This is a genomic window from Rhizobium giardinii bv. giardinii H152, from assembly GCF_000379605.1.
GTDB classification, from domain to species: Bacteria; Pseudomonadota; Alphaproteobacteria; order Rhizobiales; family Rhizobiaceae; genus Pararhizobium; species Pararhizobium giardinii.
Window position 1 is genome coordinate 1 of the sequence record NZ_KB902735.1, and the last position, 55147, is coordinate 55147.

56 protein-coding genes and 2 tRNA genes (1 of these 58 cut by a window edge) are annotated in these 55147 nt (G+C 62.7%); 27 read left to right on the forward strand and 31 right to left on the reverse strand.

The genetic code is table 11. The features are described from left to right. The coding region (locus A3AY_RS38425) for a DUF4372 domain-containing protein (protein ID WP_154663360.1) at positions 1–188 on the reverse strand (188 nt) is incomplete at its 3' end. A 149-nt stretch (positions 189–337) separates the two neighbouring features. Then, on the reverse strand, positions 338–1033 hold the full coding sequence (locus A3AY_RS0130200) for an HAD family hydrolase (RefSeq protein ID WP_026203984.1): 696 nt from the start codon (positions 1031–1033) through the stop codon (positions 338–340). 229 nt (positions 1034–1262) lie between these two features. Between A3AY_RS0130200 and A3AY_RS0130210 the strand changes: the two genes are divergently transcribed. Then, positions 1263–1694, forward strand: coding sequence for a DUF1284 domain-containing protein (locus A3AY_RS0130210; protein WP_018329403.1), 432 nt, complete (start codon positions 1263–1265; stop codon positions 1692–1694). Here A3AY_RS0130210 and A3AY_RS0130215 read toward each other — a convergent pair whose 3' ends face one another. Further along, on the reverse strand, positions 1695–2381 hold the full coding sequence (locus tag A3AY_RS0130215) for an ArsR/SmtB family transcription factor (RefSeq protein WP_018329404.1): 687 nt from the start codon (positions 2379–2381) through the stop codon (positions 1695–1697). It lies immediately after the preceding gene. Between the two features lie 73 nt (positions 2382–2454). Here A3AY_RS0130215 and A3AY_RS0130220 point away from each other — a divergent pair, with 73 nt between their 5' ends. The 3 genes from A3AY_RS0130220 to A3AY_RS0130230 all read left to right on the forward strand — a co-directional run bounded on the left by A3AY_RS0130220 (position 2455) and on the right by A3AY_RS0130230 (position 4518). Next, positions 2455–2784 carry an NIPSNAP family protein gene (locus A3AY_RS0130220; RefSeq protein WP_018329405.1) on the forward strand — a complete coding sequence of 110 codons (330 nt, stop codon included), beginning with the start codon at positions 2455–2457 and terminating at the stop codon, positions 2782–2784. Continuing rightward, positions 2781–3143 carry an antibiotic biosynthesis monooxygenase family protein gene (locus tag A3AY_RS0130225; RefSeq protein ID WP_018329406.1) on the forward strand — a complete coding sequence of 121 codons (363 nt, stop codon included), beginning with the start codon at positions 2781–2783 and terminating at the stop codon, positions 3141–3143. Before A3AY_RS0130220 ends, A3AY_RS0130225 begins: the two co-directional genes overlap by 4 nt. Positions 3144–3387: 244 nt before the next feature. Then, complete coding sequence (locus A3AY_RS0130230) at positions 3388–4518, forward strand: site-specific DNA-methyltransferase (RefSeq protein ID WP_018329407.1); 1131 nt, start codon at positions 3388–3390, stop codon at positions 4516–4518. Positions 4519–4933: 415 nt separating this feature from the next. Here the strand turns inward: A3AY_RS0130230 and A3AY_RS0130235 are convergent, their stop codons facing one another. From A3AY_RS0130235 to mutY, 4 genes are all read right to left on the reverse strand, one after another. Continuing rightward, entirely contained in the window at positions 4934–5971 is a 1038-nt protein-coding gene (locus tag A3AY_RS0130235; protein ID WP_018329408.1) for a calcium-binding protein, read from the reverse strand. A 116-nt stretch (positions 5972–6087) separates the two neighbouring features. Next, positions 6088–6456: a nuclear transport factor 2 family protein gene (locus A3AY_RS0130240; RefSeq protein ID WP_018329409.1), complete on the reverse strand. Its 369-nt coding sequence runs from the start codon at positions 6454–6456 to the stop codon at positions 6088–6090. 2 nt (positions 6457–6458) lie between these two features. Then, positions 6459–7076, reverse strand: coding sequence for an HAD family hydrolase (locus A3AY_RS0130245; RefSeq protein ID WP_018329410.1), 618 nt, complete (start codon positions 7074–7076; stop codon positions 6459–6461). Continuing rightward, positions 7076–8194 (reverse strand): A/G-specific adenine glycosylase, encoded by a 1119-nt coding sequence (gene mutY, locus A3AY_RS0130250; RefSeq protein WP_026203985.1) that lies wholly within the window; start codon positions 8192–8194, stop codon positions 7076–7078. Before mutY ends, A3AY_RS0130245 begins: the two co-directional genes overlap by 1 nt. Positions 8195–8366: 172 nt before the next feature. On the opposite strand from mutY, the gene A3AY_RS0130255 reads away from it, so the two are divergent. From A3AY_RS0130255 to A3AY_RS0130270, 4 genes are all read left to right on the forward strand, one after another. Then, positions 8367–8873, forward strand: coding sequence for a DUF721 domain-containing protein (locus tag A3AY_RS0130255; protein WP_018329412.1), 507 nt, complete (start codon positions 8367–8369; stop codon positions 8871–8873). Between the two features lie 126 nt (positions 8874–8999). Further along, positions 9000–9878 carry a DsbA family protein gene (locus A3AY_RS0130260; RefSeq protein ID WP_018329413.1) on the forward strand — a complete coding sequence of 293 codons (879 nt, stop codon included), beginning with the start codon at positions 9000–9002 and terminating at the stop codon, positions 9876–9878. 86 nt (positions 9879–9964) lie between these two features. Then, on the forward strand, positions 9965–10339 hold the full coding sequence (locus A3AY_RS38430; RefSeq protein ID WP_083926067.1) for an endonuclease domain-containing protein: 375 nt from the start codon (positions 9965–9967) through the stop codon (positions 10337–10339). Between the two features lie 186 nt (positions 10340–10525). Next, positions 10526–13990 (forward strand): chromosome segregation SMC family protein, encoded by a 3465-nt coding sequence (locus A3AY_RS0130270; protein ID WP_018329415.1) that lies wholly within the window; start codon positions 10526–10528, stop codon positions 13988–13990. On the opposite strand, the gene A3AY_RS37230 is transcribed toward A3AY_RS0130270, so the two are convergent. Then, positions 13991–15793: a caspase family protein gene (locus A3AY_RS37230; RefSeq protein ID WP_051108442.1), complete on the reverse strand. Its 1803-nt coding sequence runs from the start codon at positions 15791–15793 to the stop codon at positions 13991–13993. A gap of 242 nt (positions 15794–16035) precedes the next feature. Here A3AY_RS37230 and A3AY_RS0130285 point away from each other — a divergent pair, with 242 nt between their 5' ends. Next, positions 16036–17664, forward strand: coding sequence for a diguanylate cyclase domain-containing protein (locus A3AY_RS0130285; protein ID WP_018329417.1), 1629 nt, complete (start codon positions 16036–16038; stop codon positions 17662–17664). Positions 17665–17797: 133 nt separating this feature from the next. After that, entirely contained in the window at positions 17798–20464 is a 2667-nt protein-coding gene (gene ppdK, locus A3AY_RS0130290) for a pyruvate, phosphate dikinase (RefSeq protein ID WP_018329418.1), read from the forward strand. A 53-nt stretch (positions 20465–20517) separates the two neighbouring features. Here ppdK and A3AY_RS0130295 read toward each other — a convergent pair whose 3' ends face one another. The 3 genes from A3AY_RS0130295 to A3AY_RS0130305 form a co-directional block, all read right to left on the reverse strand. Further along, the gene (locus A3AY_RS0130295; RefSeq protein ID WP_026203986.1) at positions 20518–21360 is read right to left on the reverse strand and encodes an alpha/beta fold hydrolase; all 843 of its coding nucleotides are present in this window, start codon (positions 21358–21360) and stop codon (positions 20518–20520) included. A 119-nt stretch (positions 21361–21479) separates the two neighbouring features. Continuing rightward, entirely contained in the window at positions 21480–21734 is a 255-nt protein-coding gene (locus tag A3AY_RS0130300) for a hypothetical protein (protein WP_018329420.1), read from the reverse strand. 39 nt (positions 21735–21773) lie between these two features. Further along, the gene (locus tag A3AY_RS0130305; RefSeq protein WP_018329421.1) at positions 21774–22163 is read right to left on the reverse strand and encodes a hypothetical protein; all 390 of its coding nucleotides are present in this window, start codon (positions 22161–22163) and stop codon (positions 21774–21776) included. A gap of 303 nt (positions 22164–22466) precedes the next feature. On the opposite strand from A3AY_RS0130305, the gene A3AY_RS0130315 reads away from it, so the two are divergent. Further along, positions 22467–23375, forward strand: coding sequence for a DUF1499 domain-containing protein (locus tag A3AY_RS0130315; protein ID WP_018329423.1), 909 nt, complete (start codon positions 22467–22469; stop codon positions 23373–23375). Here A3AY_RS0130315 and A3AY_RS0130320 read toward each other — a convergent pair whose 3' ends face one another. From A3AY_RS0130320 to A3AY_RS0130335, 4 genes are read right to left on the reverse strand one after another with little or no spacing between them, the layout of a single operon-like run. Beyond that, positions 23376–25055 carry a saccharopine dehydrogenase family protein gene (locus A3AY_RS0130320; protein WP_018329424.1) on the reverse strand — a complete coding sequence of 560 codons (1680 nt, stop codon included), beginning with the start codon at positions 25053–25055 and terminating at the stop codon, positions 23376–23378. Continuing rightward, positions 25052–25507, reverse strand: a complete 456-nt coding sequence (locus A3AY_RS0130325; protein WP_018329425.1) for a thiol-disulfide oxidoreductase DCC family protein — start codon at positions 25505–25507, stop codon at positions 25052–25054. Before A3AY_RS0130325 ends, A3AY_RS0130320 begins: the two co-directional genes overlap by 4 nt. Continuing rightward, positions 25507–26445: an MBL fold metallo-hydrolase gene (locus A3AY_RS0130330; RefSeq protein ID WP_018329426.1), complete on the reverse strand. Its 939-nt coding sequence runs from the start codon at positions 26443–26445 to the stop codon at positions 25507–25509. Before A3AY_RS0130330 ends, A3AY_RS0130325 begins: the two co-directional genes overlap by 1 nt. A gap of 11 nt (positions 26446–26456) precedes the next feature. Further along, a complete protein-coding gene (locus A3AY_RS0130335; protein ID WP_018329427.1) occupies positions 26457–26753 on the reverse strand; it encodes a cupin domain-containing protein in 297 nt (98 codons plus the stop codon). Between the two features lie 361 nt (positions 26754–27114). Here A3AY_RS0130335 and A3AY_RS0130340 point away from each other — a divergent pair. Next, a tRNA-Gln gene (locus A3AY_RS0130340) sits at positions 27115–27188 on the forward strand. 8 nt (positions 27189–27196) lie between these two features. Here the strand turns inward: A3AY_RS0130340 and A3AY_RS0130345 are convergent. The 3 genes from A3AY_RS0130345 to A3AY_RS0130355 form a co-directional block, all read right to left on the reverse strand. Next, positions 27197–27520, reverse strand: coding sequence for a sunset domain-containing protein (locus A3AY_RS0130345; RefSeq protein WP_018329428.1), 324 nt, complete (start codon positions 27518–27520; stop codon positions 27197–27199). Between the two features lie 143 nt (positions 27521–27663). Then, complete coding sequence (locus A3AY_RS0130350; RefSeq protein ID WP_018329429.1) at positions 27664–28329, reverse strand: dihydrofolate reductase family protein; 666 nt, start codon at positions 28327–28329, stop codon at positions 27664–27666. Positions 28330–28488: 159 nt separating this feature from the next. Then, on the reverse strand, positions 28489–28899 hold the full coding sequence (locus A3AY_RS0130355) for a hypothetical protein (RefSeq protein WP_018329430.1): 411 nt from the start codon (positions 28897–28899) through the stop codon (positions 28489–28491). Between the two features lie 474 nt (positions 28900–29373). Here A3AY_RS0130355 and A3AY_RS0130360 point away from each other — a divergent pair. From A3AY_RS0130360 to A3AY_RS36570, 3 genes are all read left to right on the forward strand, one after another. After that, positions 29374–29450, forward strand: a tRNA-Pro gene (locus A3AY_RS0130360). A gap of 584 nt (positions 29451–30034) precedes the next feature. Continuing rightward, positions 30035–30514, forward strand: a complete 480-nt coding sequence (locus tag A3AY_RS0130365) for a DUF2938 domain-containing protein (protein WP_018329431.1) — start codon at positions 30035–30037, stop codon at positions 30512–30514. A gap of 63 nt (positions 30515–30577) precedes the next feature. Beyond that, positions 30578–30838: a hypothetical protein gene (locus A3AY_RS36570; RefSeq protein WP_040669443.1), complete on the forward strand. Its 261-nt coding sequence runs from the start codon at positions 30578–30580 to the stop codon at positions 30836–30838. 177 nt (positions 30839–31015) lie between these two features. Here the strand turns inward: A3AY_RS36570 and cysN are convergent, their stop codons facing one another. Genes cysN through A3AY_RS0130385 form a run of 3 tightly spaced genes read right to left on the reverse strand, consistent with a single transcriptional unit; the run spans position 31016 to position 34288 of the window. Beyond that, on the reverse strand, positions 31016–32524 hold the full coding sequence (gene cysN, locus A3AY_RS0130375) for a sulfate adenylyltransferase subunit CysN (protein ID WP_018329433.1): 1509 nt from the start codon (positions 32522–32524) through the stop codon (positions 31016–31018). Next, positions 32524–33477, reverse strand: a complete 954-nt coding sequence (cysD, locus tag A3AY_RS0130380; RefSeq protein WP_018329434.1) for a sulfate adenylyltransferase subunit CysD — start codon at positions 33475–33477, stop codon at positions 32524–32526. The genes cysN and cysD overlap by 1 nt, the downstream gene beginning before the upstream one ends. 40 nt (positions 33478–33517) lie before the next feature. Beyond that, the gene (locus A3AY_RS0130385; protein ID WP_018329435.1) at positions 33518–34288 is read right to left on the reverse strand and encodes a phosphoadenylyl-sulfate reductase; all 771 of its coding nucleotides are present in this window, start codon (positions 34286–34288) and stop codon (positions 33518–33520) included. Positions 34289–34588: 300 nt separating this feature from the next. Between A3AY_RS0130385 and A3AY_RS0130390 the strand changes: the two genes are divergently transcribed. The 5 genes from A3AY_RS0130390 to A3AY_RS0130410 all read left to right on the forward strand — a co-directional run bounded on the left by A3AY_RS0130390 (position 34589) and on the right by A3AY_RS0130410 (position 37268). After that, positions 34589–34975 carry a DUF6152 family protein gene (locus A3AY_RS0130390; protein ID WP_018329436.1) on the forward strand — a complete coding sequence of 129 codons (387 nt, stop codon included), beginning with the start codon at positions 34589–34591 and terminating at the stop codon, positions 34973–34975. Further along, positions 34975–35454 (forward strand): hypothetical protein, encoded by a 480-nt coding sequence (locus A3AY_RS0130395; RefSeq protein WP_018329437.1) that lies wholly within the window; start codon positions 34975–34977, stop codon positions 35452–35454. The genes A3AY_RS0130390 and A3AY_RS0130395 overlap by 1 nt, the downstream gene beginning before the upstream one ends. A gap of 129 nt (positions 35455–35583) precedes the next feature. After that, complete coding sequence (locus tag A3AY_RS41135; protein WP_018329438.1) at positions 35584–36567, forward strand: calcium-binding protein; 984 nt, start codon at positions 35584–35586, stop codon at positions 36565–36567. A gap of 129 nt (positions 36568–36696) precedes the next feature. After that, on the forward strand, positions 36697–36972 hold the full coding sequence (locus A3AY_RS0130405) for a YlcI/YnfO family protein (protein WP_018329439.1): 276 nt from the start codon (positions 36697–36699) through the stop codon (positions 36970–36972). Beyond that, complete coding sequence (locus A3AY_RS0130410; protein WP_018329440.1) at positions 36969–37268, forward strand: type II toxin-antitoxin system RelE/ParE family toxin; 300 nt, start codon at positions 36969–36971, stop codon at positions 37266–37268. The genes A3AY_RS0130405 and A3AY_RS0130410 overlap by 4 nt, the downstream gene beginning before the upstream one ends. Before the next feature lie 7 nt (positions 37269–37275). On the opposite strand, the gene betA is transcribed toward A3AY_RS0130410, so the two are convergent. The 4 genes from betA to betI form a co-directional block, all read right to left on the reverse strand. Then, complete coding sequence (betA, locus tag A3AY_RS0130415; protein ID WP_018329441.1) at positions 37276–38928, reverse strand: choline dehydrogenase; 1653 nt, start codon at positions 38926–38928, stop codon at positions 37276–37278. Between the two features lie 241 nt (positions 38929–39169). After that, on the reverse strand, positions 39170–40633 hold the full coding sequence (betB, locus tag A3AY_RS0130420) for a betaine-aldehyde dehydrogenase (protein ID WP_018329442.1): 1464 nt from the start codon (positions 40631–40633) through the stop codon (positions 39170–39172). Position 40634: 1 nt separating this feature from the next. Next, a complete protein-coding gene (betC, locus tag A3AY_RS0130425; RefSeq protein WP_018329443.1) occupies positions 40635–42173 on the reverse strand; it encodes a choline-sulfatase in 1539 nt (512 codons plus the stop codon). Beyond that, positions 42170–42772: a transcriptional regulator BetI gene (gene betI / locus A3AY_RS0130430; RefSeq protein ID WP_026203987.1), complete on the reverse strand. Its 603-nt coding sequence runs from the start codon at positions 42770–42772 to the stop codon at positions 42170–42172. The genes betC and betI overlap by 4 nt, the downstream gene beginning before the upstream one ends. Before the next feature lie 146 nt (positions 42773–42918). Between betI and A3AY_RS0130435 the strand changes: the two genes are divergently transcribed. The 3 genes from A3AY_RS0130435 (at position 42919) to A3AY_RS0130445 (ending at position 46576) form a co-directional block, all read left to right on the forward strand. Further along, positions 42919–43467, forward strand: a complete 549-nt coding sequence (locus A3AY_RS0130435; RefSeq protein WP_018329445.1) for an HdeD family acid-resistance protein — start codon at positions 42919–42921, stop codon at positions 43465–43467. Between the two features lie 155 nt (positions 43468–43622). Next, complete coding sequence (locus A3AY_RS0130440) at positions 43623–45422, forward strand: bifunctional diguanylate cyclase/phosphodiesterase (protein WP_018329446.1); 1800 nt, start codon at positions 43623–43625, stop codon at positions 45420–45422. Between the two features lie 155 nt (positions 45423–45577). Then, entirely contained in the window at positions 45578–46576 is a 999-nt protein-coding gene (locus tag A3AY_RS0130445; protein WP_018329447.1) for an NAD(P)H-quinone oxidoreductase, read from the forward strand. 387 nt (positions 46577–46963) lie between these two features. On the opposite strand, the gene A3AY_RS0130450 is transcribed toward A3AY_RS0130445, so the two are convergent. Continuing rightward, positions 46964–47701: a DUF3750 domain-containing protein gene (locus A3AY_RS0130450; RefSeq protein ID WP_018329448.1), complete on the reverse strand. Its 738-nt coding sequence runs from the start codon at positions 47699–47701 to the stop codon at positions 46964–46966. 76 nt (positions 47702–47777) lie between these two features. On the opposite strand from A3AY_RS0130450, the gene A3AY_RS0130455 reads away from it, so the two are divergent. Both A3AY_RS0130455 and A3AY_RS0130460 read left to right on the forward strand, forming a co-directional pair. Further along, positions 47778–48785, forward strand: a complete 1008-nt coding sequence (locus tag A3AY_RS0130455; RefSeq protein WP_026203988.1) for an asparaginase — start codon at positions 47778–47780, stop codon at positions 48783–48785. Between the two features lie 240 nt (positions 48786–49025). Beyond that, complete coding sequence (locus tag A3AY_RS0130460) at positions 49026–49646, forward strand: glutathione S-transferase family protein (RefSeq protein ID WP_026203989.1); 621 nt, start codon at positions 49026–49028, stop codon at positions 49644–49646. Here A3AY_RS0130460 and A3AY_RS0130465 read toward each other — a convergent pair. Together A3AY_RS0130465 and A3AY_RS0130470 are read right to left on the reverse strand one after the other, a co-directional pair. Continuing rightward, the gene (locus tag A3AY_RS0130465; RefSeq protein WP_018329451.1) at positions 49615–50016 is read right to left on the reverse strand and encodes an MmcQ/YjbR family DNA-binding protein; all 402 of its coding nucleotides are present in this window, start codon (positions 50014–50016) and stop codon (positions 49615–49617) included. The two genes, A3AY_RS0130460 and A3AY_RS0130465, sit on opposite strands and share 32 nt — an antisense overlap. Positions 50017–50069: 53 nt before the next feature. Continuing rightward, a complete protein-coding gene (locus tag A3AY_RS0130470; RefSeq protein WP_018329452.1) occupies positions 50070–50297 on the reverse strand; it encodes a hypothetical protein in 228 nt (75 codons plus the stop codon). Between the two features lie 62 nt (positions 50298–50359). On the opposite strand from A3AY_RS0130470, the gene A3AY_RS0130475 reads away from it, so the two are divergent. Then, the gene (locus A3AY_RS0130475) at positions 50360–51262 is read left to right on the forward strand and encodes a LysR substrate-binding domain-containing protein (RefSeq protein ID WP_018329453.1); all 903 of its coding nucleotides are present in this window, start codon (positions 50360–50362) and stop codon (positions 51260–51262) included. A gap of 48 nt (positions 51263–51310) precedes the next feature. Here the strand turns inward: A3AY_RS0130475 and A3AY_RS0130480 are convergent, their stop codons facing one another. The 3 genes from A3AY_RS0130480 to A3AY_RS0130490 all read right to left on the reverse strand — a co-directional run bounded on the left by A3AY_RS0130480 (position 51311) and on the right by A3AY_RS0130490 (position 54863). Further along, entirely contained in the window at positions 51311–52105 is a 795-nt protein-coding gene (locus A3AY_RS0130480; protein ID WP_420830260.1) for a helix-turn-helix transcriptional regulator, read from the reverse strand. A 621-nt stretch (positions 52106–52726) separates the two neighbouring features. Beyond that, the gene (locus A3AY_RS0130485; RefSeq protein WP_018329455.1) at positions 52727–53392 is read right to left on the reverse strand and encodes a glutathione S-transferase family protein; all 666 of its coding nucleotides are present in this window, start codon (positions 53390–53392) and stop codon (positions 52727–52729) included. Between the two features lie 100 nt (positions 53393–53492). After that, positions 53493–54863, reverse strand: a complete 1371-nt coding sequence (locus tag A3AY_RS0130490; RefSeq protein ID WP_018329456.1) for a TIGR03808 family TAT-translocated repetitive protein — start codon at positions 54861–54863, stop codon at positions 53493–53495. 228 nt (positions 54864–55091) lie between these two features. Here A3AY_RS0130490 and A3AY_RS0130495 point away from each other — a divergent pair, with 228 nt between their 5' ends. Beyond that, positions 55092–55147 carry the 5' portion of an EAL domain-containing protein gene (locus A3AY_RS0130495; RefSeq protein WP_210312561.1) on the forward strand. It continues 2245 nt past the right edge of the window, so 56 of the gene's 2301 nt are visible here — the first part of the coding sequence; its start codon is at positions 55092–55094; its stop codon lies beyond the right edge, outside the window.

Sequence of the window (55147 nt, forward strand, 5' to 3'; positions counted from 1 at the left end):
AGCCCGGCTTCGATCTCGCGCAGGCTCGCCGCGCCGGCCAACTGGCCGAACAACAGGGCCTGAAACTGGCTCTTCGTGGGCAGCCGCCGCACACGGTGATCAGCCTTGTGCTCATCCACGAGCCGGTCGAAGACCTGCCACGGAATATGCTGTTGAACCTGATGAAAGACGCTATTCTGATGGGGCATGACATTGATCTCCAATTCGTGTCCAGAACGCCGCGAAACGTCTGAAAACGAGTAGAATCAATGTCATGCACCGTGTCTAGAAATTTAAACCGGACAGCAGTGGGTCAAGCCCGAGGATGACGGAGGTGGGGCAACTCGAGAATGCGCCCTTACGCCGTCAGCGATTCCGACCATTCCGACAAGGCGGCGATGACGCCGGGCAGGGCGCTCATGCGCGAGATCACGGTCTCGGCGCCCGCTTCGGTCAGCTTGTCGGCATGGGACGGATAGGTGTGCGAGGCGCCGGTGAAGCCGACGACGCGCATGCCGGCGGCGATCGCGCCGTGGATGCCGTGGACGGAATCCTCGATCACCAGCACGCGCGACGGATCGATGCCGAACTGCCTGGCGGCGTGCAGGAAGATGTCCGGCTTCGGCTTCACCTTGTCTTCGCCGAGGTCGCGGGCCGAATAGATATGCGTGCCGAAATGATCCTTGATGCCGACCTTGCCGAGCATCAGCGCGAGACGTTTCGATGTCGAGTTGGAGCAGATGCAGTGCGGCAGAGTGAGCTGCGCCAGCACCGGCTTGACGCCGTCGATGATCTTGACGTCACTTGCCAGCCGCTTGTCGAGGATGGCTTCGTTCTTGGTGATGAGCTGGGCCGAAAGCGGAATGTCGGCTTCCTTCTCGATGGCAAGAAGCGTGTTGTGCCAGGTCATGCCGGCAAAACGCTCGGCCATTTCCTCGGTGCTGATCGGATAACCGGCCTCGGTCAGCAGTTCGGCCTCGACCTCGCTGGCGATAATTTCCGAATCGACCAGAACGCCGTCGCAGTCGAAGATGATGAGATCAATGCTGGTCATGTCGGGGAATCCTTGGAGGAAAAGCCAGATCCTTGGAACGAAGGGGGCGATGTACACGAAGCGCCTCAAAAGCTCAACCACGCGCGGCGGGAAGCTGCCATGCAGGAAGGGCAAGGTCGGCCGCTGTGTGGCGCGCGAGACGGCGGAAACCGAAGTTGTTGCGTCCAACGTATATGCGCGCTAGGTAAAACACGCTTCGGCACCCGTTCCCTCCGGCATAAAGGCCGCCATGACCGTCCGCCTGCGCCCGCACCATCTGCTCTGCATGCTGACCTTCGTCGGCAAGGGATATACGGCTGCTTTCACCGAAAACTACATCCGCATCGCCGCCCGCCTGTCCGAGGGCGAGGACATTCTCGTGGTGGACGGTCCGGACGATGTCTGCGCGCCGATGCTCGGCGAGATCGACCATCACTGTCTGTGCGACAGCGTCACGGAGCGGGATATGAAGGCGAGCGGAGCGGTCGAGGCTTTGCTCAAGGTGCCCGTCGCTCCGGGAGCTTCTATCCTCCCGGACAATGATTTTCTCGCCAGGATGCGCGAGGCTTTCCACGCGGGCTCCATCCGCGAGGGATGCCAGCGTTGCGAATGGTCGCCGCTCTGTACCGGCATCGCCGCTTCGGGCTTCGAGGGCGCGCTGGTCGTCTCGCCCGCTTGCTGATCAGGCGGGCAGGGGAAAGAGTTTCGCGAACTCCTTTTCGCCGGTGCCGGTGAAGCGCACGGCCCGGCTGTCGGTCTCGCGCCTGGCCCAGCCCTTGTCGAGAAACAGCGTCAGCAGCGCCTGGCCGAGCGAGCCCGCCAGATGCGAACGGCGCTCGCTCCAGTCGAGGCAGGTGCGGCAGACCGGGCGCCGCGATCTGGTCAGCGCCGAAAGGTCGATGCCGAGCGCCGTCATTTTTTCCGCGCCGGTGTCTGTCAGCGACAGGTCGTCACCCGCACCGGTAATCACCTCTTCGGCGACAAGGCTGTCGAGCATGCGCACGCCGTAATCGCCGGCGAGATGATTGTAGCAGACGCGGGCCTTGCGCAGCGCCGGGTCCTTGGGGCCGGTGCGGTGGCGGGTGAAGCCGCGATGGGCGGCAAACCCCATCAGGCTTTCGAGCAAAAGGCCGACATCGTCGTCGGCGAGGGCGAAATAGCGGTGGCGGCCCTGCTTGCGCTGGCTGATCAGACCGCCGGCTTCCAGTTTCGACAGATGCGAACTGGCGGTCTGCAACGTGATCCCCGCCGTTCCGGCAAGCTCGGTCGCCGTCAACGCCTTGCCGCCCATCAGTGCGGTCAGCATGTTGGCGCGCGCCGGGTCGCCGATCAGTGCTCCGATCTGGGCTATGTCTGGTCCTTCTTTCATACTTCGATGCTAACCGAAGCATCGAGCGCATTCAAGCTGGCAAAAGAGGATCATCGAAACCGAGGAGACCCCGATGATCACCTGCTTCATCCGCTATGAAATCGATCCGTTCAAGCGCGAGGAGTTCGCCGCCTATGCCCGCAACTGGGGCCAGGCGATCCCGCGCAGCGGCGCCGACCTGATCGGCTATTTCGGCCCGCACGAAGGCTCGGCCACCACCGCCTACGGCGTCTACAATATCGAGAGCCTTGCCGCCTACGAAGCCTATCGCGCCAGGCTTGCCGCCGATCCACTGGGAGCTGAAAACTATCAGTTGGCGAGGAGAGAGCGGTTCATCCTCAAGGAGGACCGGATCTTCCTGAAAAACGTTTCGCTGCCGCATGCCAAGGGGATTTCGTCGTGATCGCCGTGATCTTCGAGGTCCAGCCGGCCGATGACCGGCGCAGCGCCTATCTCGATCTTGCCGCGCAGTTGCATGCGCGTCTCGAAAAGATCGACGGCTTCCTGTCGATCGAGCGGTTCGAGAGCCTGAAGATGCCGGGCAAGATCCTGTCCCTGTCCTTCTGGCGCGACGAGGAGGCGATCGTGACCTGGCGCAACGGCCCGGAGCATCGGGCAGCCCAGTATGCGGGCCGCAATGGCACCTTCGCCGACTACCGCCTGCGCATCGCGAGCGTCATCCGTGACTACGGAATGACGGAGCGAGACGAGGCGCCGGAAGACAGCAGGGTGTTCCATGCGGGTGCGAGACATACGCCGTAGAAGGCGAGGCATCCATGCCATCAAGGAGGGCAAAGCACGCACAGCTCGTCTCGGTTGTACGACGGGACTGTTGAATGGCGTCGTCGTTCCAAGGACCACCTCAAGGCCCTTGCCCGGTAAGCGCTTCTCTCCATCTCCCCGTGCCATTTCGCGAATTCCGCGTCCGCCTTCAGTATTTGGTAACCAAGTTCGGTAACCATAAGCGGTGAAATCAGTTCCGAGTAAGCGTGATAGCGAGTTGTCCATGTCATCAGTTGTTTCGTTGGCCGAAATCTCCCGCGGCGCCCGCCCTGCAAGTTGGCTCGATTCCATCATCAAGGGCGATTGCGTCGCGGCGCTCGAAGCGCTTCCCGATAATTCCGTCGATGTCGTCTTTGCCGATCCGCCGTACAATCTCCAGCTCGGCGGGGCGCTCACCCGGCCTGACCAGTCGCTGGTCGACGCGGTCGATGACGAGTGGGACCAGTTCGTTTCGTTCGAGGCCTATGACGCCTTCACCCGCGCCTGGCTGCTCGCCTGCCGCCGCGTGTTGAAGCCGACCGGCACGCTCTGGGTCATCGGTTCCTACCACAACATTTTCCGCGTCGGCGCCACGTTGCAGGACCTGAACTTCTGGATCCTCAACGACATCATCTGGCGCAAGACCAACCCGATGCCGAACTTCAAGGGCCGCCGGTTCCAGAACGCCCATGAGACGCTGATCTGGGCAAGCCCCAGCGCCAAGGGCAAGGGCTACACCTTCAATTACGATGCCCTGAAGGCGTCGAACGACGACGTGCAGATGCGTTCCGACTGGCTGTTTCCGATCTGCTCGGGCGGCGAGCGGCTGAAGGGCGACGACGGCAAGAAGGTGCACCCGACCCAGAAGCCGGAAGCGCTGCTCGCCCGCATCCTGATGGCCTCGACCAAGCCGGGTGACGTGGTGCTCGATCCGTTCTTCGGGTCCGGCACGACCGGTGCCGTCGCCAAGCGTCTCGGCCGCCACTTCGTCGGCATCGAGCGCGAGCAGAGCTATATCGATGCCGCCGCCGAGCGCATCGCCGCTGTCGAGCCGCTCGGCAAGGCCACACTCTCGGTCATGACCGGCAAGAAGGCCGAGCCGCGCGTCGCCTTCAACACGCTAATCGAGAGCGGCATGATCAAGCCGGGCACGGTGCTGACCGATGCGAAGCGCCGTTATAGCGCCATCGTCCGTGCCGACGGCACCGTGGCCAGCGGCGGCGAGGCGGGCTCGATCCATCGCCTCGGCGCCAAGGTGCAAGGCCTCGACGCCTGCAACGGCTGGACCTTCTGGCACTATGAAGACGGCACGTCGCTCAAGCCCATCGACGACCTGCGCGCCGTCATCCGCAGCGATATGGCCAAGCTCAACTGAACAGATTGCAGGGCCACCCGAAAGCATTCCTGACGCCGCGCTATCCGCAAGGAGGCGCGGCGTTTGCATCTACATCGACGTCCGGCAGGACAATCCGTAGCCGAAAACTCTCGCTGATTGCATGGCCTTTAGAACAATTTAACCATCCCGCGGATACTTTGAGGGCAGCCAAGACGACCGCGTGATCAACCACGCGAGACGCGCGGGGAAACCCGCAAATTGGCCGGCAGGACGGTGCTCAGGCTGCCCTGTTCCAGAGATAGTTTTCGTCCGGTTTCGTACCTTCAGTCCCGGAGGAAGACTTACACGCCCAGGATCCGCAAGGCTCCTGGGCGTTTCTGTTTGCGAGGTTCTCGCCCAAACAAAAAGGGCTCCGCGATGGAGCCCTTCGATACGTGGAAAGATAGTCGCCGGCTTAGACGAAAAAGTCGTCCGCAAACATCTTGGTGATGTTGCTCACCTTGATCTGGAAGTCGGCAACGCGGTCGCCGTCGGTATCGCCGGAGATGGCGCCGCTAATGAACCGCAACTCGCCGGCATCGCCGTGGAACCTCAGGCCGCCGATAAAGGTGAAACTCTGGTTGCCGCCGATCAATTCGTTGGCGTCGATGGTCGAAAGATCGACGATGTCCAGTTCGGAGCGGTGGAAGTCGGTGATGATATCGCGCCTGGTGCCGACGACCGATTCGGCGATCGAATTGAAGTCGAACGTATCCTCGCCGGTGCCGCCGGTCAGGAAGTCGAAGCCCGTGCCGCCGACGAGGAGATCGTCGCCAGAATCGCCCTCGAGGTCGTCGTCACCGGAGCCGCCATAGAGATCGTCGTTTCCGCCGAGACCTTCGAGGAGATCGTCGTCGCCAAGGCCCTTGAGCACGTTGCGGCCGGAACTGCCGGCGATATCGTCGTCGCCATAATTCGTGCCGATCGCGTTCTCGATGCTGATCAGGTCCTCGACATGGCCACTGCCGGTCGTCGCCTCCTGTCCGCCGAGGTCGATCGTCACGCCCTTGCCGCGCTGGGAGCTATATTCGTCCTGCAACTGGTAGCTGATCGTATCGGTGCCGCTGCCGCCGTTGAAATAGTTGTCGAAGCCGACCGACTTGAAGGTGTCGTTGCCGGAATCTCCGTAATAGTCGCTCTCTTCGGTATCGACGACGAACTTGTCGTTGCCAGCGCCGCCTTCGACAATGTCGTGGTCGCTCGCATCGCCTGCACGGATGTCGGCGACATAGAGGTCGTTGCCGTCGCCGAGAAAGATGTCGTTGCCGCCTTCGAAGTAGTTCAGCACGTAGTCGTGGCCGGTTCCTGCGTCCACATAGTTGAAGCCGCCCAGGTCGTCGGTGCGATTGAGGTAGATATCGTCGTCGCCGCCACGACCGTAGATGGTAACATCGACCTTGCTGTTCTGCTGGATGATATCATCGCCGCTTGTGCCGTATATCGTCGTTGCCATGATGCTATGCCTTCCTGTTAACACTCTGAATTCTGAAGCAGATCATGCGACTGATAAGGTGAATGATAGCTGAACCAATTACGGCGATTTGGTGATATGAAAAAGGGCTTTTGGTGTCAGCGGTCGGTCACGTCGACGCTGACGATCCTGCCGTCATGGTCGAAGGTCACGATCTCTTCGCCCTCTCGCCGAAGTTGTTTTCCAGTCAGCCTGCTCGTGGCGGTCAGGTGCCAGATCGACCGGGCCGAAACGGCTGACAGCGGTTCGATCAGGCTGTCTTGCGCGATCTGGTCGGGATATTCGCCGAAATAGCGCCGGAACGCCGCCATGATCTCGGCGCGGCCCCTGAGGCCGCCGATCTTGCCGGAGGAATAGGTCGCTTCCTCCGTGAAGAAAGCCTCGATCGCGGCGAAATCGAGCATGCTGATGGCGGCGTGAAACCGCCTCATCAGCGCGACGGGATCAAGGGCAGGCCTGGCATCCATTTTCACACATTGACCCCGTAGGCCAGAAGGTCGGCCTTCAACGTCTGCGGGTCGGTGAACAGCACGGCATGCCACCCCGCCGCCCGCGCGCCTTCGACATTGACCATGTTGTCGTCGATGAACAGCGTTGCGGAAGGATCAAGGCCGAAGGCCTCGGCATGCGTCTGGTAGATCGCCACGTCCGGCTTGATCAGCCCCGCCTCCGCCGAAACCGTGACTCCGCGCGGCAGGGTCAAAAACGGATAGAGCTTCTGCGCCTCCTTGAAGGTGTCGGAGGCGAAATTGGTCAGGAGCGTCACGTCGTAGCCCTTGGCGATCAGGCATTCCATGATCGAGACGCATTCGACATAGGCATGCGGCACCATCTCGTGCCAGTGCTTGCGGAAGGCGCGGATGCTTTCCTCATGCGTAGGATGCTCGGCGATCAGCTGGTCTTCCGCCTCGCGCCAGTCGCGGCCGCGGTCCTGCTCGATGTTCCAGTCATGGGTGCAGACATTGGCGAAGAACCATTTGCGCTCCGCCTCGTCCGGAATGATCCGGCTGAACGGAATATCGGGATCGTAATGGATCAGCACCTTGCCGATATCGAAAACGATGTGGCGGATCTCGACGCTGCTCATCAGGTGTTCCTCGGTTCCCGGGTTCGATCGCGCTTGCCGCGAAAGGCATGCGGTATAGCCTGGGCGATTGCTTTTTTCATGACGGTCGGCAGCGCCTGCTCCTCCAGCGAGGCAAGCGGCTCCCACCAGCCGTTTCCGCTTTTGTTCCGGTTGGCGACATTCGCGCGATAGACCGACAAGCGCAATTCAAAATGCGTAAAAACATGCGTGATCGTGCCGCAGGGTTCCCAGCCGGCAGCAAAAGGCTGCGCCTCGACCGAGGTTTCGCCGTCAATTCGCGCTGTCCAGGCTGTGCCCGGCACCTCGGTCATGCCGCCCAGCAGGCCGGTTTCGACGCGTTTGCGCAGATAGACCGCGCCTTCCGGACAACTGGCGACGAAGGCAGCACCGACACGCAGCGGCTTGTCCTTCCTGGCCGCCTTGCGCGGAAAGGTCTCCGGATCGGCGGTCTTCAGCGCCGTACAGATATCGTTGAAGGGGCAGAGCGCGCAGGCCGGCCGTTTCGGCGTGCAGATCGTCGCGCCGAGGTCCATCATGCCTTGCGCGAAATCGCCCGGCCTGTCCGCCGGTGTCATCTTGGCCACCAGCGCCCGCATTTGCGGCTTGGCAGTCGGCAGCGGCGTGTCGATCGCATGCAGCCGCGAAACCACCCGCTCGACATTGCCGTCGAGCACGGCGCTCTGGCGGTTGAAGGCGATGGCCGCAACGGCCGCCGCCGTATAGTCGCCGATCCCCGGCAGCGCCTTAAGGCCCTCCTCGGTATCCGGAAAAACGCCTTGGTGATTGCCGGCGACCGCCTCGGCGCATTTCTTCAGGTTGCGCGCCCGGGCGTAATAGCCAAGCCCCGCCCAGGCTTTCATCACCTCTTCCGTGTCCGCCGCCGCAAGGTCCGTAACCTTGGGCCAGAGGGACAGGAACCTGTGGAAATAGGGTTTGACCGCCTGCACGGTGGTCTGCTGCAGCATCACTTCCGACAGCCAGACGTGATAGGGATCGGCGACCACGCCATCCCTTGCCATCGGCGGCGAGACCCGCCAGGGCAGGTCGCGGTGGTGCCGGTCGTACCAGGCAAGAAGCCGGTTGGCCGCATCGGCCGCTTTGAATGTCTGCTGCATCATTTGCCGGAAGATTGGCTAAACAGCTATTCGTAATACCTGTTTAGATTCCCTTGTTTTTCGCAGGTTCTGATCGCAAAACCGTGGGACACTTTTGCGGAACCTGCTTCGCGCCTATACTTGGAGAAGTGTTCGCCATCCTTCAAGGCGAAATCGAGAATCGAAAGCCGTTCTGTTGAAACAACCTTATACCCGCAAGGGCGTCGTCCAGATCAGCGAGATCGCCAACGGCCTGATCGACCCGGTACTCGCCAAGCGCGCCGGCATCAATACGCTGCTGCTCGGCTCCTGGGACGAGATCGCCGGCGAGGAGTTTGCCGATTGCACCCGGCCGGAAAAGATCGCCTGGCCGCGGCGCGCCTCGGAAATGGCGGGCGAGGGCGGTTATCAGCCCGGTGTGCTGACGGTTGCCTGCGAAGGCGCGCGCGCCCTGTTCCTCACCCACGCGCAGGGCGAACTGATCCAGCGGATCAACGGCTTCTTCGGTTTCCCGGCGATCAACCAGATGCGGATCGTGCAGAAGCCGGTCGCGCCGCCGCCGAAGCGCAATCGCAAACCCAAGCCCCTGACCGGTGAGCGGGCACGGCATCTGGAGGAGATGGTCGATGGCATCGAGAGCGATGCGCTGAAGGCGGCCTTGACGCGGCTTGGCACTGCCGTGCTGTCGTCTCGCAAAAAATGACGCGGGGATCATCAGTCGGTCACAATTGTTTGAACTTTGGTGAGCGGCAGGGCCTTGTCGCCTCAGGCAAGGCAAGTTATCGAATTTTCGACCGTTTTCGTTCATCCCCTCATACAGGTGAAACCAATGTCCTTTTCTGAAATGAGCCCTTCCAAGCGTCTCCTGAGCGCCGTTGCCGTGGCCGCCATTGCCGTGACGCTCGCCGCCTGCAGCGACGAGAAGAAGGACGCGGCTTCAAGCGCTCCGGCAAAGGAAACGACCGAAACGGCGGCAAAGACCGAGGTCAAGCCGGCAGACGGCTCGATGATGGCCGCGACGAAGACCGAAGTTAAGCCCGCCGACGGCACGATGACATCCTCGACCATGTCGTCCATGAAGCCCGCGACCGCTGACGCCAACCAGACGCAGACGGCGCAGGCCGCAGCACCGGCCAAGGCCGAGCTGCCCGAGGTCCAGGGCGAAGTCGATGTCGCCAAGCTGATGGAGCCGGGCCCGCTGCCGGAAATGTCGATCGGCAAGGCGGATGCGCCGGTCACCATCGTCGAATATATGTCGATGACCTGCCCGCACTGCGCAGCCTTCCACAACGAAACCTTCGACGCGATCAAGACCAAGTATGTCGATAGCGGCAAGGTTCGTTTCATCGTGCGCGAATTCCCGTTCGATCCGCGCGCAGCGGCGGCCTTCATGCTGGCGCGCTGCGCACCGGAAGGCCAGTATTTCCCGATGGTCTCGATGCTGTTCAAGCAGCAGGAAACCTGGGCTGCGGCCCCGAATGGCCGCGATGCACTGCTGCAGATGTCGAAACTCGCCGGTTTTACACAGGAGAGCTTCGAGGCCTGCTTGACGAACCAGAAACTTCTCGATGATGTGAACGCGACAATGCAGAAGGGCGCCAAGGACTTCAACGTTCAGTCGACCCCGACCTTCTTCATCAACGGCAAGCAATATTCCGGAGACATGTCGGTTGACACCATGTCGGCCCTTATCGACACGAACCTCTGAACCTTCGCGTTTCCACGAAACGACCGACGGGCGCCTCAGTGCGCCCGTTTTTTATTGGCATTCATCCTCGATCGCGGGGTTTGACGATGCCTCACGCTGATATTCCAGCAATTGCGCGTCAGAATGCCAGGCGTATGCGCAAGGCGATGACGGACGCGGAATTGAAGCTCTGGAACGAACTTCGCGCGCACCGCCTCATGGGCCTTGGCTTCCGCCGTCAATTGCCGGTAGCAGGCTATATCGTTGATTTCGCGTGCCCGGAGCACAGGGTGATTGTGGAGGTTGATGGGGCGCAGCATGCGCGTCACAATGCGCTGGATTATGACAACCAGCGAACGGCCCGTCTTGAACAGGACGGCTGGACTCTTCTCCGCTTCTGGAACGACGATGTCCTTAGGGATATTGACAATGTCTGCCAGCATATTGTTCGCGTGATCGGGGAGGCGGCGTTTCATGACTGATGTGCCGTGCCATACCCCCCTCTGTCACTCCGTGACATCTCCCCCACAGGGGGGGAGATCAGCCGCAGGCATTGTGCTCGACTTACCGGAGCGGCTGCGAGGGAAAAGAATGATCTCCCCCCTTGTGGGGGAGATGTCACGGAGTGACAGAGGGGGGTATTCCGCCTCGAACTCGGGACATGCTTCATGAAGTTCACAAAACTTCGTCTTCTCGGTTTCAAGTCCTTCGTCGAGCCCTCCGAATTCGTCATCGAGCGGGGGCTGACCGGCGTCGTCGGGCCGAATGGCTGCGGCAAGTCCAATCTCGTCGAAGCGCTGCGCTGGGTGATGGGGGAAAACTCCTACAAGAACATGCGCGCGTCGGGCATGGACGACGTGATCTTTTCCGGTTCCGGCAAGCGCCCGGCCCGCAACACCGCCGAAGTCGGCCTCTATCTCGACAATTCCGACCGCACGGCGCCCGCCGCCTTCAACGACAGCGACGAGATCCAGGTGACGCGGCGGATCGAGCGCGAGAACGGCTCGATCTATCGTATCAATGGCAAGGAAGCGCGCGCCAAGGATGTGCAGCTCCTGTTCGCCGACGCCTCGACCGGCGCCCGCTCGCCGTCGATGGTCGGGCAAGGGCGGATCGGCGAACTGATCGCCGCCAAACCGCAAGCCCGCCGGCAACTGCTCGAAGAAGCAGCCGGCATTTCGGGCCTGCATTCGCGCCGGCACGAGGCCGAGCTGCGCCTGAGGGGCGCCGAAACCAATCTGGAGCGTCTGGAGGACGTCACCTCCCAGCTCGAAAGCCAGATCGAAAGCCTGAAGCGCCAGTCCCGCCAGGCCAATCGTTTCAAGATGCTGTCGGCCGACATCCGCCGTCACGAGGCGATGCTCTTGCATATCCGCTGGGTGCAGGCAAAAGAGGCCGAAGCCGAGGCCGACAGCCATCTCAACCAGGCGACGTCGCTGGTTGCCGAAAAGGCACAGGCGCAGATGGAGGCGGCCAAGGCACAAGGCATCGCCAGCCTGAAGCTGCCGGAACTGCGCGAAGGCGAGGCGCGTGCGGCGGCCGCCCTGCAGCGGCTGCAGATCGCCAAGTCGCAGCTCGAGGAAGACGCCGGCCGCATCCTGCGCCGCCGCGACGAGCTGCAGCGCCGCCTGTCGCAGCTTGCCGAAGACATCATCCGCGAGGAGCGTCTCGTGGCCGACAATGCCGGTATTCTCGCCCGGCTGGACGAAGAGGAAAGCGAGCTTGCCGACCTCCTGGCAGAAGCCGGCGAGCGGGCGGAAGAGGCGCGCGAGCGGCTCGCCGAGGCGACCGAAGCACTGGGCGAAAGCGAACGTCAACTGGGGCTTCTGACCGCCGAAAAGGCCGAGGCGCAGGCGGCGCGCAACCAGCTCGAAAAGACCATCCGCGATCTCTCCGAGCGGCAGGCCCGCCTTGCCCGGCAATTGTCCGACCAGAACCGCGATCTCGACGACCTCGACCGGCAGATTTCGACACTTCCCGATCCGCAGGAAAAGCGCGAGGAGGTCGAGGCGGCCGAGGCGGCGCTGGAGCAGGCGGAAAACGCCATTGCCGAGATAGAGGACGCATTGAACGCCGCCCGTCTGGCCGAAGTCGAGGCCCGCCCACCGGTCGAGGCGGCCCGCGCCCGGCTGAACGGCATCGAGACGGAAGCGCGCACGATCCGCCGCATGCTGGAAGCCACGGCGATACAGGGTTCCGCCCCTCCGGTCGTCGATGACATGCAGGTCGATCGCGGTTTCGAGACCGCCCTCGGCGCCGCGCTTGGCGACGATCTGGAATCGCCGCTCGACCCGAATGCGCCGGCTCACTGGCGCATGGCGGGGGAGGGGCCGGACGATCCGGCATTGCCGGAAGGCGCGGTGTCGTTGACCAAGCACGTACGCGCACCGCAGGCGCTCCAGCGCGGCCTGCGCCAGATCGGCATCGTCGACAGCGATGCGATGGCCGAGGCGCTGCTGCCGGCGCTCAAGGCCGGCCAGCGTCTGGTGACGCGACAGGGTGCCGTGTGGCGATGGGACGGCCATGTGACCGGTGCCGATGCGCCGAGCGCGGCTGCCTTGCGGCTTGAGCAGAGGAACCGGCTGGCCGAACTCGAAGGCGAACTTGTCGATGCCCGCCATCAGCTGGAATTGCGCGAGACGGACCTTGCCGCCGCCGCCGCACGCATCCGCGCCGAAGACGAACGGCTGCGGTTGTCCCGGGATGAGCAGCGCATGGTCGTGCGCAAGCTTGCCGAGGCGCGCGATGCGCTGGCGGCCGCCGAGCGGGCATCCGGCGATCTCATCCGCCGCCGCGCGGTTCTCTCGGAAACGACTAGCCAGCTTGCCCTGCAGGTCGAGGAAATCGGCGAGCAGATGGAAGGCGCCCGCGAGGCGCTGGAGGATGCGCCGGATCTCGCTGAGCTCGAGCGCCGGCTGAACGGCCAGATGACGACCGTTGCGACCGATCGGGCGCGGGTTGCCGAAGCGCGCGCGATCAACGATGGCCTTGCCCGCGAAAACGAGGCGCGGGAACGCCGCATCCGGGCAATCGCCGCCGAGCGGCAGACCTGGAATGCCCGGGCAGCAAGTGCTGAGGAACATATCGCAACGCTGCGCGAGCGCGAAAGCGAAGCGCGCGAGGAGGCGGAGGAACTCCTCGAAGCGCCGGATGAATTCGACGAGAAGCGCCGGGCATTGATGAACGAGTTGTCGAAGGCGGAAGAGGCGCGCCGGCAGGCGGCGGACCTTCTCGCCGGCGCCGAAACCCGCCAGCGCGATGCCGACCGGGTGGCGGCGACGGCGCTGTCGGAGCTTGCCGAAACGCGTGAAAAACGCGGCCGTGCCGAAGAGCGCCTCGTTTCGGCCCGCGAAAAGCGCGTCGAGGTCGAAGCCCGCATTCGCGAAGCGCTGGCTTGCGCGCCGCATGAGGTGATGCGCCTGACCGGCCTTCCGGTCGACGGCGATCTGCCGGACATGCGCCAGATCGAGCGTGACCTGGAACGGTTGAAGATCGAGCGCGAGCGCCTGGGCGCGGTCAACCTGCGCGCCGAGGAAGAGCAGAAGGAACTCTCCGACAAGCTCGATGCCATGCTGCGGGAGCGCGAGGACGTGATCGACGCCATCCGCAAGCTGCGCTCGGCAATCCAGAATCTCAATCGCGAGGGCCGCGAACGCCTTCTCGCCGCTTTCGATGTGGTCAATGCCCAGTTCCAGAGGCTGTTTACCCACCTGTTCGGTGGCGGCACGGCCGAACTGCAACTGATCGAGAGCGACGATCCGCTCGATGCCGGCCTCGAAATCCTTGCCCGGCCGCCCGGCAAGAAGCCGCAGACCATGACGCTGTTGTCCGGCGGCGAACAGGCGCTGACGGCGATGGCGCTGATCTTTGCCGTGTTCCTCACCAACCCGGCACCGATCTGCGTGCTTGACGAGGTCGACGCGCCGCTCGACGACCACAATGTCGAGCGCTACTGCAACCTGATGGACGAAATGGCCGCCTCGACCGAGACCCGCTTCGTCATCATCACCCACAACCCGATCACCATGGCCCGCATGAACCGCCTGTTCGGGGTCACCATGGCCGAGCAGGGCGTCTCCCAGCTCGTCTCCGTCGATCTGCAGACGGCCGAGCAACTGCGCGAGGCGGTGTGATTATTCGAATTCGATGACGAAGCTATTGGTGCTGTTGGTCTCGCCCATGTCGTCCCAGGTATCGACGTAGACAGCTCCAAGATCGGCTTTTCCGCGCCGATGTGCGTAGAACATCGCATAGTCGTCGCCGGGCTTGTTTTCGTTCGGCATGTCTTTGTACCACCTGGTGTAGCTCATGGGCTCGCGGCTTTCCCATTGCCAACCGCCGCGCGGCTCCCGGCCTGCGGGATCCTGGATCAAGCCGATCCAGGGACCCATCTTGTAAGAAGTGTTTGTGGACGCGTCGTAGCCGGAATCGAACAGGCGTGAATCCTTGTTGAAAAGAGATGCAATGAAATTGTTCTCCGCCTCGGATGTCACAGTTGCCAGATATCCGCCGCAGCGCTTGGCCGCCAGTGCCGCCGACTTCCGGGTCGTGTGTTGCGCGTACATCACGAGGTAGATATGCCCTTCGAAGGAGCCGTAGACCTTTTCCTGCCAGGGGTCGCAGTCGATGGCCTTCCAGACGCGCGCATCGGTTTCCAGCCCGGCAAAATCCTTCGGCATGTATTGCCGCGCCACGGCTGCTGAATAGAGGCCGTCCTCGACCTTGAGCAGGTTGAGCCCCAGCGCCCTTGCGGTCCTTTCATTGAAATAGCCGGTATCGGAGATGCCGGCGGATTTTTGATACTCGGCGATTGCCCTGCGTGTTTGCGCGCCGAATACGCCATCTGCGTTTCCAGCGCCAAAGCCCTTCGCTGCAAGTGCCAGCTGGATCTCGCTTCGCTGGACCCTGTTCAGCGACAGTTCGTTCTCGCCTTGCTCCGGGGTCGGGAACAGGGAGGTGCTGGCCTTGGGCTGCATCTGCGACAGCATCTGCCGGGCGATGGTCGCCTGGTCCCCGCTGCGATGCTTTGCGAGAAAGAACGTCCAGATGCGCGGCGTATTGATCCGCAATGCCTTGCGGAAGTCCGCCTCGATTTCGATCGTCTTGGGATCGATCGTCGGCGTGGCGACCGGCGCTTGCTCCACCTCCGGCAACGCGGTGTTGAAATAGAACTCCAGGGAGAGCGATGACAAAATCTGCGGCGACTGCTTGCCGTCCGTTGCCTTTCGAACGTCGCGGATCACCCTCTTGAACGCCGTGCCGATTTCGAGGCCGGGGCCAGCGAGATGGCCGATCAATGCCGTTGTGAAGGGAGAGTTCTTGCCGCGCCCGTCCAACGCGACCTGTCCGGGTGCGGCCGCAAACGCGACCATGGTGCCGGCGCTCTCGGTTTCGACGGGCGCCAGCCCTCGTGTCGCGATGCTTCTGGTGGCGCCTTCGATCTCCTGATTGAGGCGGTCGGCGAGAGGATTGTTGCGGCAAGCGTCAAGGAAGAAGAGGGCGACCTTCGCCTTCTTTTCGATGGCCCCGATGACATCCGTGAGCGCCAGCGTCTCGGCTGCGACATCGAATTCGTTCGCAAGCCGTGCGTCAGTGCCGACGAGATAGTTTTCGCCGCGCAACTGCATGCCGTGACCGGCGAAATAGAAAAGGGCGGTGTCTTCGGCGCCGATCTTGCGCGCAAAGCGCGACACGGCGTCGGCCATCTCCCTGCGGTCCGCGTCGGTGACGATGTCCGTGTCAAATCCCTGGCCGGAGAGGAATGCACCGAACTGCCTTGCGTCGCTTACGGCATTTGGCAGATTGCCGGCCGCCTCATAGGCCGAACTGCCGATAACAAGAGCAAGCCGCCGGCCGTCTGCCGAATGAGAGGCCGAAACACCCGCGAACAACACAATCGCCAGTGCCACCAACAGCCTTTTTGCGATCTCCTGCATTTTGAAACGCTCTCCCATCCATCAGGAAACGCCTGGCGGCCGCGAAAAATTCATCGTTTCTTGCATAGTGACAAAAGCATTGTTCGAAGCAGCGATCGATCGCCTGTCAATCAAGGCGAGATGCGTGCGGCTGTTTATCTTAAACATTTCTTCAGTTGATAAGAAGATTTTTCATAACTGGGACTTAGGGTACCGGATACGCCTTTCGGATAGGCGGCTATCGACTGTCGAGGATTTGAAGCTTGACGGATTTCACCAGCGCTAATGCCTTGTTGTTGCTGGAGGCAGTGCCCTTCGCCGCGCTGTGCGTGAATGCCGCCGGTGTCATCGTGTTTGCCAACCAGGCCGCGTGTGAAATGGCTGGAGGCGGTCCGGCGCTCGTCAGGACGCCGGTCTCCCGGCTGGTGCCGGAATGGCACTTGCTGTCGACGGCGTCCGCCAGGTCGTATCGCCGCGAAACGATTCTTTTGCGCTGCGACGGGGCGATACCCGTCGAACTTTCTTTCGTGCGGTTTGGCGCGGCTGAAGACGCGATGATGGGCGTTGTCATCCGTGACCTGATCGATGAAAAGGCGCTGGAATCGATGCGCCTCGAGCTCGAGCGGCAAAACGAGGAGGCCTTGATCGAAGCGGAGGCCGCCCGCCGGCGCCTCGGTTTCATCATCGATATGCTGCCGCAGGCGGCCTGCGTCTTCGATACCGAGGATCGGTTTGTCCTGTGGAACGAGAAATATGCGGCGCTCTATCCGGAGATTGCCGCCCATCTGCGTCCCGGCATTTCCTTCCGCGATATCCTGGAGATCAGCCTCAAGAGTGGCGAGATGCCGGAACTCGTGGCCGATCCCGGGACCTGGATCGAGGAACGCCTGGCAAAACACGCGCTTGCCGTTTCCCAGCACGAGCAGATGCTGCGCGACGGGCGCTGGCTGCGCCACGACGATCGCCGCACGCCGGATGGCGGCGCCATCGGCATGCGCATCGATATCACCGACCTGAAGCGCCGCGAGGAATCGTTCCGGCTGCTGTTCGACGCCAACCCGATGCCGATGATGGTCTGTGAGGCCGCAACCCTCCATATCGTCGCGGTCAACGCCGCCGCGATCGCGCTCTACGGCTTCACCGGCGAAGAAATACTGCAGAAACGTATCACGGATTTCCATGCTCCCGACGAAAGCGAGCGGCTTGACGCCATAATGCGCGGCGTTGAGGCCGATTGCGAGGCGCGCACCGTCTGGCACCAGCAGACGGCGAGCGGCACGGAGCATCACGTCCTCATCTATGTCCGCGTCCTGCATGAGGGCGCATCCCGACGGCTGCTTCTGACGATCGCCGACGTCAGCGACCGCATCCGGGCGGAGGCGCACGCCACGCATCTTGCCCATCATGACGCGCTGACCGGCCTGCCGAACCGGATGCAGTTCCGCAATAGGCTGGAGGCGGCGCTGGAAACGGCGGCGCGTGGCGGCGAGGAACTGGCGGTTCACTACCTCGACCTCGACGGCTTCAAGCCGGTCAACGACACGTTCGGCCATGCCGCCGGCGATCTCCTGTTGAAGCAGGTGGCCGAGCGCTTGAAATCGGTGCTCGACGCGGGCGATCTCGTGGCAAGGCTCGGTGGCGATGAATTCGCCATCCTCCAGCAGGCTTCGGCAGCAAAGGCAACGGAGGTTGCCAATCGCTGCATCCGGGCGCTTGAAAAGCCCTTCGGCATAGAAAATCGCCAGATCGGCATCAGCGTCAGCATCGGCATCGCCGTTGCGCCCGAAAACGGCTTGGATCCCGACGAATTGATGAGCGCCGCCGATACGGCGCTCTATCAGGCAAAGGCATCCGGAAAAAGCACGTGGCGCCGCAGCCGAGCCGCGGCCTGATCCGTTATTTTCTTCGCCCATCACTTTTGTCTCAAGATTTGCTGCAATGCAGCAAAATTCTGCCACCGATGCATTTTAAACGTGAAGAGGATAATGTAGCGTCAGGTGGGAGCCGTATGGGTGGAGAATGGGCATGACGAAATGGGTTTATACCTTCGGCGGGGGAGAAGCCGAAGGAAGTGCTGGTGATCGCGATCACCTGGGTGGCAAGGGTGCCAATCTGGCGGAGATGTGCAATCTCGGCCTGCCGGTGCCTCCGGGACTGACGATCATCACCGATGCCTGCGCGCGCTACTATGACGACGGCCGCATCATTTCCGAGGAATTGAGGAGCCAGGTTAAAGCCGGCATCGAGAAGATGGAGGCGATTACCGGCCGGCGCTTCGGCGATACGCAACACCCGCTGCTCCTGTCCGTGCGCTCCGGCGCGCGCGCCTCGATGCCGGGCATGATGGATACCGTCCTCAATCTCGGTCTCAACGATCACACCGTGGAGGCGCTCGGCCATGATGCGGGCGACGCGCGGTTCGCCTGGGACAGCTATCGCCGCTTCATCCAGATGTATGCCGATGTGGTGATGGGGCTCGATCACGAGGTTTTCGAGGAAATCCTCGAGGACGAGAAGGGCCGTCTTGGCCATGAAAACGATACCGAGCTTTCCGCCGTCGAATGGCAGCACGTTATCTCGCTCTACAAGCGGGTGATCGAGGAGGAGCTCGGCGAGGCCTTTCCGCAGGATCCGGAAGTGCAGCTCTGGGGCGCGATCGGCGCCGTCTTTGCCAGCTGGATGAACCCGCGGGCCATCACCTATCGTCATCTGCACAATATTCCGGCCGGGTGGGGCACCGCCGTCAACGTGCAGGCGATGGTCTTCGGCAATCTCGGCAATACGTCGGCGACCGGCGTTGCCTTTACCCGCAACCCCTCGACCGGCGAGAACGAGCTTTACGGCGAGTTCCTCGTCAATGCGCAGGGCGAGGATGTCGTCGCCGGCATCCGGACGCCGCAGAACATCACCGAGGCTGCCCGCATCGCCTCCGGCTCCGACAAGCCGTCGTTGGAAAAGCTGATGCCGGAAGCCTTCGAGGAGTTCCAGGCGATCTGCAACAAGCTGGAAGCGCACTACCGCGACATGCAGGATCTGGAATTCACCATCGAGCGCGGCAAGCTCTGGATGTTGCAGACCCGCTCCGGCAAGCGCACCGCCAAGGCGGCGCTGAAGATTGCCGTCGACATGGCCGAAGCCAAGACGATCACCAAGGAGCAGGCGGTCGCCCGCATCGATGCGGCTTCGCTCGACCAGCTGCTGCACCCGACCATCGATCCGCATGCCCGGCGCGACATCATCGGTTCCGGTCTGCCCGCCTCGCCGGGAGCCGCAACGGGGGAGATCGTCTTTACCTCGGAAGAGGCCGTGATGGCGCAGAAGGAAGGCCGCAAGGTCATCCTGGTGCGCGTCGAGACGAGCCCCGAGGACATTCATGGCATGCATGCGGCCCAAGGCATCTTGACCTCGCGCGGCGGCATGACCAGCCATGCGGCCGTCGTGGCGCGCGGCATGGGAATCCCTTGCGTCTCCGGCGCTGGCAATCTGCGCGTCGATGCGCGCAACGAACTGCTCCTTGCTCCCGCCATCACTTTGAAGAAGGGCGACGTCATCACCATCGACGGTTCCTCGGGCCAGGTGCTGAAAGGTGAAATCCCGATGCTGCAGCCGGAGCTTTCCGGCGACTTCGGCAAGATCATGGCCTGGGCCGACGCCAGCCGCCGCATGACCGTGCGCACCAATGCCGAGACCCCGGCCGATGCCCGCGCCGCCCGCTCCTTCGGCGCCGAAGGGATCGGTCTCTGCCGCACCGAGCACATGTTCTTCGAGGGCGACCGCATCAACGTCATGCGCGAAATGATCCTGGCCAGCGACGAGGCCGGACGGCGCGCATCGCTTGCCAAGCTGCTGCCGATGCAGCGCTCGGACTTCACGGAACTCTTCGAGATCATGCACGGGCTGCCGGTGACGATCCGCCTGCTCGATCCGCCGCTGCATGAGTTCCTGCCGAAGACCGACGAGGAGATCGCCGATGTCTCGGCCGTGCTCGACCTGAAGCCGTCGGACCTGCGCGAGCGCGTCGATGCCCTGCACGAGTTCAACCCGATGCTTGGCCATCGCGGCTGCCGGCTGGCGATCTCCTATCCCGAGATCGCCGAAATGCAGGCCCGCGCCATCTTCGAGGCGGCCGTGCAAGCTGCCCGCGAGACCGGCGCTGCGGTCGTGCCGGAAATCATGGTGCCGCTGGTCGGCCTGAAATCCGAACTCGATTACGTCAAGGCGTGCATCGATGCGGTGGCCAAGGAGGTGATCGGCGAGTCAGGGATCGACATCGAATATCTCGTCGGCACCATGATCGAGTTGCCGCGCGCGGCATTGCGCGCCCATGTGATCGCCGAATCCGCCGATTTCTTTTCCTTCGGCACCAACGACCTGACGCAGACCACCTTCGGCATCTCCCGCGACGACGCCGCGCAGTTCCTCAACACCTATATCCAGAAGGGCATCATCGAGAAGGACCCGTTCGTCTCGCTCGACTTCGATGGCGTTGGCGAACTGATCCAGATCGCCGCCGAACGTGGCCGCCGCACCAAGAACGGCCTGAAGCTCGGCATCTGCGGCGAACACGGCGGCGACCCGGAATCCATCCGCTTCTGCGAGGAAACCGGCCTCGACTACGTCTCCTGCTCGCCCTTCCGCGTGCCGATCGCACGGCTTGCAGCCGCGCAGGCGGCAATCAACGGCAAGGGGTAAATATCCGATCCGGTTGCCCGGCGGGATCCGAGCCCGCCGGGCAGCCGATTTAGCTACCTGTCAATGAACGCCCGCACCGCCTTGTTGTACCCTTCCGGGTCCTGCAGCATGGCGAAATGGCTGGCGTTTTCGAGGATCATCAGTTTGGCGCCGGGAATGGTCTTTGTCAGATAGTCCGTATGCTCGCGGCTGATCGCCTCGTCGTGATCACCCAGCACGATCGCGGTCGGCGTGGTGATCGTCTTCAGGTCGTCGTCGCTCCAGTTCGGCTGGCTTGCCCACATGTTGCCGATCTGGGTGACGAAGGCATCGTATTCCGTCGGTGTGGGCGAGATCTTCCTATAGACCTCGCCGGCCTTCTCGACATAGGCGGCAAAGGTCTTGTCCTCCATCACGGTTGGAATGACACCGTCCACCCTGGAATTGGCGGCCTGCGCGAAGAGCTTCGTCAGGCGCTCGGGATGATGAATGGCGATGTCGAGGCCGATGATGCCGCCGTCGCTCCAGCCGACCAGCGCCACCTTATCGATCTTCAGATAGTCGAGCAGGGCAAGATAGTCCGATGCCATCAGGTCATAGCTGTAGGGCTCGGCATTGCGGGTCGAGCGGCCATGGCCGCGGCTGTCGGCGATGATGACCGTATGATCTTTCGAAAGATCGGCCACCTGCGCGCCCCAAATCTCGCTGTATCCAAGACCGCCATGGATCAGGAGCACCGGCGGGCCGGAGCCATACACGGCGTAGTGCAGTTCGACGCCGTTGACGGGAGCCTTTCCCGCCTTTGCTGCTTGCGGCAGTCGGGCCGGGTCGGGCAGTTCTTGCCAGCGTTCCGCCGCAAGGGCGGGTGCTGCACAAAGGATGAAGAGGGCGCACAATATCTTCAGCACGGCTGTCATGAAAATCTCCCGGTCGATGTTCGCAGCCATCATAGGCACGAATCGCGTTTGCCAAAGCAAAAGCGCGCGCCCATTCGCGTAAAACGGGAAATTTCTTGCCCCAAGTGGAGCTTCCGCCATTAGCGGTGAACGATGACCGGTCTGTCCCAACCCCACAGCATGGCATCGTTGCCGTAACGGAAAGCCCGCGATTCCGCCCGGCGGTCGAGTTCGATGCGCTGCAGGCAGGTTGCAAGGGCGTCGGTGTTGCGGCGGAAGCCGTAGGACAGGCAGGTTTTCTCGTCGGCGGCGCGGCGCTCTTCCGGCGTCATCGACACACAGCCGGAAAGGATCGCGCCAAGTGCCGCCAGCAACAGGATATTTCGAATGAGCATGATCGGTCCCTGTGATGTCCTGCGAGATCCGATCAACTATCAGATGCGTTGCAGCACATCCACAAAAGCTTCGGCAAAATTCTTCAGGTCCGCCGTTTCCTCGTTCGGCTTTTCGATGCGGATCGTCGTTCCGTCGCTTTCCAGGCAGGCAAAGACGGTGGTCATCATCATGCTGCCGTCCTGCGGAATGCGCAGGACCGCGATCCTGTCGCAATCGGCAATCAGCCCTGACGCCGGCAGTTCAAACAGCAAGGCGCCATCGATTGCTGCGGCGGCAGCGCGGACATGGGCCGCAAAACCCTCGGCGCCGGTAGCGAAGCCGTCCAGCGAAAGCTCGAGTTCCAAGAGTTCCATGGTCAGGCTCGCATCCGATGGCGGCACGGCAGCCTGGGTCGCGGTTGCTTCCTGCTTGGTTTCGGATGACAGCATGCTCTCTCTCCTTTCAGGCCCCGGAAAGCGGCCGCTTCCCAGGTGCTCGGAAAATTTGATGTCTGTGCAAACCGGTCCAGCGAGTTGAGAACCGGGAAACACGCCTGATCCCCGTTCTCAAGACATGATTAACGAGAATGGCGAATTTGCGGCGCGAGCCGAGGTGCCAATACTTGCATGCACTTGCCTGTCTCATTCGCCGGTCGGTGATGATCTTGCCGAAAACCGCTTCACACCTCTCGCCGTCATGCTCTAAACAGGAGAAGAAGCTGCCACGTCCGGCCCAAGGATTGATTCTGCCAGATGATGATCAAGTATGAGCGCCCCACGTCTCATGCCGCCCGCTGGGCGCGCAGGATCGCCCGCTTTGCCTTCGGTCTCTTCGCTGCCGTGCTGCTGGCGCATCGTTTCGGCCCGCTGATCACGCCGCATTTCGTCGCGCTCATGGTGTTTTCGGCGGCATTGGCGGCCGTTGCCGTCATGCTTGCCGCCGTCGGCTTCGTCCGGCTCTGGCAGGTCGCGGCGGTCGGCGGCGTCGCCTCCTTCGTGGCGATCCTGTATGCAGCCGCGCCGCTCGGTGTTGCAGGCTTTGCGCTCAACGAATATTTTTCCAAGCCCGCGATCTACGATGTCAGCACCGATACCGTGACGCCGCCGCTCTGGATCAAGCCGCCGGATGCCGTGCAGGGCTGGCTCGAACGTCCCGCCGTGGTGACGCCGGAAGACCGGGAAGCCCAGATCGCGGCCTATCCCGGGCTGACCGGCCGCCGCTATGACGGCGCTCTCGACCGCGTCTTCCAGGGCGTGAAGATCGTCGCGGAAAAAACCGGCATCAGCATCGTTGCCGAAGAGGGCGTCGAAAACGCCAGACCGGATCTGGAGGACATGGCGGTCAAGCCGGACGCTACAGCGCCGGCCGACAGCGAACCCGGGGACGTGCCGATCCCGCTGTCGCGCCCGCAGACGATGCCGGGCGAGATGAGCGCCGGGCCGCGCTCCTCCAATATCCTGCTGCAGGGCGAATGGCGCACGCTGATCGTCGGCTTCCGTTTCGATGTGCTGATCCGGTTGCGCGAAGAGGCCGAGACGACCTTCGTCGACATGCGCGTGGCTTCCCGCTACGGCCCGCACGATCTCGGCCTGGGCGCGGCGTTTGCCAACCAGTTCCTGCATGCGCTCGACGCTGAACTGCTGGGCATTGCCGGCGATTGATCAGCCAAGCCAGCCGGTATAACGCACGATCAGCCCGGTGATCGGGCTTTTGATTTCGACGTGGAAACGAAATAGTCCGTCACGTTCCTCCTCGAACGTATCGCCGCCCGGCGCCAGAAACAGCGGCAGCGGCAGGCCGAGGAAGCGCCAGCGGCGGATCACGAGCCGCAAGCGGCCACTCTCCGGCACCAGCGCGATCAGCACGCGAAACGGCCCGAAATCCTCGGCCAGCAGGTGATCGTCACCGCCGGTACCCGCCGACTGGATGCTGCGGAAGGATTTTCCCGCAAAGGTGCGGGTCCAGGTCTCCCGCCCGCCGTCACACGCGAACTGGACGCTGACCGGAACATCGGTATTTTCCGCCGGAAAGCCGATGATCGCCGCCGTGATCCGGGCAAGCAGGCCGGTGCCGCGCTCCATCTTCGCGCGGCCCTCGACGGTTCTCGTCTCCGTGCCGTCATGCATGGCGGCGACGGCGGGCGGCAGGTCCGCCCAGGCGCTGGACAGCATGCGCCGGTAAAGCGACCGATGCTCCACGGCGCTTGTCTCGCGAATGCCGGTGCGGATGGCGAAGCGCGCAAGCAGCGGCTCGAAATCGGCAAGCGTCACAGCGCCTGCGGCCGGGCGGGCGCCGGGCTCCGGCTTAGTCCCGGCGAGCCAGCCGCGAATGATCGCCTCTGCCCCCATCGCCGGGATGAACGGCCCGTCGTCGCCCTCCGCGGTCAGGTGCCAGGATCGCTCCAGCGCGCTGCCATCGGCGGTCTTGCCTGTGACCGCGACGAACATGCCGCCGCGATGTTCGCCGAACGCGAACAGTTGCGATATCCGGTGAAACAGCGGTGCGAGCGGCGACAGCGACCGGACAATCCCGAGTCGCACCAGCCATGCGAACCATCCGAGAAGCCGCTGGAGAAATTGCGGCTCGGTGCCGGCGCCGGTAAATTCCGATTGCAGACCGGGGATGGCCTGTGGCAGCAGGGCAAGGTCCGGCGCGTCGGCGAGCGCAAAGCGGCGACGCCTGAGCGGCACGCAGCCGGGCGGCGCGATGGTTTTCTCGATGCCGTCGATCAGGCCGCGGCCGATCGTGGGCTTGCTGTCGCGGATCAGCGGCACCTTCTTGCCGGCATAGCTGCAAACCGCCTTGACGACGTTCAACCCCATGCGCGCCTTGGGCGAAGGGGCAATGCCCGCGGCGACCGTTTCGATGTTGGCAAATCCGGGTCTCAAGGCCTCGAGCGCGGCAAAGGAGAGGGCGGGAAAGCTGCTGCAGCCGGACAGCGCAAAGACGCCGGTTTGTCTTGCGCAAGCGTCGAGGCCCGAGATCCCCGCAACGAAGGCTGTTGCATCGGCGAGGTCGAGGTAGCAGATCTTCAGCGCGATGCAGGCCTCGACCAGGCGGTAGGGCTCAGGCCCGGCATCCTGAAACGGCCCGGAGGCATCGACGACGAGATCGGGCTTCAGCACGGCCAGCGCGGCTGCGACGTCGCCGGAGCGGTCCATCCTGACAGGCTCGACCGCTGCCCGGGCCCGAAGCGCGGCCGCGAAGGCCGTTGCCTTGCCGAGCGACCGCCCGGCAATCAGCAGCGTCAGCCGAGGCTCGTCGCAAAGCAGCCGCGCCAGCCTGCCGCCGAAGGTGCCGTAGCCGCCGAGGACGAGGACGCGCAAGCGCTCTGCGTTCATGCGATGAACCGGCCTCGATGCTCCGGTGCCGGCACGAAACAGGCATTGCGCCTCCCGCCGATGCGGTAGCGGTTGCGCGCCACCAGTTCGTAGAGCGGGTCGCGCAGTGGCCGGGGGATGAGACGCAGCACGGAAACGAGGCTGAAGGGGAAGCCCAGACCTGCTGCCATGCGCAGCGATCCCTCCGATTTCAGGAAGGCAAGACCGTTTTCGATCAGCATGTTGGTCTCGTAGTTGCGGCTGTCGAGCCCGTAATGCCGGTAGAGCGCCTCGCCGAGCGGCGATTGCGCCGTGAGGAAGCGGTAGCGGCCCTGCTTGTCGTGCCGGAGCACGAAGTTCACCCAGCCGGAGCAGAAGATGCATTCGCCGTCGAAGACGATGATCGGCTGATCGTCGGTAAAGGCGGGCACCGCCGGATCGTTGCGGTAGCTGTAGGCCGGACGGGAATGCATCAGGTCGCGCCTCCCGGCGCCAGGCGATAGGTGCCGGCGAGCGATGGCGGACCGTTCGTCTCGACCTGACCGCGTTCGACGAGGTCTTCGATATGGGCAAAGACCGAAAGCGCCGCCGCACCGTGCAGCCGCGGATCGGTGGTCGCGTAGATCACCTTGACCATGTCGGGGATCAGGCTGTCGCCGGCGCGCACCCGCTCCAGGACGGCGCGCTCGCGCATCCGCCGATGCGCCCTCAGGCCCCGCAGGAAGGCGGCGGGGTCCTTCACCGGGCCGCCATGGCCGGGCAGGTAGAGCCGGTCGTCGCGGCCAAGCAGCTTTTCCAGCGATGCCATATAGTCGGTCATCGATCCGTCCGGCGGTGCCACGATCGAAGTCGCCCAGGCCATGACGTGATCGGCGGAAAAGACGATACCCGTATCCCCCGGAGTGGTGCCGCCGAGCGCGAAGGCGGCGTGGTTGGCGGTATGGCCGGGTGTCAGCAGCGCCGTCAGCGACCAGCCGTCACCCTCCACGGTGTCACCGTCCATCAGCCGGATGTCCGGCGCAAAATCGATATCGGAGCTTTCGGCAAAGGGGTTCACCTCGCCCTCGTGCAGCAGCCTTGCCGCCCGGTGGGGGCCTTCGGCGACGATCAGCGCGCCGGTCTCGGCCTTGAGGCGGCGGGCGAGCGGCGAGTGGTCGCGATGTGTATGGCTGACGGCGATATGGGTGACCTCGCGCCCCTTCAGCGCCGCCATCAGCGCCTGAAAATGCGCCTCGTCCTCCGGCCCGGGGTCGATCACCGCGACGGATTTGTTTCCGACGATATAGCTGTTGGTACCGTGGAAGGTGAAGGGGCCGGGATTGTTGACGGTGATGCGCTGGACGCCGTCCGCCACCGTCACCGCCTCGCCATGGGCCGGCTGGAAGTCGAGGTCGAAGTCAGGGCCTTCCATGCGTCGTTTCTTCACTTGTATTCGATTTCGATGAACGACATGAATTCCTTGCCTGCGTTGATGACATTGTGCTCGACACCCGGCTCGCGCCGATAGGCCGCGCCCTTGGCGATGTCGACACGCCGCTCGCCGCCCGGCTCCTCGAGCAGGAAGCGGCAGTCGGTCATCGGCACGACGACATAGCCCATGCCATGCACATGATGCCCGGTATCGGCCCCTGGCTCGAAATCCCATCGGGTGATCCGCACCACATCGTCATCGAGTAGCAGCGTCGGCTTGGCGGGCGGTCGGGCGCGAAAAATGCTCATGAAGGTCTCCGGTGCGCAGGCGAGCTTAGGATGTGGGGGAGGGAATGAAAAGGGCAATCGGCACGTTCTGCGTTTGCCGCCCCCTCTGTCACTTCGTGACATCTCCCCCACAAGGGGGGAGATCGTTCCTTTCCCTCGCGGCTTCAACGCACAACGGTAAGGGGCGCACATGGCTTCCGGCCAATCTCCCCCCTTGTGGGGGAGATGTCGGCGTCGCCGACAGAGGGGGGTAAACCCGCCACAACCTCCATATTCCCGCGAAAAAAACCACACCTATCCCCAACTTAGCCGTTGTCGCTCGCTTTTACCTTTGCTAAACCGGCTCTCGGTTTGGCCGGGCTAGCTGCTTCGGGCCAAGCGTTGGGGCGTAGCCAAGCGGTAAGGCAGTGGTTTTTGGTACCGCCATCCCTGGTTCGAATCCAGGCGCCCCAGCCAACCCATCTTCAATTCCGCGCCTTGCGCCATCCCGCCGCCCAGGCCTCGGCCTCCGAGCAAAACCACCGCTCGCCATATTGCGGGCTGATCTTCGTCGCGCTGTAATATTCCTGTCCGGGAACATGGAAAATCCGTTCCCCGGTCTCGATGCTGATATTGCCCTTGATGTTGCAGGCTTGCGCTGTGCCGCTGAGCGACAAAAGCAGGTCGTCGGCGCTCATGATACCGGCGGCACTGACCGCAATGAGGCCCAGCACGACCCCGGGCGCGGCTGCGACGGACGCAAGCAGGGAGCCGTGCTGCTGCTTTCGATGGAACTGGCGCTGGCGCATGATCCTTTCCCCAAAGGTCTGCGCCCAAGTGTAAACGGGGCCTTATATTAGTTAAATCTATACTATCGGTGGACCAGGAAGGCCGCAGATACTCCGAACGGCCCATGGTGAGGCGACCCTGCTTTGAGCAAGGCCCGCCAACCTCACCCCTCGCGCGCCATCCGCGCCCGCCGCTCGATTTCCGCCGCCGAGGGTTCCTGCGCCGCAAACGAGCCGGTCGTGATCTCGCCCTCGCGCACATAGGTGTTGATCGTGACGCCGGTTGTCGAGACCTTCGATTTCGTCAGCTTCAGCGCCGCCGGCATGGCGCCCTTGCCGAACAGCCGCTTGCCGCGGCCGAGCAGGAGCGGGAAGATCAGCAGGCGGAATTCGTCGATCAGGTCGGCGGCAAGCAGGGTCTGGATGAGGTCGCCCGATCCCTGCAACAGAAGCACCGGGCCGTCGCCGTGCTTGAGTTGCTTCACCGCGGCGGTGACATCGCCGTCGATCGCTACGGAATTCTGCCAGGCAAGCGGCTGCGTCGATCGGCTGGCGACATATTTGGTCGCCGGGTTGAACAATGAGCCGATCGCGTCGTCTTTGTCGACATAGGGCCAGTAAGCGGCGAAGATTTCGTAGGTCTTGCGGCCGAGCAGAAGGTCGAACGGCTCGGAGAATGTCTCGGCGATCGCCTCGCGCGTCACCTCATCCCAGTAGTTGACGGTCCAGCCGCCATGCGTGAAACCGCCGGTCGGATCCTCGTCCGGCCCGCCGGGCGCCTGCATGACGCCGTCCAGGCTCAAGAATGTTGCGGCAACGACCTTCCTCATAGTTTCCTCCCTCGGATGCGGGGCGTTTCTACCGAGAGAGGTGGGGCAGACGTCCGGCCGGTCAAGGCCAATAGAGGGCGATGGAAAAGCCGGGCAAAAATTAACCCGCCGGCGGGACCGGCGGGCGCATCGATGTCATGCGGCTTGGACGCATTGGCGCTACTTCGCCTTGTCGCCGGCCAGGAACTCGTCGCACCAGCTCGGGCCGGTCGAGGTCTTGCGGTCGCCGAGCACATGCACCGAACGGATGACATAGTCGGAGGAGACCGTCAGCTGGACGGAACAGCTGAGGAACTCGGTGCGGGCAGAGGCGATCTTCTTGCCCTTCTTGCCGTCCTTGCCTTCGGCATACTGCGCCGGGACCGTGCGCTTCTTGTAGCCGCCCTTCCAGGAATAGACCGTCATGTCGCCGCTCTCGACGTCAGATTGCGGCGGGCCGAACTGGGCGAAGAAAGTGCCGGCCGGCTGGCCGTTCCAGCGCGATTCGACGGCATTTCGAGCCGGTCCGGTGGTCGTGCAGCCGGCAAGCGCCAGCGCAAGGCCGGCGATGGTCATCAAGCGGAAATTCATGTCTCAAGTCCCTTTGGCGTTCGTTCTGAAAGTGGCGCGGCCAAGGCGGCGCAACACGCGGGCGGCCAAGGCTTTCGACGCTGCCTCTAGCGCCAAAGCCGTTGAAAGAAAATCGCCAGAACGACTTATCTACGCAGTCCCGCTCATAAATTCGCAAGCGTTGCCGAAACGCCCCAGCGAGCAGGCGTTTCGCCATGGGTAGACGGCGATAAGCGCCATTGCCGCTCATCCGCCCTGCCGGACACCTTCTCCCCGTTTGGCGGGGAGAAGGACCGAGCGGCATCCTCGGTCGTCCCCTCTCCCTGCAAGCAGGGAGAGGGTTAGGGTGAGGGGCCAAGCGGCGGCGTTGCCCGTTGGCTGCAGTTGTTCACAGCCAAGGCCGGCTTACCGCATTGTTTTTATCCGACTTTGCGATTTTTCGATTTTGCTGCTTGTCGAAAGGAAAATGCTGTTCTATAGAGGCGCCGCTGGTCACGGAGTGTAGCGCAGCCTGGTAGCGCACGTCGTTCGGGACGACGGGGTCGGAGGTTCGAATCCTCTCACTCCGACCAGCTTGAACCCACTGAAATCGTTGGACGATTTCGAAAAGTCCTTGCTGGGTGGGCGTTTCCTCATTTTATACCCGTGCGGCTTCAGTAGGCGTTGGCAGCGTTCTGCCGGAACGTCGGATCATTGTGCAGCGATCCCGGCTGGAACAATCGAGCAGTATCAATTGCGATGAAAACCTGTCAAAAGCCTCTCGCCTGCAAAGGCGGGACGCGGCCGCTATTAAATTTAGAATAGGGCCGGGTGGGCAGATTGACGTCTCTCCTGCCGCCACGAAAGAACGTGGCCGTCCTTATCCCGCATTCTGTCGTCAGCGGCGCCATCGCGCCATGGAGGGGCGTCCTTGCACGGTAAATCTTCACCGTGGCAACCAAGCCCGGGCGCCAAGCCCTCGATCCCGTGACCCGTGCCGGCATCACCTGCCGACGTCGTCCTTCTTGACCGAAAAACCAGAGATGAACTACAACGGCTTTGCAACTGCAGTTCAGGCCTGCCCGCAGATGCGCACCATCAATTCCCGCCCGGTTCACGCAGCGCCTTCAGACAGGTGGCTCGCCTGTCCGGCGCATTATCAGGAGCCGGGTTGCCCATGTTCGATATCCTTTGGCGTAGCGTGGCTGTCGGCGTCGGCGGCACGGTTCTCATGGATCTCTGGGCCATTCTCTTGTCCTTCCTGCCCGGTCAGCGATGGCCGAACTGGGCGCCGGTCGGGCGGTGGTTCTGGCATCTCCGCTCCGGAAAAGTTTTCCACGACGATATCGGCAAGGCTACGCCCTATGAGCATGAACTGGCCCTGGGATGGATCGGCCACTATGCCGTCGGCATCCTCTATGGCGTCCTGCTTGTCGCCGTGGCGGGCGCCGCCTGGCTCGACGCGCCGACATTCCTTCCCGCCTGGGCCGTCGGCATTGTCACTGTCGGGGCGGGCTGGTTCCTGTTGCAGCCGGGGCTCGGTCTCGGCTGGGCCGCCTCGAAGCTGCCGAACGCCAATCGGGTGCGCCTCCTCAACCTCGCCGCCCACACCGTTTTTGCGGCGGGCATGTACGGCACGGCGCTTCTCATCCGCTAGACTGGCAAGATTTCCCTCGGCTGCCATGCTATGGCTTCGCGCATCACCGTTCGAGGACATGCATTGAAAAAGATTGACGACCTGATCGCCTCCGCCAAAAGCATCCACGACCGCTACAAGGCCGGCCGCATGGAGCGTGAAACCGTGCGCGAATGGGCCCTTGGCCTTGGCGAATACCCGCCGCCCTATGCCGCCCCGATGCGCGAGGCTGCGGCCTGGTTCAAGCCGGTGCGCGACATGGAGCCGGATGCGTTGAAGGCGGCCGATATCGAGAAGCTAAGGGCGATTGTCGAGGCGCATCGACCGGATTTCAAGGCTGACTGAAAAGGCTTGCTCTTTTCGGCGGCGGGCTCGCGATCGCCGCGCCGCGGTTTGTGGGATGAAGCCCGGCAGACCAGCATCGCCAATTGATCGCAGAGCACCGCACCGCAATCGCAGGGCATGCAAAAGGGCCAGTCAGAACGACCGGCCCTTTTGCTGAGGCATATCGGAAGCGGCAGCTCAGCCGTCGATGTCGTCGAACAATTCGCTCGCTTTGCCGGCAGAAACGCGACGGATTTCGGCTTCCTCACGGCGGTTGGCGAACAGTTCGGTTGCCATCAGCTGGTCGGCGAGATCGGCCGGCAGCGAGAGGATGACGCGGCCCTCTTCGGTGTGGATGCCGGAGAGCGACGCCCGCTTGGCGGTGATCATGCCGCCGGCCACCGTGTTGTTGGTGTCGGGGTCGATCAGGATGAAGGCGCCGGTGGTGCGGTTCTGCTCGTAACTGTCGAATACGGCCTGCTCGTCGAAGGAGAGGTGCACCTTGCCGATCGCGTTCATGGAAAGCGCATCGGTGTGGTGGTTCCACTTGCCGCTTTTCAGGTCGAGCAGGCTGGACGGCTGCACGGTGACGCGCTGGCGGCGCGAGCCGCTCTTCAGCCAGTAGCGCTTGCCGGGCTGGATGCCATCCGGCTGCAGCGCAACGAGCTGTGCATCGAAGGCGACGCCGGTCTGCGGCTGGCTTTCCAGCGAAACGATCATGTCGCCGCGCGACACGTCCACTTGACGGTCGAGAACGAGCGTGATCGCGTCGCCGGCGACGGCAGCGTTGCGCACCAGGTCGAAGGTGACGATCTTGGTAACGTTGGCGACCATGCCGGACGGCAGGATGACGACCGAATCGCCGGGCTTTACCGAGCCGCCGGCGACCGTGCCCTGATAGCCGCGGAAGCTTTCGCCCGGGCGGGAGACGCGCTGCACCGGCAGGCGGAAGCCGACGGTCTGGGCGGAGCGCACCGTCGCCAGTTCCAGCACCTCGACCAGCGTCGGGCCATCGTACCAGGGCATCGAGGCCTTGCCGTCGTAGACGACGTTTTCGCCCTTCAGCGCCGAAACCGGGATCGCGGTGATCTGGCGCACGCCGAGCGAGAGAGCCAGTTCCTTGAAGTCGTGGCTGATCTGGTCGAAGCGGGCGCGGTCGTAACCCGTCAGGTCGATCTTGTTGACGGCAAGCACGAACTGCTTAATGCCCATCAGCGTCGCGATCGTCGCGTGGCGGCGGGTCTGCTCGAGCAGGCCGACGCGGGCGTCGACCAGCAGCACGGCGAGATCGGCCGTCGAGGCGCCGGTTGCCATGTTGCGGGTATATTGCTCATGGCCGGGCGTGTCGGCGACGATGAAGGAGCGCTTGTCGGTGGCGAAATAGCGATAGGCGACATCGATGGTGATGCCCTGTTCGCGTTCGGCCTGAAGACCGTCAAGCAGCAGTGCAAAATCGGGCAGGCCGAGATCGTTCTGCTTGCCGCTGTCACGGCGCAGCGTCGCGGCCTGGTCTTCCTTGACGGCCTTGGTATCCCAGAGCAGGCGGCCGATCAGGGTGGACTTGCCGTCGTCGACGCTGCCGCAGGTGATGAGGCGCAGCGGGCGCGTGTCGCGCACTGCCTTCGCGGGCTCAACGGCCGGAAAGGCTGTGACGGTTCCGCTCTTTGCCTCGGCGGCTGCGGACTGTGCTACGGCGGAAACGGTCATCAGAAGTATCCTTCGCGTTTTTTCTTCTCCATCGAGCCGGACTGGTCCCGGTCGATGGCGCGGCCCTGGCGTTCGGAAACGGTCGCGGTTTCGAGTTCTGAGATGATATCGTCGAGGGTCAATGCCTGCGAGCGGATGGCGCCGGTCAGCGGGAAGCAGCCGAGCGTGCGGAAGCGGATGACTTCCTCGCGCTTCGTTTCGCCGGGCAGCAGTTCAAGGCGCGGATCCTCGGCCAGGATCATCATGCCGTCGCGTTCGACGATGGGGCGCTTCTTGGCGAAGTAGAGCGGGACGATCGGAATGTCTTCGGCCTGGATGTAGCGCCAGATATCGACTTCGGTCCAGTTCGACAACGGGAAGGCGCGCACGCTTTCGCCCTTGCGGATCATGCCGTTATAGACGTTCCAGAGTTCCGGGCGCTGGTTGCGCGGGTCCCAGCGGTGGTCCGGCGTACGGAACGAATAGATGCGTTCCTTGGCGCGCGAGGCTTCCTCGTCGCGGCGGGCGCCGCCGAAGGCCGCGTCATAGCCGCCGGCGTCCAGCGCCTGGCGCAGCCCCTCGGTCTTCATGATGTCGGTATAGAGCGCCGAACCATGGGAGAAGGGGGTGACGTTTTCTGCAGCGCCGCGCGGGTTGATGTGCTCCACCAGGTCGAGATCGTATTTTTTCACGATCTCGTCGCGGAAGGAGATCATCTCGGCGAATTTCCAGCCGGTGTTGACGTGCAAGAGCGGGAAGGGCACGCGCCCGGGATAGAAGGCCTTGCGCGCCAGATGCAGCAGCACGGACGAATCCTTGCCGACCGAATAGAGCATCACCGGCTTCTCGAACTCGGCGGCCACTTCGCGGAAGATGTGGATCGCTTCGTTCTCGAGCGCCTTCAGATGCGGATCGAGCGGCGTCTTGGCCGTTTGTGGATTGTGCAGTTCCGTTTCCGGAAGGGTATGAGGCATTTCAAGTCTCCGGGAGTGTCTGTGAGGCAAGCCGCGCGGGTTATCGCACAAGACTGCTTGCAAGAGGTGTCGATTGCGGGATGGCGGAGGCGGCGGTTTCAGGCACGTGAAGGCCGCATTCGCGCTTCTCGTCGTTTTCCCACCACCAGCGGCCGGCCCGTTCCGGTTCGCCCGGCTTGATGGCACGCGTGCAGGGCTCGCAGCCGATCGAGGGATAGCCGCGGGCGTGCAGCGGATTGACCGGGATCTCTTTGGCGGCCACATGGGCGCGGATCGTCTCGATATCCCAGTCGGCCAGCGGATTGATCTTGATCAGGCCACGGTCGAGGTCGGCTTCGGCAAACGGCGTATCGGCGCGATTGCCCGACTGGCCGCGACGCAGGCCGGTGATCCAGAAGGATGCCCCTTCGAGTGCGCGCGCAAGAGGCTTCACCTTGCGCGCGCCACAACAGGCATGCCTGGCTTCGACGCTGTCGTAGAAACCGTTCATGCCGTACTTGGCGGCAAAGGCGTCGATGTCGTCCTGCTCGGGGTAAAAGCGCTTGATCAGGATGCCATAGGTCTCTTCGGTCTCATCGATCAGCGCGACGGTCTCGTTGAAGAGGCGGCCGGTCTCGAGCGTCGAGACCTCTATGCCGAGCTTGTCCGAACCGATCGCTGCGGTGATCACCTGATCCTCGATGCCGAGGCTGGTGGTGAAGACCGCCTTGCCCTCAAGACCGGCGACCAGAGCCAGCCGGCCGGCAAGGTCGAGGCTTTCGAGCTGCTTGTTCAGCGCCGAGGCGCGATTTTCGAGTGATGCGGATGTCATGGGAGGAAATCCTGATACTGTTGTCCCGGAATATCGCAGCCCGATGCGACAAAAGACAGAAAAACGGATTTCTAAACGCGGCGGATCAGAGCAAATATCTCTCCGAAGGGGAAAATTCTAAGAAAACCTAGTAATTTAATAGATTATTCTCGCCTCGCAGTCGGCTGGAGATGATGCGTCGAAGACTGCGCGTGCCGGCCAGCGCAATGGCGGCATCTTCAAAAATCGGTGATCTCCCTTTCCCTTTTCATCGTCGGCGCCAATTTTGCCGCATCGCCTGTCACAAGGAGGAGACGTGAGATGGCTGGATTATTTCCAACCCGTGCTGTTGCCGGCAGCCTGGTAGCCATGCTGTTTGCCGCCAGCGCCTATGGCCATCACGGCTGGTCCTGGGCCGAGGCCGATCAGATCGAGCTTACGGGCACGATCCGCGAAATTTCGATGGCACCGCCGCATCCGACGCTGAACGTCGCCACGGAAAAAGATGGCGTCTGGCTGGTCGAGCTCGGTAATCCCCGGCTGACCGAACAGTCGGGTTTCGTCGAGGGCGCGGCCAAGATAGGCGACCCGATCGTCGTTCTCGGCAATCGCTCGCTCGATCCCAATGAAAAGAGAATGAAAGCTGTGCGGATCACCGTGTCGGGCAAGGTTTACGACATCTATCCGGATCGGATCCGGACGAATTGATGAGCGGGACGGACCTGCTGCAATGGCTTGCCGGATGGCCTGGCGCGGCATTGTTGCGACGCTTCAGTATCGCCTATCTGTTCGTGAATGCCGCGCATATCCTTGGCATCGGGCTGATCGTCGGTGCCATCCTGCCGCTCGATCTGCGGCTCATGGGCCTGTTGCGCGCGCCGCCGGTCGCAGCGATTGGGCCTTTCCTGTCGCGCGCCGCGGCAGCCGGCGTTGCGCTTGCGGTTCTGTCCGGGTTCTGGCTTTTTACCGTGCGCCCGGCCCATTATCTCACCAATCCGGCCTTTCTCATCAAGCTTGCGCTGATCGCTGCCGCGATCGTCAATCTCGGCTACCTGCATATGAGCGGCGCGTGGGGCGCCGTCGCAACCGGCGCGCCTGCAGGTGGTCTCGTGCGGCTCTGTGCTTTCCTGTCCTTCTTTCTCTGGCTCGGGGCGCTGCTTGCCGGTCGCTGGATCGGTTTTTTGTAACCGATACCGAGCGGAATGGAGCAAAATTCAAAAATATGATAAAAACGATCCAGTTTATCTCGTATTAACTTGACAAAATAAGTCATCTTAAAATAGGCCTCGGTCGTTCATATTTCTGGGGTACTTCCGATGACGATCACCATCACAGCAACCGACGTGAATGCCGACGGTACAGGCATCAATCTTCTCACCTATCTCACCGAGTTCGCCAACGACTTCGTGGCGTCCGGGCGCGGCCAGTTCAGCGGCGCCAACGGCATTTCCGGTGAGGAATATGCCGCCACCGACTCCTCGGGCTACGGCGTCGTGTTCGGATCCGACGACACGGCGTGGAGCTACAACATGACGACGCATACCGTCACGGGCAGCCTCGACGCCGTCACCTTCGGTTCCGCTGTCACGCTCGACACGACGACGCGCACCTTCACGCAGACGGTCGAGGTCGCGATCAGCGGCCTCGATATCGACGACAGCAGCCTGGCGGAGGGCATTCGCGGCGAACTGACCGGCTCGACGACGACCCTGCTGCTCGACTACCTCAAGACGGAATCGCTGGTTTTCAAGGGCAGCTCCGGCAGCGACGTTTTCCGCGGTTATGACTTCGCCGACAGGCTTGAGGGCGGCAGCGGCAACGATACCCTCGTCGGCGGCGGCGGAGCCGACGTCCTTTTGGGCCAGAACGGTAACGACATCGCCAAGGGCGGCACGGGCAACGACACCATCAAAGGTGGTCTCGGCAACGACAAGATCTATGGCGAGGCCGGTAATGACAAGCTCTACGGCGAAGCGGGTAACGATGGACTGAACGGCGGCGCCGGCAATGACCGCCTGACGGCGAGCCTCGGCAATGACACGCTGACCGGCGGCGCCGGCACCGACACCTTCCTGTTCGGAACCACGATCGGGCGCACAGTCATCACCGATTTCGCCGCCGGCAAGACGGTTTCCGACGTTCTCGTCCTTGAAAAGAGCCTTCTTTCGTCCTTCGCCAATGTGACGGCGAACGCGACGGAAAACTCGCTCGGCGTGACGATCGACTACGGCGACGGCTCGATCGTTCTGAAGGGTGTCGAGCTTGCCGACCTGCACCGCAACGACTTCTTCTTCGTCTGATCGTCGGGCATAGAACAATGCTCAGGGCCGGGCGCTTGTCGTCCGGCCCTTTGATTCTGTCTTCGGTTGAATGTCTTTCTGTCGTGGACTTATCATGCATCGCAATTGCAACGCACGGAGCATTCCCTCATGAAGACCGCTACCATTCCCTCGCTGCGCGTCGATCCTGAATTGCGCGCCGCCGCCGAAAGCGTGCTGAAAGAGGGCGAGACACTCTCGGCCTTTGTCGAAAACTCGCTGCGGTCGCAGATTCACTATCGGAAGACACAGGCCGAGTTCATTGCGCGGGGGCTGAAGGCGCGGGAAGAGGCAAAGCGCACAGGCGTTTACTATGGCGCCGAAGAGGTCTTGGCTGAACTCAAAGGGATGCTTGACGCCAAGCTTGCCGAAAAAAGCGCAAAATGACCTGTTCGGTCAAGCTGGCTCCAAAGGCACGAGACGATTTGAAACGTCTTTACGCCTACATGCTGGAGCGTGACGAGGAAGCGGCAACGCGAGCTTACTACGCGATCGAAAAGGCGATGGCTACGCTCGCGCAATTTCCATTTAGTTGCCGGCGGGCCGCCGGCGACGACGCATTTCTGCGCGAACTGCTGATTCCGTTCGGATCGTCAGGGTACGTCGCTCTCTTCGAAATAGAAGACAGCGATGCCGTGACCATCCTCGCCGTCCGTCGTCAGCGTGAGGATGACTACCACTGAGCAGCCGTTACCGGTCGCTCACCTCCCAGCGCGGGTTGACCCAGGGCTCCTGGTTGCTGCGTGCCAGCATGCCCTTGCCGAGAATGTGGTCGGCCGCCTTCTCGCCGGTCATGATCGAGGGGGCGTTGAGGTTGCCGTAGGTCACGTGCGGGAAGATCGAGCTATCGGCAACGCGCAGGCCATCGACGCCGATGACGCGGGTTTCCGGGTCGACGACGGCCATCGGATCGTTGCGCGAGCCCATCCTGCAGGTGCCGCAGGGATGATAGGCGCTTTCCAGATGCTCGCGCAGGAACGCGTCGATCTGCTCGTCGCTCTGGACCGCTTCGCCCGGCTGGATCTCCGGCCCGCGATATTGATCGAAAGCCTTCTGGCCGAAGATTTCGCGCGTCAGGCGGACGCAGTGGCGGAACTTCTCCCAGTCCTCGGGATGGCTCATATAGTTGAAGCGGATGACCGGATCGGCCATCGGATCGGCGGAGCGCAGCGTGACGTTGCCACGCGATTTCGACAGGTTGTAGCCGACATGGGCCTGGAAGCCGTGCGTGTTGGCCGCTGCCTTGCCGTCATAGCTGATGGCAACGGGCAGGAAGTGATACTGGATGTCCGGCTGCTTGACGCCGGGTGCGGAGCGCAGGAAAGCGCAGGCCTCGAACTGGTTGGAGATGCCGAGACCCTGCTTGAGGAACAGCCATTGCGCGCCCGCAACGCCCTGCCAGAACCACGGCAGCCAGGAATAGAGCGAGACCGGCTTGGTCGAGATCTGCTGGAAATAGAATTCCATGTGGTCCTGCAGGTTGGCGCCGACGCCCGGCCGGTCGACCTTCACCTCGATGCCCATGTCCTGAAGGTGCTGGGCCGGACCGATGCCGGAGAGCATCAGCAGTTTCGGCGAGTTGAAGGAGGAGGCAGAGACGATCACTTCGCGGTTGGCCCTCACCACCTCGATCTTGCCACCGCGATCGATCTCGACGCCGACGGCGCGGCCGTTCTCGATGACCAGCTTGCGGGCGAAGCAGCGGACGAGTTCAACGTTCGGCCGCTTCATCGCCGGCTTCAGATAGGCATTGGCAGCCGACCAGCGGCGCCCCTGCCAGACGGTCTGCTCCATATGGCCGAAGCCTTCCTGCTTGGAGCCGTTATAGTCGTCGGTCAACTCGAAGCCGGCCTGCTTGCCGGCCTCGACGAAGGCGTGAAACAGCGGGTTCTTCAGTGGTCCGCGCTTGACATGCAGCGGACCGTCCGTGCCGCGCCAGCCTTGCTCGCCGCCCTGCGAGGTCTCCTGCCGCTTGAAATAGGGCAGCACGTCGGCATAGGCCCAGCCCTGCGCGCCAAGCTCCTCCCAGCGGTTGAAGTCCTCGGCATGGCCGCGCACATAGACCAGCCCGTTAATCGACGACGAGCCACCGATCACCTTGCCGCGGGGTGCGGTAATGCGGCGGTTGTTGAGGTTCGGCTCGGGCTCGGAGAGATAACCCCAGTTGTAACGCTTCATGCTCATCGGCCAGGCAAGCGCCGCGGGCATCTGGATGAACGGCCCGAAATCGCTGCCGCCATATTCCAGCACCATGACCGTGTTCTTGCCGTCCTCCGAGAGGCGGTAGGCGAGGGCGGAGCCGGCGGAGCCCGAACCGATGATGATGAAGTCTGCCTGTTGCATGGTGTGTTCCCAGTTCGAAAAGTTTGCCCCTCGTCCTAGCCATCTCCCCGCGAGCGCGGCGGGGCGACCACCGAGGTTGCCGCGTGTCCCGTCTCCCCGTTTCCGGGGAGAAGGTGGCCGACAGGATGAGGGGTCCTTTCCCTCCCCCTTGAGGGGAGGGTGGCCCGAAGGGTCGGGGGCGTTTTCTCTAAAGAAAAGATCCCCTCCCCAACCCCTCCCCACAAGGGGGAGGGGCTTCTCCTCAATACGGCGCGTCGACCTTCCCCATCGCCACATAGACGCTCTTCAGCTCCGTGTAGTGATTGAGCGCGGCAAGCGAATTCTCCCGCCCGAAACCCGACTGCTTCGAGCCGCCGAAGGGCACTTCGACCGGCGCGAGATTGTAGGTGTTGATCCACAGCGTGCCGGCCTCCAGCTGGTCGACGACGCGGTGCGCGCGGGTAAGGTCCGATGTGAAGACGCCGGCCGAAAGCCCGAACTCTGTACCGTTCGCGCGGGCGATCACCTCCTCCTCATTGTCGAAGTCGAGCACGCACATCACCGGCCCGAAGATCTCTTCGCGGCAGATCGTCATCTCGTCGGTAACGTCGGCAAAGACGGTCGGCTGGATGTAGGTGCCTTCTGCCGACACATTATTCGGAATGCCGCCGCCGGTCAGAAGCGTCGCTCCTTCGGCCTTGCCCTTTTCGATATAGGAAAAGACCTTGTCGAGCTGGGCGCGAGACACCATCGGGCCAAGCTGGGTCGCCTCGTCCATCGGGTCGCCGATGACGATCTTTTCGGTGCGCTCCTTGAGGCGCGACAGGAACCTGTCCCTGATACCCTTCTGCACGAAGACGCGCGTGCCGTTCGAGCAGACCTGGCCGGTCGAGTAGAAATTGCCTAGCATCGCTCCGCCGATAGCGCTTTCGAGATCGGCATCGTCGAAGACGATCAGCGGCGACTTGCCGCCGAGCTCCATCGTCACGTGCTTCAGGCTCGATGCCGCAACACCCGCCACCTTGCGACCGGTCTCGACCGAGCCGGTCAGCGACACCTTGGCAACTTGCTTGTGGTTGACGAGCAGCGGCCCCGTCGTCCGGTCGCCCTGGATGACGTTGTAGAGGCCCTTGGGCAGGCCGGCTTCAATCAGGATCTCGGCGATCTTCAGCGCGCCGAGCGGCGTGTTTTCGGAGGGCTTGAACACCATGGCGTTGCCGGCGACGAGTGCCGGCGCACCTTTCCAGCAGGCGATCTGCTGCGGATAGTTCCAGGCGCCGATGCCGACGCAGACGCCGAGCGGCACGCGCTTGGTGAAGGCGAAGTCGCCGCCAAGCGGGATATAATCGCCGTTCAGCGCCGCCGCCGCGACGCCGCCGAAGAATTCGAAGGCGTCCGCGCCGGATGTCGGATCGGCGACGATGGTTTCCTGGATCGGCTTGCCGGTGTCGAGCGTCTCGAGTTCCGAGAGCTCGCGGTTGCGCTCGCGCATGATTTCGGCCGCGCGCTTGAGGATGCGGCCGCGCGCCGTCGGGCTGATTGCCGCCCACGCAGGCTGGGCGCGCTTGGCCGCCGCAATCGCCTTTTCGACGATGGCAGGGGTCGCCGCATGCAGCCGGGCGATGACTTCGCCGGTCGCCGGATAGATGCTGTCGAAGGCGGTGCCGTCGATATCCTCGACATACTCGCCGTCGATGAAATGGGAGGCTGGCGGTTGGGCTTTCATCTTATTCCCCTCGCGGAAAGCGTTTGGATTCTTCGAGATTGTCGAGATTCATGTGGTTGCGCATGTAGCGCTCGGACGCCTTCTGCAGCGGCTGGTGGTCCCAGGGATAATAGGCGCCGTTGCGCAAGGCCTCGTAGACCACCCAGCGCCGTGCCTGGCTCTGCCGGACTGCAGCGTCGAAGGCATCCATGTCCCAGCGCGCCTCTCGCATCTGCCGGAAGGCGTCGAGCGTCGCCTTGATCACCGAATCGGTGGGATCTCTGGCAAGATTGGTGAGTTCCAGCGGATCGGCATCGAGATCAAAAAGCTGGTCCGGATCGAGCGCGCAATGGACATATTTCCACTTGCCCTCCCGGATCGAGACGAGCGGCGCATAGGAGCCTTCGGCGGCATATTCCATCAAGACCGGCGTGACGCGCTCGGCGCCGTTGATGACCGGCACGAGGCTCTCGCCGTCGGTCCAGGGCATGATCTCGTCCATCGAAATGCCGGCGAGATCGCACAGCGTCGGCGTCACATCGAGATTGGAGACGGGCGCCAGATGCAGGCCGGGTGTAACGCCGGGACCGGCGATCATCAACGGCACGCGGGCAGAGCCTTCGAAGAAGCTCATCTTGAACCAGAGGCCGCGCTCGCCGAGCATGTCGCCATGGTCCGAGCAGAACAGGATCAGCGTGTCGTCCAGCATCCGCGTCCGGGTCAGCGTGTCGACCAGCTCGCCGACCTTCTCGTCGAGATAGGAGATATTGGCGAAATAGGCCTGGCGCGAACGGCGGATGTTTTCCTCCGTCAGGGCGAAGCTCTGGTAGTCGCAGGCGAGCATCAGGCGCTGCGAATGCGGGTCCTGTTCGGCAAAGGAAATCGCGCCAAGCTCGGGCGCAAGATGCTCGCAGCCCTCGTAGAGATCCCAGAATTTGCGGCGCGCCACATAGGGGTCGTGCGGGTGGGTGAAGGAGACGGTCACCGCCCAGGGACGCCGGTTCGCATCGTCCTGCTCGCGCGAAAGCTGGTAGAGCTTCCGGTTGGCGAGGAAGGCCACCTCGTCGTCATATTCCATCTGGTTGGTGATCTCGGCGACGCCCGCGCCGGTGACGGAGCCGAGATTGTGATACCACCAGTCGATCCGCTCGCCCGGCTTGCGATAATCCGGCGTCCATCCGAAATCGGCCGGATAGATGTCCGTCGTCAGCCGTTCCTCGAAGCCGTGCAACTGGTCCGGGCCCACGAAGTGCATCTTGCCGGACAGTGCCGTGTAATAGCCGGCCCGGCGCAGGTGATGCGCATAGGTCGGGATCGAGGAGACGTATTCGGCCGCGTTGTCATAGACCTGCGTGCGGCTCGGCAATTGACCGGCCATGAAGGAGGCGCGGGCAGGGGCGCAGAGCGGCGAGGAGGTGTAGTTGTTGCGAAAGCGCGCGGCGCGTCTGGCGAGCGCCTTCATGTGCGGCGCATGCAGGAACTCCGCCGGGCCGTCCGGAAAGAACTTTCCGTTCAGCTGGTCGACCATGATGATCAGGATGTTCGGCCGGCGAGCAGTCATGCAGCGTATCCTTGCCTGGCAAGTGCATTCAGGTTGAGCGTGATGTAGTCGTCGGTCAGGGCGATGGAGGCTTCCGCCGTCACCGGCGAGGAACCGAGCGCCCGGCGAATATAGAGCCCGTCGATCATCGCAGCGGTGCCCTCGGCGACGCGCACCGCATCATCCGCGCCACACAGCGCCTTCAGGTTGGCCACCAGATTCGACCGCAACCGGCGGGCATAGATGACGAGGAAACGCCGGGTCTCGTCCGAACACTGGGCTTCGGAATAAAAGGCCAGCCAGGCGGCGATCGTTTCCGGCGCGAACTGGTCGGCGTGGAAGCTGACGCGGACGATGGCCGAGAGCCGTTCGCGCGCGGTTTTCGCTGCCGCGAGCGCCGTCACTGCATCGGCGCGCAACTGCTTCAGAAGAGAGCGGATCGTCTCGGTGAGCAGTTGTTCCTTGCTGCCGAAATAATGGTGCGCAAGCGCCGCCGAAACGCCGGCGTTGCGAGCAATATCCGACATCGTGACCGCCAGCGTGCCCTGATCGCCGATCACGCGAAGCGCTGCGTCCACCAGAGCCTTGCGGCGTACCGGTTCCATCCCGATTTTCGGCATTCTCGACCCCTCTTTATGTGGGCAGTGTATTTTTGATTGATCTGTCAATCAATAAAAATATTCCAAATCTTTCCCTTTGATTTAGTCGTAGAATGCCGCTCTAGTTAAGCTCGCATGATCGCCCATGGATAATTGGAGGTTGCTTTATGGCTCAGGCATTCGACCCCACCGGAAAACAGGCTGCCAGCGAAAAATGGGGATGGTTCGTGGCGCTCGGCGTGCTGATGATCATGGGCGGCGGGATCGCCTTCGGCAATGTGCTCGCTGCCACCGTCGCCTCCGTCTACACCGTCGGCATCGTCATGCTGGCAGGCGGCCTGCTGCATCTCGCCCAGGCTTTCCGCGTCAGGGGATGGGAGCGGGTGATGTACTGGATCCTCAGCGGCGGCTGTTACACCGTCGCCGGTGTTTTCGCCTTTCTCAATCCGCTCCTGGCGTCTGCGGTTCTTACCTTGCTGATGGCGGTGGCGCTGATGGTTGCCGGCGGGTTCCGCATCTGGTCCGCCTTCAATCTGCGGCCGCTCAAGGGCTGGGGATGGATTGCGCTCGGCGGCGTGGTCACGGCGCTGGCGGGCCTCGTCATCGCCGCCGGCTGGCCGGTCAACAGCCTGTGGATCCTCGGCCTGTTCCTCGCCATCGACCTGGTGATGCAGGGCCTTGCCTTGATCGCGTTCGGTGTTCTCGCCAAGGGCTGACGGTGGTTTTTTGTCGCTTGAAGAAGGGATAGTGCCTCGCGGCTAACTTGCGGCGGTCATTGAACTTTCACAAAACTGTCACGCAGGGGAAACGGAAAATTTAAGCCCGGAAGCGATCTTTTGCGCAATCTTGTTTTCCGATCCGGAGTCCGCGCATGTCCGCCGCCGAAATGCTTTCCCTGCGCCGCTTCGGCGACGATCAGATCGTCAACCTGGCGAAGCTCGCGATCGAGAACGCCTTCCAGCCGATTGCCGAGATCGCCACCGGTGCCGTTTTCGGTTACGAAACCCTGATGCGTGGCTTCGAACGGCTGGGCTTCAAGTCGCCGCTCGAACTGCTCGACAAGGCGGAGGCGGCGGGGCAACTCCTGGCGCTGGAACACATGATCAACACCCGCGCCTTCGCCGGTTTCGCCAGCCTGCCGGATTTCGCTTCACGGACCCTGTTCGTCAATTTCGACAGCCGCCTGATCGGGCTGGAGGGCGATCTCGTCGAGCGGCTCGGCATTCACCTGAAGCGCGCCAACATCCCGCCGTCGTCGATCTGTTTTGAACTTTCCGAGCGCTTCGACAGCGGCACGATGCCGGATTTTTCAGGGCTGATGAAACGCCTGCGGCTTGCCGGATTCAAGCTGGCGATCGACGATTTCGGCGTCGGATTCAATGGGTTGAAGCTGCTCTGCGACCAGCCGGTGGACTATGTGAAGATCGACCGGCATTTCATCTGCGGCATCGAGGCCAGCCCGCGCAAGCGCCATCTCGTGCGCCATACGGTCAATACCGCCCATGTGCTCGGCACCCGCGTCATTGCCGAGGGCGTCGAGACGGCGGCGGAATTCGCCACCTGCCGCGATCTTGGCTGCGATCTCGTCCAGGGCTATTTCGTCGCCCGCCCGACGGTGCATTTCGCCGATCTGCAGCCCGCCTATCCGCATCTGGAACAGAGCGCCGGCGCCCGCCGCCACTCGACCTCGCTCGACAGCATCCTCATCCGTAAACAGATCGAGCAGGTTCCGGCGCTGCGCGAGAACGACGATCTGGACTCGGTGTTCGAACTGTTCCGGCGCTCGCCGCAGCGCAGTTTCTTTCCGGTGCTCAACGCCAATGGCGAGCCGCGCGGCGTCCTGCATGAGTATCACGTCAAGGAGATGATCTATCACCCCTTCGGCCGCGACCTTTTGAAGAACCATATGTACCAGCGCCACATCTCGCATTTCGTCAGTCCGGCGCCGATAGCCGATCTGGAAACGCCGGCCGACGAGATGCTGAAGATCTTTGCCGGCATGGACGGCAGCGACTGCGTCATCCTGACGGAGAACATGCGCTATGCCGGCGTGCTGTCGGCCGCGTCGCTTCTGAAGATCATCAGCGAAAAGCAATTGAAAAATGCCCAGGAACAGAACCCTCTGACCGGCCTGCCCGGGAACCGCGCCATCCGCGACCACGTGCAGGACGCGGTGCTCGACGGCGATGAAGCCCGCTATTTCTGCTATTGCGACTTCGACAGCTTCAAGCCTTTCAACGATCACTACGGCTTCCAGAAAGGCGACCTCGCCATCTCGCTGTTTGCCGCCCTGATGCGTCGGCATTTCATCGGCGAGGAAAAGTTTTTGGGCCACGTCGGCGGCGATGATTTCTTCATCGGCGTCCGTGGCTCAACGCAGGAGGAGGTGGGTGCTGTGCTGACGCGGGTTCTGTCCGAGTTCCGCAGCGACGTTCGCCAGCTCTATTCCCAGCAACATCAGCAGGCAGGCTACATGACCGGCCATGGCCGCGGTGGCGAACCGACGATCTTCCCCTTGATGCGCTGCTCGATCGCCGTGCTGATCCTGCCGGAAGGTTTTGTCTTTTCCGATGCCCAGGCCGTCAGCGCCCGCATCGCCGAAATCAAGAGCCGGGCAAAGGAAAGCGAAACAGGTCTGGTCTTCGATACGTTCGGTGGCACGGGGTCCTGATCGCCGCCCGCGACGGCTGAAAAAGAAAACGGGCCGCTATCGTTTTGCCGCATTATCTCATTGTGCCGCAGGCGATGCCGGCGGCCAAAACACGGCTTTGCCGTTCTGCGTTCCCGCGCTAGATACATCGCCATGAAGAATGCGAGGACAAGGCCGTGACCCTGCCGACCGAAATGACCTATGTCGATCTTCCGTCTCCGGGCGGCCCGGAAAAGATGGTACTGGCGCGCGGCCCGCTGCCTGAAATCAGGCCCGGCGACATGCTGATTCGGGTCGAGGCTTCCGGCGTCAATCGCCCGGACGTGCTGCAGCGGCAGGGCCACTATCCGCCGCCGCCAGGTGCAAGCCCGATCCTCGGGCTCGAGGTTGCCGGTGAAGTGGTGGCCTTGGGCGAGGGCGCCGAGGGTTTTACGATCGGAGACAAGGTTTGCGGTTTGGCCAATGGCGGCGGCTATGCCGAATTCTGCGCCCTGCCGGCGACGCAGGCCTTGCCTTGGCCGAGGGGCTATGACGCCGCCCGCGCCGCCGCCCTGCCGGAAACCTTCTTCACCGTCTGGGCCAATGTCTTCCAGATGGCCGATCTGGTGGAGGGCGAGAAGATCCTCATCCATGGCGGCTCGAGCGGCATCGGCACCACGGCCATCCAGCTTGCTCGCGCCTTTGGCGCCGAGGTTTTCGTCACCGCCGGCGCCAGGGACAAGTGCGACGCCTGCGTTTCGCTCGGCGCGCGGCGCGCAATCAACTATCGCGAAGAGGATTTCAAGGCGGTTGTCCTTGAGGAAACCGGCGGCCGCGGCGTCGATGTCATCCTCGATATGGTCGGCGCGCCCTATTTCGATCGCAACATCGGGTCGCTCGCCAAGGACGGCCGCCTGTCGATCATCGCCTTCCTCGGCGGTGCCTCGGTGGAAAAAGCCAATATCGCGCCGATCCTCGGCAAGCGCCTGCATGTCATGGGCTCGGCCATGCGGCCGCGCACGGCGGTCGAGAAGGAGGCGATCCGCGACGATCTTCTCGACAATGTCTGGCCGCTGCTGGATGAGGGCGACGTCGCGCCGGTCATGCACGCCGTGGTGCCGTTCTCGAACGTTGTCGAGGCGCACCGGCTGATGGAGGCCGGCAACCACATCGGCAAGATCGTCATGACCTTGTAGCGAAAGTCTAAGATCGCCGCCCTTGCAATCGCAACGAATCTGACTACCTTGAAGTCATCTTCAACGTAAAGAAAGGAAGGTGATCCAGTGTCTAATGAGCTTTCGAACCTCGTAACGGACATGGGAATTGTGGTGGCGGAAACGAGGCAGCCCTCGTTCTGAACCCAGCCTTCCTGCGGGTCGCACCTTGATGCGGTCCGGGCCCGTTACCTGGCCAAAACTCATGGAGGGCCGCCCTGGGGCGGCCCTTTTTGTTTTCAGCGGTAGATTTCTCGGCGATTGCCGATGATCTCGCACAACAGGCGATAGTCGCCGACGCGGTAACTCCAAAGTGCTTGAGAGGGCCGGTTAATTGTTTGCCAGTTAAGGTATTGTAGGTTCTCGCCCTCACACCCCGAACCGTCCCAGCGCCGGTATCTTGACCGCCGGGCGCATGATGTCGATGCCGGCGACCAGGCCCAGCACATGCACCTCCAGTCCGCTGCGCATGCCGGCAGAAATCCCCAGCAATCCGTAAAGCGTTGCATGCATGTCGAGCCCGTCGGCATCGATCGCAAACAGCTTGCCTTCCGGCAGATAGTCGCGTCCGACGGCATCGGGCGGCAATACGGCGCCCAGTTCCGGCACGGAACGCAGCACGTGGGCGACGAAGCTATTGGAGTTCGGTCCGGGCCAGATGCGGTAGGCACCGGGCTTGGAATAAGGGTAGGACCGGATGGCCGTCTCGATTTTCGGGATCAGCCGCGCCGCCTCCTCTCCCTTTACGCTGACAACCAGGTGCGGCGCGTTGGAATACCATCTGGCGTCGGCCGGATAGCCATTGCGCCGGATGGGCGAACCCCAGCCGACCTTGTCATAGCGGTTATAGGTTGTGTCGCCCTCTCCCTTGATGACGATCCAGGAATGGCTGGCGATGGCGCCCTTCATGCCGCCGGTGGTGGCGGAGAAAACATAGATCGCCGCCGCCTTGTCGCCGGTCGGGCTCGGCAAAATCTTGGCCGACGACCAGTCCGCCTCCCGCCAGCTTCCCGGCCGTTCCTTGACGTACCACCATCCGGCTGAAGAGAGTGCCGGCAGCAGATAGATGAACAGCAAGGCGAGAAGCAGCCTGCGCAGGAATTTCATGGGCGGGTCCGGGTTTTGTGTTGTGCGATCTTGGTCTAAAGACACAGGCAGAAATTGGATTTTTGAGGGCATGAGCATGTCGAACCCGGTCCTTGTCGAAGTCACCCGTGGCAATCTGGTGGAGAGCCGTCATCGTGGCATGGTGGTTGTCGTCGATGGTTCCGGTAAAACCGTCTTTTCGCTGGGCGAGACCGATGCGGCCGTCTTCCCGCGCTCGGCCTGCAAGGCGATGCAGGCGTTGCCGCTGATGGAGACGGGTGCCGCCGACGCCTACGGGTTCGGCAACAAGGAACTGGCGCTCGCCTGCGCGTCGCACAGCGGCGAACCGGAGCATGTGGCGCTGGCCGCCGCGATGCTGGCGGCAGCAGGCCGTGATGTCTCGGCGCTCGAATGCGGCGAGCACTGGTCGTTCAATCAGGATACGATCATTGCCCAGGCGCGGTCGCTCAAATATCCGACGCAACTCCACAACAATTGCTCGGGCAAGCATGCCGGCTTCATCTGCGCCTGCTGCCATGGCGGCGAGGAGACGGCCGGCTATGTCAACTATGACCATCCGCTGCAGCGTGAAATTCGCGGTGTGATGGAAGGCCTGACAGGGGCGGCACTCGCGCATGACAATTGCGGCATCGACGGCTGCTCGATCCCCACTTATGCCGTGCCGCTCAAGGGTCTTGCGCACGGTTTTGCCAGGATGGTCACGGGCAACGGGCTGGAGCCGGTGCGCGCCAAGGCGTCGAGACGGCTGGTCGAGGCCTGCATGGCCGAACCCTTCTACGTCGCCGGCACAAGGCGCGCCTGCACCCGCCTGATGCAGGCGGCACCCGGCCGCATCTTCGCCAAGACCGGAGCCGAAGGCGTGTTCTGCGCTGCCATCCCCGAACAGGGCATCGCGATTGCGCTCAAATGCGAGGACGGCGCGACCCGTGCCGCCGAGGCGATGGTGGCTGCGACACTCGCCCGGTTCTTCCGTGACGAGCCCGAACTGCATGCCAGCCTGATGGCCCAGGCCAACCATTCGATGAGGAACTGGAACGGCATCCATGTCGGCGATGTCCGCGTCACCGAGGCTTTCGGCTTATAGCTGCCTTCGGTGAAACGGATCTGGTCGGTCAGCACAGTCGAAGGCTGCCCCGCGAAACCCAGGCTATCGAATTGGTCGCGCGCGGTAATCGAGGGGGCGGACAATGATGTCCGGAGGTCGGGCTGTGCGGTAACCACAATGGCGTGATCGGCGTCGAGCCGACTGGCAAACAACCGGCGCGATTGTTATCACTTGCGCCGGGAAAAGCCGGCCTGTCGTCGGCAAAGGATGGAGATTGAGATGCTGAAGCTTTATTTCACGCCGGCCACCTGCTCGCTCGCCTCGCATATCGCGCTTGAGGAATCCGGCGCACGCTATGAAGTGCAACGCGTTGATTTCTCACGGCAGGAGCAGCGTTCGCCCGAGTTCCTGCGCGTCAATCCGAAAGGCCGGGTGCCGGCGCTGGTGACGGACGACGGCGTTCTGACCGAAACCCCGGCGATCCTCGCCTATATCGGCCAGAGCTTTCCAGGGTCGCCGATCGGCGTGCCGTCCGATCCGTTCGCCTTCGCCCGCATCCAGTCGTTCAATTCCTATCTCTGCTCGACGGTGCATGTGGCCCATGCGCACAAGCGCCGCGGCAGCCGCTGGGCCGACGATCCGGCGGCGATCGAGGCGATGACGCTGAAGGTTGCGAGCAACATGAGCGACTGCTTCGAACTGATCGAAACCGACATGTTCGCCGGTCCCTGGGTAATGGGCGAAACCTATTCGATCGCCGATCCCTACCTGTTCACGCTTGCCGGCTGGCTGGAAGGCGACGGCGTCGATCCCGCACGCTTCCCGAAGGTCCTCGATCATCGCCGGCGCATGGCCGAGCGCCCGGCCGTCAAGAAGGTCCTCGCTGCTTTGGAGGGGTAAGCCGCTCGTCGTCGTCGAGGCGGCCGAAGCTGGCGGCAAGCCGCTTCGGCGCCTTTTGCCGCCAGGCGGCAAGAAGTCTTTGCGTCAGGTCCGCGTCGTTGATCGCTGCGAGGCGGACCAGCATGGCCGGCCACACCTTGTAGTGATCGGTTTCGAAATAGAGATCGGGCTCCGCCTCCATCAGCATCTCCTTCTCCTCGAGCGCACACATGACGACGAGGATGCCCGCTTGCCTGATGCGCACGAAACTCTTGCCACGGACCTCGAGCGCCGGCGTGCCGTAGCTGGTGCCGAGCGTCACTTCCGGAAGGCCGGCCGCCCGGGCCAGCCGCGTTACACGCTCGAAATCCGCCTCTTGGCCGCCGCTCATGGGTCCCTCACGATCGAGGCCAGTTTCGGACGACGAGGCCGACAACGCAAGGATCAGGTGCGGCAGACGTCCACGCACTGGCGGGACGCCGCGCGGATCGCAGGGCCGGGAAAAGGCAGGTCGCCGAGTTGCCGCGCGTCCATGCGGGCAATGTCGGGATGGCGCAGCGGGTCGGAAACCCAGGCAGCTTTCGCCTCTTCATCTGCCGGTAGGGAGCGCAGCTGGTCGAGTATCGAGAAAAGCTTCAACATCGCATCACCATCCTTCTTCGATGACGCCATAATCCTCCTCCAAAAGACAATTTTCAATTGAGTTTGCGGCGACACAAGTATAGAAAAACTATATGAAGGATCTGAGTGCCGTGCACCTGAATGGATTGCGCGCCGTCGAGGCTGCCGGGCGGCTCGGCTCGCTGCAGGCCGCTGCCGGGGAGTTGGGCGTCACAATCGGCGCGGTCAGCCAGCAGATCATCAAGACGGAGAAGCAGCTCGGCCGCATCCTTTTCGAGCGCAGCCCGCGCGGCCTCGTGCCGACGCTTTACGGCGAGAGCTTCCTGCCACGCCTCACCAGCGGCTTCGATATGCTCGATCAGGCGGTGGCCTCGGCCCGCCGGCGCGACGAGACGATCCTGACGATCTCGGTTGCGCCGGTGTTCGCGGCACGCTGGCTCGTTCACCGGCTGGATCATTTTACCGAGAAACATCCGGATATCCGCCTGCGCATCGATGCGACGACAGCTCTGGTCAATCTGGAAAGCGCCGGCGTCGATGTCGGCATCCGGGTCGGGTCGGGCAACTGGCCGGGCGTCAAGGCCGAATTGCTGCTGGAGCAGGAGATCTTCCCGGTCTGCTGTCCGGCTATTGCAGAAAAACTAAAGGAACCGAGGGATGTTCTGGGCGTTCCGGCGGTGATCGACGGCCGCTCGATGTTCAGTTGGGAAACCTGGCTGTGCGAAGTCGGCCTTTCGGGCGAGAAGATGGTCGCGCGGCACGTGTTCAACGACGCATCGCTCTGCCTCGACGCCGCAATTGCCGGCCAGGGCGTGATGCTCGCCTGGCAGACGCTCGCCGGCTATTCGATCATCGAGGGGCGCTTGGCGGTGCCATACCCAGTCCGGGTGAAGACGGGTTTTGCGCATTATTTCGTGACGCCGCCCTCACGCCGCGAAACGAAGACGGTTTCCGCCTTCAAGCAATGGGTGCGCGAGGAGATTGCCGAGAGCATGCTGCGTCTCGGCTTTGCCTGAGGAGCCTCCCGGCGCCGCCTGTCGGACAAGCGGCGTCCGCTTCGACAGCTAGTTGCTTCTCCCCTGCCGTCGCATGGTCTCGGAGGGCATCTCGCCGAACGACTGATGATAGATCGCCGCAAAGCGCCCCATGTGAAGGAAGCCCCAATTCCTGGCTATGTCGGCGATCGATAGCACATCCCTCCCACTCAGCAGTGCTTTGCGGACGCCCTCCAGGCGAATGGCGCGCAAATAGTCTGACGGCGTCATGTCCTTGAACTGCTGAAAAGCCGTCTGCAGCGACCGTACCGTCGTTCCCGCCTCGCGCGCGATTTCCGAAACCGTCATTGGCGACGCTGCGTTGGCGTGCATATACTCGATAGCCCGCTTCAGTTTTCGCGGTATTGCCGGAGAGACCGGTCCCGTCAACCGCTCGTGGTAGTTGTGGGGCACGTTTTGCAGGACAAGCAGCATCAAGGCCCGAACCAACAGATCGGGGGCGGCCGGCGAAAAACTGTCGCCGGCATTCGTGTCGAGATAGTCCCAGATAAGACGGCTAAGCATCGCAATCCGGGAGCCGTGGGGCGTTGTCAGATCAAGCTTGCCAGTTATTTCAAGATCGCCGGTCACGGGTGCGTCGATCAATTCGCTGAGCACGCCGACGAGCATCGATTTTTGCCACGCAATGGCCAAATGGCTCCGGTTCTCATGGAAGACGAGAGTCTCGATCCGCGGCATGGGGGCGACGAAGCCGGTAGCCGAGGTCAGAAAATGCCGCTCCCGCCCATCATCCAACTCCAGCGCACCGGAAGATTGGAGAAACAGGACGACCAGATCCGGCGGGGTGTTTGCGATCAGTTTCATGCCGGATCGGCAATGGCTTTGCCAAGCGGTGTAGCGTACCGCCTCATGCGGCTTCGTCCGAACGGAGCGACACCTGCAATCGATTGAAATGCGATCATCCGGGCGAAGAGGCTCGACGATGGCTGGCATTTTCCACAGTGCATAGCGTTCCGTCAACTCGTCCGCTTCTGCGTTCGCCATGCTCAGGTTTGAATGGTGTACGTAACTCATCATGTCTCGATGCAGAAGTTGGAGTATGTAGCGTTCGGTAGAAATAGGGTGATTCGATGGCTGTAGTGACAATAGTGTTTTCGCGACAGGCCGTCATGATCGGACCCCGCAGGTCGGAACTTCAGGCTCCGTGGCGGCAATGATGGGGCGGGCACGGCGCTTTCCGGCGAGCGATCGACCGAGGTCTGGGCTTGCCCTCTCGCGGTCGTCTGCAGACGGCAGATGCGACGAAGGCAAGTGGTTGCGCGGCACGTCGAAAAAGTACCTCGCGTCCCCGCCGCGGCAGTGCGAAAGGCGAGCGGTGACGATCAGATTTATACGCGTGGGCCGAAGCCGTGTTCGGCAGTGCAGGACTGACGGCCTGACGTGGAGCACGACTGGCCGGTCGTCATTGCTGCAAAGCGCGGAGGGTCAGGCGGCCTCCGCCTCCTTGCGCCGTCCGGCCATCATCGTCTTGAAGGCCGGCCGGGCGTGGCAGCGGGCGAGCCAAGCCTTGATCCTTGGATGCCGGTCAAAGAGATAGGTCTCGCTCATGGCGTAGCGCAGCACTTCCGTAAGATTGAGATCGGCGACGGTGAAGCGACTGCCGACGACGTAGTCCTGCGTTTGCAGATGCGCTTCCAGCCGCGCCAGCGGCCGCTCCAGCCCCTTGACCGACGTTTCGATGATAGCCTTGCCCTCCGGCGTTTCCTCCCGGGCATTATCGTAGGTCAGCACGATCTTGACCGTATGGGGCTCGACCTCCGTCGCCGCCCAGAGCGTCCAGGCCAGCACCTCGCCTTCCTCGCGCAGATCGGCGGGCGCGAGCGGCCCGCCATGCTTGCGCGCGAGGTAGAGATTGTTGGCCAGCGATTCCGTCAGCACGAGACCGTCATCGTCCATGGCCGGGATCTTGCCCATCGGGTTGACGGCGAGAAACGACGCAGATTTCGTGTTGAGCCGGGCGTCGAGCGCCAGCGGATCGGCGACCAGCCGCGCCTGGATGACCGGCACCGATTTGAACGGAATGCCCAGCTCTTCCGCCATCCAGTAGTTGCGCGAGGCGCGCGAGCAGTAGACGCCATAGATCGTCAGCATGGCTATTCCCCTTTGGCTGAAATTCACGGCAGGGTACGTCAGGCTCGTCCGCGCTTGAAGCCGCCGGCGCTGATGTCAGCCATGAAATCTTTTGATGTTTTCAGCCGAGCCGGTTGCCGGAAAGAGTGAGATGCGCGAAGCCCTCGCTTCCGCTCCTGAGAAGATCGCCCGTGACCTTCTCGTTCCAGCGATAGCCGAGGACGCCTCCCTCCCTGACATCATGAAACAGATTGTTGGCGATCAGCGCGGTGCCCGAGCCTTCGACCACCGTGACGGCGCAGCCGCCGCCGGCATTTCGCACGAAATTACCGGTCGCAACGACATCGCGCAGATAAGGCCCCCAGCCGAACATCAGCCCCCATTTCGGCGCGTTCTCGATGACGTTGCCGGTCACGGTCGTGTCCGCCTCCACGGCGATGCCGAGGCCGAAACCGGCGCCGTCGTGAACATAGGGGCCATCAACATTCAGGTTGCGGATGATGTTGTCGCTGACGACCGCCAGCCTGCCGCCCTCGTTGAAATTGACAATCAGGATGCCGTTGGCGGCACCGTCGATCAGGTTGCCGGTGACGATCGCGCCCTGGAAACCGAATTCGGAATAGATGGCCGTTTCGCCGGAACGCAGGCACTGGTTGCCGATGATTTGGACATCGGTGGCGCTGTTGGCGCGGATGGCGGAAAAGGCGCAATCGGAGATGTGGTTGTCCGTTACGATCACGTTTGCCGCGCGGAACACATTGATACCGTTGCCGTTCTCGCCCGTTCCGCCATCCCGGGCACCTATGCGGGACACCCGATTGCCGTGTACCATCGTACCGTCTTCCGCAGCCTTCCAGCGATGCACGAGGATGCCGCCATTGCCGCAGTCGACAACGGTGTTGGCGTTGATCGAGAGTTTTTCGCTTTCGACCGCATAGATGCCGCTGCCGGCAGCCTGCGAGATGCCGTTGCCGTCGATCCGGCCGCCGCAATGCTCGGCATGGATGCCGTGTTTCGATGAGCCGATGATGGCGCAGTTTTCGATCGCCAGATTGGCGACGCCACGTAGGTTGATCAGCCCTTGGGTCTCATCTCCGAGAGCCTTGCCGCCACCGTCGAAAACCAGATCAGACAGCGTCAGCCGCCCCAGCCCTTCGCCGCTCAGAAACCCGCCGCTGCCGGCATGGACCAGCCGCGTCCGGCCGGGCACGCCGCTCAGCCAGAGATCGTCGGGCAGGGTGATGCCGGACAGCACATAGTCGCCGGCCGGGAGAAAGACAGGCATGCCACGGGCCGCCGCCTCCTGCAGGAGACGGTTGAACGCCTCGCTTTGATCCGCGGCGGCATCGGGACCGACGCCGTAGCCGGAAATATCGATCGTACCCCGCAGGCCATCCTGCGCCGGTTTCAGTTTTGCAGCCAGGCAAGGGCCTGCCGCCGTGCAACAAAGCGTTGAGGCGATCGAAGACAGAAGCAGGCGTCGATTCAGCATTGCAAATCCTTTGCGTCGGCAGTGCATGAAACATGCCATTGTCGGCCGTGCCGAAATACTACGAATTGTGCGGGCAGACTGGACGAAGCATTGAAATTCAGCAAGACAGCAGCAGTATTCCTCCATTTGAAAATACTTCTTTAGCAAAGGATAACCTCTGGCTGGTAGTAATCGGGGCGAGAAATCAGGAAGACGGCTTGGACGGTGAACCTGTCCGCGGAGGCTTGCTTGACGAAGAACTTGGATTACTCTCGCAGGGACAGCGGCGCCAACGTCGCCAGCAA

Excerpts from the sequence above, each read along its gene's own strand:
- A3AY_RS0130200 (WP_026203984.1), bottom strand. The coding sequence starts at position 1,033 with ATGACCAGCATTGATCTCATCATCTTCGACTGCGACGGCGTTCTGGTC.
- A3AY_RS0130210 (WP_018329403.1), top strand. The coding sequence starts at position 1,263 with ATGACCGTCCGCCTGCGCCCGCACCATCTGCTCTGCATGCTGACCTTC.
- A3AY_RS0130215 (WP_018329404.1), bottom strand. The coding sequence starts at position 2,381 with ATGAAAGAAGGACCAGACATAGCCCAGATCGGAGCACTGATCGGCGAC.
- A3AY_RS0130220 (WP_018329405.1), top strand. The coding sequence starts at position 2,455 with ATGATCACCTGCTTCATCCGCTATGAAATCGATCCGTTCAAGCGCGAG.
- A3AY_RS0130230 (WP_018329407.1), top strand. The coding sequence starts at position 3,388 with ATGTCATCAGTTGTTTCGTTGGCCGAAATCTCCCGCGGCGCCCGCCCT.
- A3AY_RS0130235 (WP_018329408.1), bottom strand. The coding sequence starts at position 5,971 with ATGGCAACGACGATATACGGCACAAGCGGCGATGATATCATCCAGCAG.
- A3AY_RS0130240 (WP_018329409.1), bottom strand. The coding sequence starts at position 6,456 with ATGGATGCCAGGCCTGCCCTTGATCCCGTCGCGCTGATGAGGCGGTTT.
- A3AY_RS0130245 (WP_018329410.1), bottom strand. The coding sequence starts at position 7,076 with ATGAGCAGCGTCGAGATCCGCCACATCGTTTTCGATATCGGCAAGGTG.
- mutY (WP_026203985.1), bottom strand. The coding sequence starts at position 8,194 with ATGATGCAGCAGACATTCAAAGCGGCCGATGCGGCCAACCGGCTTCTT.
- A3AY_RS0130260 (WP_018329413.1), top strand. The coding sequence starts at position 9,000 with ATGTCCTTTTCTGAAATGAGCCCTTCCAAGCGTCTCCTGAGCGCCGTT.
- A3AY_RS38430 (WP_083926067.1), top strand. The coding sequence starts at position 9,965 with ATGCCTCACGCTGATATTCCAGCAATTGCGCGTCAGAATGCCAGGCGT.
- A3AY_RS0130270 (WP_018329415.1), top strand. The coding sequence starts at position 10,526 with ATGAAGTTCACAAAACTTCGTCTTCTCGGTTTCAAGTCCTTCGTCGAG.
- A3AY_RS37230 (WP_051108442.1), bottom strand. The coding sequence starts at position 15,793 with ATGCAGGAGATCGCAAAAAGGCTGTTGGTGGCACTGGCGATTGTGTTG.
- ppdK (WP_018329418.1), top strand. The coding sequence starts at position 17,798 with ATGACGAAATGGGTTTATACCTTCGGCGGGGGAGAAGCCGAAGGAAGT.
- A3AY_RS0130295 (WP_026203986.1), bottom strand. The coding sequence starts at position 21,360 with ATGACAGCCGTGCTGAAGATATTGTGCGCCCTCTTCATCCTTTGTGCA.
- A3AY_RS0130300 (WP_018329420.1), bottom strand. The coding sequence starts at position 21,734 with ATGCTCATTCGAAATATCCTGTTGCTGGCGGCACTTGGCGCGATCCTT.
- A3AY_RS0130305 (WP_018329421.1), bottom strand. The coding sequence starts at position 22,163 with ATGCTGTCATCCGAAACCAAGCAGGAAGCAACCGCGACCCAGGCTGCC.
- A3AY_RS0130315 (WP_018329423.1), top strand. The coding sequence starts at position 22,467 with ATGATGATCAAGTATGAGCGCCCCACGTCTCATGCCGCCCGCTGGGCG.
- A3AY_RS0130320 (WP_018329424.1), bottom strand. The coding sequence starts at position 25,055 with ATGAACGCAGAGCGCTTGCGCGTCCTCGTCCTCGGCGGCTACGGCACC.
- A3AY_RS0130325 (WP_018329425.1), bottom strand. The coding sequence starts at position 25,507 with ATGCATTCCCGTCCGGCCTACAGCTACCGCAACGATCCGGCGGTGCCC.
- A3AY_RS0130330 (WP_018329426.1), bottom strand. The coding sequence starts at position 26,445 with ATGGAAGGCCCTGACTTCGACCTCGACTTCCAGCCGGCCCATGGCGAG.
- A3AY_RS0130335 (WP_018329427.1), bottom strand. The coding sequence starts at position 26,753 with ATGAGCATTTTTCGCGCCCGACCGCCCGCCAAGCCGACGCTGCTACTC.
- A3AY_RS0130345 (WP_018329428.1), bottom strand. The coding sequence starts at position 27,520 with ATGCGCCAGCGCCAGTTCCATCGAAAGCAGCAGCACGGCTCCCTGCTT.
- A3AY_RS0130350 (WP_018329429.1), bottom strand. The coding sequence starts at position 28,329 with ATGAGGAAGGTCGTTGCCGCAACATTCTTGAGCCTGGACGGCGTCATG.
- A3AY_RS0130355 (WP_018329430.1), bottom strand. The coding sequence starts at position 28,899 with ATGAATTTCCGCTTGATGACCATCGCCGGCCTTGCGCTGGCGCTTGCC.
- A3AY_RS0130365 (WP_018329431.1), top strand. The coding sequence starts at position 30,035 with ATGTTCGATATCCTTTGGCGTAGCGTGGCTGTCGGCGTCGGCGGCACG.
- cysN (WP_018329433.1), bottom strand. The coding sequence starts at position 32,524 with ATGACCGTTTCCGCCGTAGCACAGTCCGCAGCCGCCGAGGCAAAGAGC.
- cysD (WP_018329434.1), bottom strand. The coding sequence starts at position 33,477 with ATGCCTCATACCCTTCCGGAAACGGAACTGCACAATCCACAAACGGCC.
- A3AY_RS0130385 (WP_018329435.1), bottom strand. The coding sequence starts at position 34,288 with ATGACATCCGCATCACTCGAAAATCGCGCCTCGGCGCTGAACAAGCAG.
- A3AY_RS0130390 (WP_018329436.1), top strand. The coding sequence starts at position 34,589 with ATGGCTGGATTATTTCCAACCCGTGCTGTTGCCGGCAGCCTGGTAGCC.
- A3AY_RS0130395 (WP_018329437.1), top strand. The coding sequence starts at position 34,975 with ATGAGCGGGACGGACCTGCTGCAATGGCTTGCCGGATGGCCTGGCGCG.
- A3AY_RS41135 (WP_018329438.1), top strand. The coding sequence starts at position 35,584 with ATGACGATCACCATCACAGCAACCGACGTGAATGCCGACGGTACAGGC.
- A3AY_RS0130405 (WP_018329439.1), top strand. The coding sequence starts at position 36,697 with ATGAAGACCGCTACCATTCCCTCGCTGCGCGTCGATCCTGAATTGCGC.
- A3AY_RS0130410 (WP_018329440.1), top strand. The coding sequence starts at position 36,969 with ATGACCTGTTCGGTCAAGCTGGCTCCAAAGGCACGAGACGATTTGAAA.
- betA (WP_018329441.1), bottom strand. The coding sequence starts at position 38,928 with ATGCAACAGGCAGACTTCATCATCATCGGTTCGGGCTCCGCCGGCTCC.
- betB (WP_018329442.1), bottom strand. The coding sequence starts at position 40,633 with ATGAAAGCCCAACCGCCAGCCTCCCATTTCATCGACGGCGAGTATGTC.
- betC (WP_018329443.1), bottom strand. The coding sequence starts at position 42,173 with ATGACTGCTCGCCGGCCGAACATCCTGATCATCATGGTCGACCAGCTG.
- betI (WP_026203987.1), bottom strand. The coding sequence starts at position 42,772 with ATGCCGAAAATCGGGATGGAACCGGTACGCCGCAAGGCTCTGGTGGAC.
- A3AY_RS0130435 (WP_018329445.1), top strand. The coding sequence starts at position 42,919 with ATGGCTCAGGCATTCGACCCCACCGGAAAACAGGCTGCCAGCGAAAAA.
- A3AY_RS0130440 (WP_018329446.1), top strand. The coding sequence starts at position 43,623 with ATGTCCGCCGCCGAAATGCTTTCCCTGCGCCGCTTCGGCGACGATCAG.
- A3AY_RS0130450 (WP_018329448.1), bottom strand. The coding sequence starts at position 47,701 with ATGAAATTCCTGCGCAGGCTGCTTCTCGCCTTGCTGTTCATCTATCTG.
- A3AY_RS0130455 (WP_026203988.1), top strand. The coding sequence starts at position 47,778 with ATGTCGAACCCGGTCCTTGTCGAAGTCACCCGTGGCAATCTGGTGGAG.
- A3AY_RS0130460 (WP_026203989.1), top strand. The coding sequence starts at position 49,026 with ATGCTGAAGCTTTATTTCACGCCGGCCACCTGCTCGCTCGCCTCGCAT.
- A3AY_RS0130465 (WP_018329451.1), bottom strand. The coding sequence starts at position 50,016 with ATGAGCGGCGGCCAAGAGGCGGATTTCGAGCGTGTAACGCGGCTGGCC.
- A3AY_RS0130470 (WP_018329452.1), bottom strand. The coding sequence starts at position 50,297 with ATGGCGTCATCGAAGAAGGATGGTGATGCGATGTTGAAGCTTTTCTCG.
- A3AY_RS0130475 (WP_018329453.1), top strand. The coding sequence starts at position 50,360 with ATGAAGGATCTGAGTGCCGTGCACCTGAATGGATTGCGCGCCGTCGAG.
- A3AY_RS0130480 (WP_420830260.1), bottom strand. The coding sequence starts at position 52,105 with ATGAAACTGATCGCAAACACCCCGCCGGATCTGGTCGTCCTGTTTCTC.
- A3AY_RS0130485 (WP_018329455.1), bottom strand. The coding sequence starts at position 53,392 with ATGCTGACGATCTATGGCGTCTACTGCTCGCGCGCCTCGCGCAACTAC.
- A3AY_RS0130490 (WP_018329456.1), bottom strand. The coding sequence starts at position 54,863 with ATGCTGAATCGACGCCTGCTTCTGTCTTCGATCGCCTCAACGCTTTGT.